The 57671-nt window shown below is 72.0% G+C and carries 48 protein-coding genes, 1 tRNA gene and 1 riboswitch (1 of these 50 running past the window's edge); of the genes, 28 read left to right on the top strand and 21 right to left on the bottom strand.

What is annotated here, in order from left to right; all coding sequences use genetic code 11:
• Positions 1–2547: the 3' end of a ThuA domain-containing protein gene (locus ABD332_RS55075; RefSeq protein ID WP_425552459.1), read on the top strand. The gene continues 3255 nt to the left of window position 1, outside the view; only the last 2547 of its 5802 coding nucleotides appear in the window; its start codon lies off the left edge, out of view; its stop codon occupies positions 2545–2547.
• 223 nt (positions 2548–2770) lie between these two features.
• Here the strand turns inward: ABD332_RS55075 and ABD332_RS55070 are convergent, their stop codons facing one another.
• Positions 2771–3847, bottom strand: a complete 1077-nt coding sequence (locus tag ABD332_RS55070; protein ID WP_344514298.1) for a DMT family transporter — start codon at positions 3845–3847, stop codon at positions 2771–2773.
• Between the two features lie 407 nt (positions 3848–4254).
• Between ABD332_RS55070 and ABD332_RS55065 the strand changes: the two genes are divergently transcribed.
• Positions 4255–5247: a hypothetical protein gene (locus ABD332_RS55065; RefSeq protein ID WP_344514296.1), complete on the top strand. Its 993-nt coding sequence runs from the start codon at positions 4255–4257 to the stop codon at positions 5245–5247.
• A 161-nt stretch (positions 5248–5408) separates the two neighbouring features.
• Positions 5409–5660, top strand: a complete 252-nt coding sequence (locus tag ABD332_RS55060; RefSeq protein WP_344514294.1) for a hypothetical protein — start codon at positions 5409–5411, stop codon at positions 5658–5660.
• An 8-nt stretch (positions 5661–5668) separates the two neighbouring features.
• Here the strand turns inward: ABD332_RS55060 and ABD332_RS55055 are convergent, their stop codons facing one another.
• Positions 5669–6643 (bottom strand): lactonase family protein, encoded by a 975-nt coding sequence (locus tag ABD332_RS55055; RefSeq protein WP_344514293.1) that lies wholly within the window; start codon positions 6641–6643, stop codon positions 5669–5671.
• Between the two features lie 100 nt (positions 6644–6743).
• On the opposite strand from ABD332_RS55055, the gene ABD332_RS55050 reads away from it, so the two are divergent.
• Positions 6744–7745 carry a fatty acid desaturase family protein gene (locus ABD332_RS55050; RefSeq protein WP_344514292.1) on the top strand — a complete coding sequence of 334 codons (1002 nt, stop codon included), beginning with the start codon at positions 6744–6746 and terminating at the stop codon, positions 7743–7745.
• A 112-nt stretch (positions 7746–7857) separates the two neighbouring features.
• On the opposite strand, the gene ABD332_RS55045 is transcribed toward ABD332_RS55050, so the two are convergent.
• A complete protein-coding gene (locus tag ABD332_RS55045) occupies positions 7858–8952 on the bottom strand; it encodes a hypothetical protein (RefSeq protein ID WP_344514290.1) in 1095 nt (364 codons plus the stop codon).
• A gap of 124 nt (positions 8953–9076) precedes the next feature.
• Here ABD332_RS55045 and ABD332_RS55040 point away from each other — a divergent pair, with 124 nt between their 5' ends.
• From ABD332_RS55040 to ABD332_RS55020, 5 genes are all read left to right on the top strand, one after another.
• A complete protein-coding gene (locus tag ABD332_RS55040) occupies positions 9077–10891 on the top strand; it encodes an NAD-binding protein (RefSeq protein ID WP_344514289.1) in 1815 nt (604 codons plus the stop codon).
• A gap of 109 nt (positions 10892–11000) precedes the next feature.
• Positions 11001–12188 carry a trypsin-like serine peptidase gene (locus ABD332_RS55035; RefSeq protein ID WP_344514287.1) on the top strand — a complete coding sequence of 396 codons (1188 nt, stop codon included), beginning with the start codon at positions 11001–11003 and terminating at the stop codon, positions 12186–12188.
• Between the two features lie 54 nt (positions 12189–12242).
• Positions 12243–12938: a phosphatase PAP2 family protein gene (locus tag ABD332_RS55030; protein ID WP_344514285.1), complete on the top strand. Its 696-nt coding sequence runs from the start codon at positions 12243–12245 to the stop codon at positions 12936–12938.
• Between the two features lie 17 nt (positions 12939–12955).
• Positions 12956–13960, top strand: a complete 1005-nt coding sequence (locus tag ABD332_RS55025; protein ID WP_344514284.1) for a hypothetical protein — start codon at positions 12956–12958, stop codon at positions 13958–13960.
• 15 nt (positions 13961–13975) lie between these two features.
• Entirely contained in the window at positions 13976–14860 is an 885-nt protein-coding gene (locus tag ABD332_RS55020) for a hypothetical protein (protein ID WP_344514282.1), read from the top strand.
• On the opposite strand, the gene nagA is transcribed toward ABD332_RS55020, so the two are convergent.
• Positions 14818–15936 carry an N-acetylglucosamine-6-phosphate deacetylase gene (gene nagA / locus ABD332_RS55015; RefSeq protein WP_344514280.1) on the bottom strand — a complete coding sequence of 373 codons (1119 nt, stop codon included), beginning with the start codon at positions 15934–15936 and terminating at the stop codon, positions 14818–14820. The genes ABD332_RS55020 and nagA overlap by 43 nt on opposite strands.
• A complete protein-coding gene (locus ABD332_RS55010; RefSeq protein ID WP_344514278.1) occupies positions 15933–16889 on the bottom strand; it encodes an ROK family protein in 957 nt (318 codons plus the stop codon). The genes nagA and ABD332_RS55010 overlap by 4 nt, the downstream gene beginning before the upstream one ends.
• 185 nt (positions 16890–17074) lie before the next feature.
• Here ABD332_RS55010 and ABD332_RS55005 point away from each other — a divergent pair, with 185 nt between their 5' ends.
• Positions 17075–17860, top strand: a complete 786-nt coding sequence (locus ABD332_RS55005) for a DeoR/GlpR family DNA-binding transcription regulator (RefSeq protein ID WP_344514276.1) — start codon at positions 17075–17077, stop codon at positions 17858–17860.
• 25 nt (positions 17861–17885) lie between these two features.
• Positions 17886–18251 carry a DUF3263 domain-containing protein gene (locus tag ABD332_RS55000; RefSeq protein WP_344514274.1) on the top strand — a complete coding sequence of 122 codons (366 nt, stop codon included), beginning with the start codon at positions 17886–17888 and terminating at the stop codon, positions 18249–18251.
• A gap of 28 nt (positions 18252–18279) precedes the next feature.
• Here the strand turns inward: ABD332_RS55000 and ABD332_RS54995 are convergent, their stop codons facing one another.
• The gene (locus ABD332_RS54995) at positions 18280–20475 is read right to left on the bottom strand and encodes an AAA family ATPase (RefSeq protein ID WP_344514272.1); all 2196 of its coding nucleotides are present in this window, start codon (positions 20473–20475) and stop codon (positions 18280–18282) included.
• A gap of 84 nt (positions 20476–20559) precedes the next feature.
• Between ABD332_RS54995 and ABD332_RS54990 the strand changes: the two genes are divergently transcribed.
• The 3 genes from ABD332_RS54990 to ABD332_RS54980 are packed head-to-tail and all read left to right on the top strand — an operon-like array spanning position 20560 to position 24734.
• Positions 20560–23316: an alpha/beta fold hydrolase gene (locus tag ABD332_RS54990; protein ID WP_344514270.1), complete on the top strand. Its 2757-nt coding sequence runs from the start codon at positions 20560–20562 to the stop codon at positions 23314–23316.
• Positions 23313–24221, top strand: coding sequence for an ABC transporter permease (locus ABD332_RS54985; RefSeq protein ID WP_344514268.1), 909 nt, complete (start codon positions 23313–23315; stop codon positions 24219–24221). Before ABD332_RS54990 ends, ABD332_RS54985 begins: the two co-directional genes overlap by 4 nt.
• Positions 24222–24257: 36 nt before the next feature.
• Complete coding sequence (locus tag ABD332_RS54980) at positions 24258–24734, top strand: hypothetical protein (RefSeq protein ID WP_344514266.1); 477 nt, start codon at positions 24258–24260, stop codon at positions 24732–24734.
• Between the two features lie 40 nt (positions 24735–24774).
• Here the strand turns inward: ABD332_RS54980 and ABD332_RS54975 are convergent, their stop codons facing one another.
• Positions 24775–25701 (bottom strand): glucosyl-3-phosphoglycerate synthase, encoded by a 927-nt coding sequence (locus tag ABD332_RS54975; RefSeq protein WP_344514264.1) that lies wholly within the window; start codon positions 25699–25701, stop codon positions 24775–24777.
• A 108-nt stretch (positions 25702–25809) separates the two neighbouring features.
• Positions 25810–25948: riboswitch (SAM riboswitch) on the top strand.
• A 10-nt stretch (positions 25949–25958) separates the two neighbouring features.
• Between ABD332_RS54975 and thrC the strand changes: the two genes are divergently transcribed.
• Together thrC and ABD332_RS54965 are read left to right on the top strand one after the other, a co-directional pair.
• Positions 25959–27227, top strand: a complete 1269-nt coding sequence (gene thrC / locus ABD332_RS54970) for a threonine synthase (RefSeq protein ID WP_344514262.1) — start codon at positions 25959–25961, stop codon at positions 27225–27227.
• Positions 27228–27609: 382 nt separating this feature from the next.
• Entirely contained in the window at positions 27610–28635 is a 1026-nt protein-coding gene (locus ABD332_RS54965) for a GNAT family N-acetyltransferase (RefSeq protein WP_344514260.1), read from the top strand.
• Here the strand turns inward: ABD332_RS54965 and ABD332_RS54960 are convergent.
• On the bottom strand, positions 28624–29130 hold the full coding sequence (locus ABD332_RS54960) for a helix-turn-helix domain-containing protein (RefSeq protein WP_344514258.1): 507 nt from the start codon (positions 29128–29130) through the stop codon (positions 28624–28626). The two genes, ABD332_RS54965 and ABD332_RS54960, sit on opposite strands and share 12 nt — an antisense overlap.
• A 51-nt stretch (positions 29131–29181) precedes the next feature.
• Between ABD332_RS54960 and ABD332_RS54955 the strand changes: the two genes are divergently transcribed.
• The 3 genes from ABD332_RS54955 (at position 29182) to groL (ending at position 33031) form a co-directional block, all read left to right on the top strand.
• Positions 29182–30438 (top strand): MFS transporter, encoded by a 1257-nt coding sequence (locus tag ABD332_RS54955; RefSeq protein ID WP_344514256.1) that lies wholly within the window; start codon positions 29182–29184, stop codon positions 30436–30438.
• 381 nt (positions 30439–30819) lie between these two features.
• On the top strand, positions 30820–31023 hold the full coding sequence (locus ABD332_RS54950; RefSeq protein ID WP_203848689.1) for a cold-shock protein: 204 nt from the start codon (positions 30820–30822) through the stop codon (positions 31021–31023).
• 385 nt (positions 31024–31408) lie between these two features.
• Positions 31409–33031, top strand: a complete 1623-nt coding sequence (gene groL, locus ABD332_RS54945) for a chaperonin GroEL (protein WP_344514252.1) — start codon at positions 31409–31411, stop codon at positions 33029–33031.
• Between the two features lie 1126 nt (positions 33032–34157).
• On the opposite strand, the gene ABD332_RS54940 is transcribed toward groL, so the two are convergent.
• Positions 34158–35228, bottom strand: a complete 1071-nt coding sequence (locus ABD332_RS54940; protein WP_344514250.1) for a dipeptidase — start codon at positions 35226–35228, stop codon at positions 34158–34160.
• A gap of 90 nt (positions 35229–35318) precedes the next feature.
• Here ABD332_RS54940 and ABD332_RS54935 point away from each other — a divergent pair, with 90 nt between their 5' ends.
• Complete coding sequence (locus ABD332_RS54935) at positions 35319–35549, top strand: hypothetical protein (protein WP_344514248.1); 231 nt, start codon at positions 35319–35321, stop codon at positions 35547–35549.
• 133 nt (positions 35550–35682) lie between these two features.
• Here the strand turns inward: ABD332_RS54935 and ABD332_RS54930 are convergent, their stop codons facing one another.
• Positions 35683–36567: a GNAT family N-acetyltransferase gene (locus ABD332_RS54930; RefSeq protein ID WP_344514246.1), complete on the bottom strand. Its 885-nt coding sequence runs from the start codon at positions 36565–36567 to the stop codon at positions 35683–35685.
• Between the two features lie 1439 nt (positions 36568–38006).
• On the bottom strand, positions 38007–40295 hold the full coding sequence (locus ABD332_RS54925) for a S8 family serine peptidase (protein ID WP_344514244.1): 2289 nt from the start codon (positions 40293–40295) through the stop codon (positions 38007–38009).
• A gap of 62 nt (positions 40296–40357) precedes the next feature.
• Here ABD332_RS54925 and ABD332_RS54920 point away from each other — a divergent pair, with 62 nt between their 5' ends.
• On the top strand, positions 40358–41947 hold the full coding sequence (locus ABD332_RS54920) for a phytoene desaturase family protein (RefSeq protein WP_344514242.1): 1590 nt from the start codon (positions 40358–40360) through the stop codon (positions 41945–41947).
• Here ABD332_RS54920 and ABD332_RS54915 read toward each other — a convergent pair.
• Positions 41938–42399 (bottom strand): SRPBCC family protein, encoded by a 462-nt coding sequence (locus ABD332_RS54915; protein ID WP_344514240.1) that lies wholly within the window; start codon positions 42397–42399, stop codon positions 41938–41940. The genes ABD332_RS54920 and ABD332_RS54915 overlap by 10 nt on opposite strands.
• A 9-nt stretch (positions 42400–42408) precedes the next feature.
• Between ABD332_RS54915 and ABD332_RS54910 the strand changes: the two genes are divergently transcribed.
• Complete coding sequence (locus ABD332_RS54910) at positions 42409–44289, top strand: glycerol-3-phosphate dehydrogenase/oxidase (RefSeq protein WP_344514238.1); 1881 nt, start codon at positions 42409–42411, stop codon at positions 44287–44289.
• A 120-nt stretch (positions 44290–44409) separates the two neighbouring features.
• Entirely contained in the window at positions 44410–44685 is a 276-nt protein-coding gene (locus ABD332_RS54905) for a hypothetical protein (protein WP_344514236.1), read from the top strand.
• On the opposite strand, the gene ABD332_RS54900 is transcribed toward ABD332_RS54905, so the two are convergent.
• Positions 44668–45375: a S8 family serine peptidase gene (locus ABD332_RS54900; RefSeq protein WP_344514234.1), complete on the bottom strand. Its 708-nt coding sequence runs from the start codon at positions 45373–45375 to the stop codon at positions 44668–44670. The two genes, ABD332_RS54905 and ABD332_RS54900, sit on opposite strands and share 18 nt — an antisense overlap.
• Before the next feature lie 203 nt (positions 45376–45578).
• Here ABD332_RS54900 and ABD332_RS54895 point away from each other — a divergent pair, with 203 nt between their 5' ends.
• Both ABD332_RS54895 and ABD332_RS54890 read left to right on the top strand, forming a co-directional pair.
• A complete protein-coding gene (locus ABD332_RS54895) occupies positions 45579–48719 on the top strand; it encodes a diguanylate cyclase (protein ID WP_344514318.1) in 3141 nt (1046 codons plus the stop codon).
• Positions 48703–49314: an HD domain-containing protein gene (locus tag ABD332_RS54890; protein WP_344514232.1), complete on the top strand. Its 612-nt coding sequence runs from the start codon at positions 48703–48705 to the stop codon at positions 49312–49314. The genes ABD332_RS54895 and ABD332_RS54890 overlap by 17 nt, the downstream gene beginning before the upstream one ends.
• Here the strand turns inward: ABD332_RS54890 and bfr are convergent.
• The 3 genes from bfr to ABD332_RS54875 all read right to left on the bottom strand — a co-directional run bounded on the left by bfr (position 49289) and on the right by ABD332_RS54875 (position 50344).
• Positions 49289–49771, bottom strand: coding sequence for a bacterioferritin (bfr, locus tag ABD332_RS54885; RefSeq protein ID WP_344514230.1), 483 nt, complete (start codon positions 49769–49771; stop codon positions 49289–49291). The two genes, ABD332_RS54890 and bfr, sit on opposite strands and share 26 nt — an antisense overlap.
• A 21-nt stretch (positions 49772–49792) precedes the next feature.
• Entirely contained in the window at positions 49793–49981 is a 189-nt protein-coding gene (locus ABD332_RS54880; protein ID WP_344514228.1) for a (2Fe-2S)-binding protein, read from the bottom strand.
• Between the two features lie 72 nt (positions 49982–50053).
• Positions 50054–50344, bottom strand: coding sequence for a DUF4031 domain-containing protein (locus ABD332_RS54875; RefSeq protein WP_344514226.1), 291 nt, complete (start codon positions 50342–50344; stop codon positions 50054–50056).
• Between the two features lie 31 nt (positions 50345–50375).
• Between ABD332_RS54875 and ABD332_RS54870 the strand changes: the two genes are divergently transcribed.
• Positions 50376–51767, top strand: coding sequence for an FAD-binding oxidoreductase (locus ABD332_RS54870; RefSeq protein WP_344514224.1), 1392 nt, complete (start codon positions 50376–50378; stop codon positions 51765–51767).
• Between the two features lie 28 nt (positions 51768–51795).
• Here the strand turns inward: ABD332_RS54870 and ABD332_RS54865 are convergent, their stop codons facing one another.
• On the bottom strand, positions 51796–52380 hold the full coding sequence (locus ABD332_RS54865) for a TetR/AcrR family transcriptional regulator (protein ID WP_344514222.1): 585 nt from the start codon (positions 52378–52380) through the stop codon (positions 51796–51798).
• 246 nt (positions 52381–52626) lie between these two features.
• Here ABD332_RS54865 and ABD332_RS54860 point away from each other — a divergent pair, with 246 nt between their 5' ends.
• The gene (locus tag ABD332_RS54860) at positions 52627–53433 is read left to right on the top strand and encodes a class I SAM-dependent methyltransferase (RefSeq protein ID WP_344514220.1); all 807 of its coding nucleotides are present in this window, start codon (positions 52627–52629) and stop codon (positions 53431–53433) included.
• 219 nt (positions 53434–53652) lie between these two features.
• On the opposite strand, the gene ABD332_RS54855 is transcribed toward ABD332_RS54860, so the two are convergent.
• From ABD332_RS54855 to ABD332_RS54840, 4 genes are all read right to left on the bottom strand, one after another.
• Positions 53653–54231, bottom strand: coding sequence for a DinB family protein (locus ABD332_RS54855; protein ID WP_344514218.1), 579 nt, complete (start codon positions 54229–54231; stop codon positions 53653–53655).
• A gap of 80 nt (positions 54232–54311) precedes the next feature.
• Positions 54312–54385 (bottom strand) — tRNA-Pro (locus tag ABD332_RS54850).
• 61 nt (positions 54386–54446) lie between these two features.
• Positions 54447–55610, bottom strand: a complete 1164-nt coding sequence (locus tag ABD332_RS54845) for an alpha/beta hydrolase family protein (RefSeq protein WP_344514216.1) — start codon at positions 55608–55610, stop codon at positions 54447–54449.
• Positions 55607–56500: a metallophosphoesterase gene (locus ABD332_RS54840; RefSeq protein WP_344514214.1), complete on the bottom strand. Its 894-nt coding sequence runs from the start codon at positions 56498–56500 to the stop codon at positions 55607–55609. The genes ABD332_RS54845 and ABD332_RS54840 overlap by 4 nt, the downstream gene beginning before the upstream one ends.
• A 77-nt stretch (positions 56501–56577) precedes the next feature.
• Here ABD332_RS54840 and ABD332_RS54835 point away from each other — a divergent pair, with 77 nt between their 5' ends.
• Complete coding sequence (locus ABD332_RS54835; RefSeq protein WP_344514212.1) at positions 56578–57030, top strand: GatB/YqeY domain-containing protein; 453 nt, start codon at positions 56578–56580, stop codon at positions 57028–57030.
• The last annotated feature ends 641 nt before the right edge of the window (positions 57031–57671 follow it).

Genomic DNA, 57671 nt, shown 5'->3' with positions numbered 1-57671 from the left:
GACACGCCGCTGACCTACGCGTGGGACTTCGGTGACGGCGGCTCGGCCACGACGGCGAACGCGAGCCACACCTACACGGCACCGGGCACCTTCACCGCGACGCTGACGGTCACCGACTCGCGCGGAGCGAAGGGCTACAAGAGCGTCACCGTCAAGGCGGAGGCGCCGAACACGTCCTGCTTCGGCGCGAAGTCCGACGACTTCCTCGGGTCCACGCTGGACCGTGCGAAGTGGACGGTCGTCCGGGAGAACCAGACGTTCTCCGTCGCGGGCGGCTCGCTGATCCTGCCGACCGCCTCCGGTGACCTCTACGGCAGCCGCAACGACGCGACCAACCTGGTGCTGCAGCCGGCACCCAGTGGCGCGTGGCAGGCCACCACGAAGATCACCCTGGCCACGTCGGCGAACTACCAGCAGGCGGGCCTGATCGTCTACGGCGACGACGACAACTACGCCAAGGTCGACCTGCTCTACGCCGACTCGCGCAAGGTCGAGTTCATCCGTGAGACCGCCGGCACCCCGCGCAACGAGGGCGCCGACGCGATCCCGGCCCAGCCCGGCGACACGTACTACGTGCGGATCGCCTCCGACGGCACCAACCTGACCGCGTCCTACTCCACCGACGGCACCACGTTCACCCCGGTCGGACGGTCCGCGGCGCTCGCCGGGATCGCCAACCCGAAGGTCGGCCTGTTCGCGCTCAACGGCGGCACCACCGCGCCGGTCGTCAACGCGAGCTTCGACTACTTCCAGCTGGTCCCGGACGAGCCGGCCGGCGCGGTCAACCCGAATGACGAGTTCACCGGGTCCACTCTGGACCACTGCCGGTGGAACGCCATCCTGCGGGAGGACTCCACGAAGTACCGGGTGAGCAACGGCGCGTTGCAGATCGACGTCCCCAACGGCGACATCTACGGCGCCGACAACTCCAACCCGTCCAACTTCATCCTGCAGAAGGCGCCCACGGGTGACTTCACGCTGGACACGAAGGTCGACGGCTCGCTGTTCAACGAGCAGTACCAGCAGGGCGGCCTGATCGTCTACGGCGACGACGACAACTACGTCAAGTTCGACTTCGTCGCGGACAACCAGGCGGGTCAGACGGTCACGCGGCGCATCGAGTTCCGCAGCGAGATCGCCGGCGCCGTGCAGAACCCGCAGCCCGGGGCGAGCAACCTGACCGCCGCGGTCTGGTACCTGCGGCTGGCCAAGGCCGGTAACGTCTACACCGCCTCGTACTCGGCGGACGGCGTCACCTACACCGCGCTGGAGAAGCTCACCAACGCCGCGGTGGCGACCAACGCCAAGGTGGGCCTGTACACCCTCGGTGCCGGGCAGAAGGCGTCGAAGCCGGCGTCGTTCGACTACTTCCGGATCAGCACCGCCTCGGTGGACACGACGGCACCCGTCGCCACGTCCACTGTGGATGGTCCGCAGTCGAACGGCTGGTACACCGGGCCGGTCACCGTGACCCTCGCGGCGACCGACAACGCCGGCGGCTCGGGTGTCGACAAGGTTGAGTACCAGGTCGACGCCGACAGCACCTGGACGGCCTACACCGCCCCGGTCGCCGTCAGCGGCGACGGCACGCACAGCGTCAAGTTCCGCGCGTCCGACAAGGCCGGCAACGTCTCCGCCGTGCAGACGGCGACCGTGAAGATCGACGCGACCGCGCCGGTCACCACGGCGGCGTTCGCGCCGGCGTCCGACGCCGGCTGGCACAACGGGGCCACCCCGGTGACCCTCGCGGCCACCGACGCCGGCTCCGGCGTGACCAAGGTGGAGTGGTCCCTGGACGGCGGCCCCTGGACGCCGTACACGACGCCGGTCAACGTCACCGGCAACGGCCAGCACGAGCTGCTCTACAAGGCCACCGACGCGGCCGGCAACGCGGAGACGCTCAAGTCGGCGATCCTGAAGATCGACGGCACCGCGCCGACGGTCATCGTCGCCGGCCTCGCCGACGGCCAGCTCTACGGCGACAGCCAGGACGTCCGCGTCACCTGGCAGGCCATCGACCCGGTCTCCGGGATCAGGTCCGTCACCGGCTCGCTGGACGGCGGCGCCTACCAGACCGGCACCCTGCAGGCGATGTACGAGCTCGACCTCGGCCTGCACGAGCTGGTCGTCGTCGGCACCGACAACGCCGGCAACGCCACCACCAGCACCGTCCGGTTCTTCGTCACCACCTCGTTCCGGGACATGCAGAACCTGCTGGACCGGTTCAAGGCGACGAGCCGCCTGACCAGCAAGGCGTACACCCAGCTGTCGGACCAGCTCGCGAAGGCCCGCAAGGCCGAGGCGAGCGGGAACGACAAGAAGGCCCTGAAGGAGCTCGCGTCCTTCCGTGACCTGCTGACCGCCAAGCTGGTGCCCGAGGCCGAGGTCCGCGACACGCTGATCCGCGACGCGGACGCGATGACGTTGCGGCTCGGCGGCACCCCGCCCAGCAACGCCGGTGTGAAGGCCAACACCGGTAAGTCCCTGCAGGGCACGGGCCGGCTCGACGAGGACCCGAGCCGGGTGAAGAAGAACGGCAAGCTGTGAAGGTTGTGCTCGCGCTGCTGATGATGGCGGCGTTGACGTTCGCCCCCGGCGACCTCAGTCTCGAGGTCGCCGGGGACGGCGCCGAGGGGGTGACCGTCCGCGCGTTGAGTGCGGACGGCCGCCCCGCCGAGGGCGACATCCGTCTGGTGCTGACCGCCTCGGCGGACGGCGGCCGGACGGTGGGTCCGCTGCAGCTGAACGCTGCGGCGGAGGGGCGTGGCTTCTACACCTCGGGCCCGGTGCTCTCACCGGGCACGTGGACCGTCAAGGTCACGGGGCCGGGTGCGAACCCGGTCTCCGCCACGGCGGTGGTGACGTCGCGCCTCGCACAGTCGCCGCCACCCGCGTCCGCAGCGGCTGCCGCCGCTCCGGAACGGGAGTCCTCCCACCTCTGGTGGTGGGGGCTGGCGGCGGCCGTGGCGGCGGGGGCGTTCGCGGTGACGGCCGTCGTGCGGCTGCGGCGCTCCAACTGACCACCGATCACCACCGACAGCAACAACAGTCCGGCACCTGCCGCTGACCAGCCCGTCAGCGGCTCGTGCAGGACCAGCACGCCGAGGGCGACCGCGGCGAGCGGCTCGACGAGGGCCACGACCGCCGCGGTCGTGGCCCTCACGACCGTCAGGCCCGCGAAGAACAGCGCGTAGGCGAGGGCGGTCGGCACCGCCCCGAGAAACGCCAGCAGCGCCACCGTCTCTCCCGTCCCGCCCCTGGTCGGCAGCAGGCCCTCCAGCAGCGCCAGGGGCAGCAGCACCACGGTGCCGACCGCGAAGCCGCCGAGCGCCGAGTCGAACGGGTCCTCCTTGCCCGCCCGGTTGAGCAGCGTGACGCCGGCGTAGCCGGCCGCGGACACGAACGCCACGGCGAGGCCCGCCGCGTCGACGGTGTCGACGCCCACCAGCAGCACGAGGCCGGTCACCGCGAGGGCGACGGTCGGGACGCTGGCGCGCTCCTTGAAGAGGATCCGGTCGCCGATCGCGACCAGCACCGGCCCCGATCCGAGCACGACGACCGTGGCGACGGCGACGCCGGTGAGGTCGATCGCCACGTAGTACGCCGTCTGGTAGAGCGCCATGCCCAGCCCGTTGAGGACCAGCCGGCGCTTGTTAAGTGGTTTTTGTCCGTTTTTCTGGAATGGCCGAATGGCCGCGAGCAATGCGATGCCGCCGAGGTACCGCCAGAACGTGACCGCGATCGGGCCGAGTCCGCTGTGGTCGTACAGAACGGCGGCGACAAACCCGCCGACACCCCAGGCCAATCCCGCGAATGCGATACAGAACAGTCCTCTGTTATGTCCCATTTATGTCTTACTCCCGAATTGTCGTGACGCTGCCAGAGCTGGGGATTCGGGCAGCCGTCACCGGCGCCGCGGCGCGAGGCCGTGACGCTTCTCCGGGTCGTTCGCCTGCCCGCTAGCGGATGGGCGGCGAAAGCACGACACGCAAGCACATGGCGGGCACGTTAGCGATCACCCGCCGGCGGGACACCTGATTTACCAGCCACGATCACGTTCTGGTGACAACTGGCCGCCTGCGCCGTGGTGATCATCACTGTCCGTCGCCGGGTTACCCCTGCTGACCGGCCCTTTTACGCGTGGGCGTGACAATTCGTGTCCGGGTTTTCATTGGATTGTCACCCTTCGATGGGTCGCTCTGCCTGGGTCATGACCTTTACGCTGTAGCGACACGCACAGCCGGAGGTCGCGCCGTGGCTCTTTCCGCACCCGCCACGCACGGGTCATCCTCGGGTCAGGGCCTGCCCTGGACCCTCGACGGCGGCAGAGGCATCCTCGGTCTCGACCCCGTCACCGGCGCCCTCGTGGTCTGGGCCGCACTGATGGGCGTCATCGTGCTGTTCATCCTCTTCGCCGCGATCCTGTCCCGCTGGAGCCTGGCCCGCATCGACCGGGCCGAGCGCCGGGCCGAGGTCGCCGAGGCCGACGCCAGCCTCAGCCCCGCCGAGCGCGCCCGCCTCCGCGTCGAGGCCGGCGAGCTGATCCGCCAGGCCGCCGCGACCGCCGCCGCCGCGAAGCGCGCCCAGCTCGAGGTCGGCGAGGCCCAGGCCCGCGCCCTCGCCGCGCAGCAGGCCCGCGAGGTGGCCTGGACGACGTTCGACGTGGCGCAGAAGGCCTACGAGGAGGCCCTGAACGCGGCCGCAGCGGCCACCTCCGGCGACGCCGGCGACGAGGACGAGGAGAGCAAGCGCGAGGTGTCCCGCGCCGCCCTCGCCGCCTTCAAGCGCGGCGACATCACCGTCGACGCCCTGGAGTCCGTGTTCAAGGGCGCGTCCGGCTGGGACCCGCTGCACGAGCTGCAGGCCCGCGAGATCGAGCTGCGCCGCTCCGCCGAGAGCCGCGCCCGCCGCCTGTACGACGCGGCCGCCGCGGCCGAGCGCGCCGCCGTGAAGGCCGCGGACGTGGCGGTCGTCGCCGCCCAGGCCCTGGCCGAGGAGGCCGCGGGGGTCGCCGAGGAGGCGGCCGAGCTGCGCGACACGCTCGACGCCGCCCGCCAGTCCGCGATCACCGCCTCCACCGTCACCCGCAAGCAGCGCCGCGTCCCGCAGCAGCGCACGAAGAATGCCCGCGCCACCGACACCGCCCGCCCCGGCGCCGACCCCGCGGCCACCTCCGACCCCGACCGCACCCAGGACATCCGTGCCGTCCTCGAGGCCCGCAACGCCTCGCTGACCGAGGCCGCCTGAGACCCAGCCCGCGGCGGCGGATGCCCGCCTCCATCCGGCGCGATGCGCCCTCGTGGCGAGCGAGGGAGCGGCCGGGGACCGTGCGGTCGGCGCTGCGGCGGATGACGCGGTGGGGGAGAAGCCGTCCGGAGGCTTGTAGAACGAGCGTTCAGTGTCGCAGCATGGAGGACATGGGTGAGCTGGTTGCGCTGCCCAAGTCGGGCGACGTGTTTGAGGACGTGCGGGGAGACGACCGCACCATGCGGGTGACGTGCCATCCGATGCGCGGCACGGTGGTGGTGTCGCTGTGGGTGGACAAGATCTGCCGGGCGTCGTTTCAGCTGGCCGAGGGCGACCTGCCCAGGTTGCGGGCCGCCCTCGACGCCATGGAGTTCAACGCCGCGCCGATGGTGGTCAAAGAGGCGAGCGCCTGAGGCAGACGTCAGCGCAGGTGCAGGACCATGCTCGGGGACGGGTGCTCCAGGACCGTCCGGCCGGGCTGCGGGACGCCGGTGGCGGGGTCCAGCTCCAGCAGCGTGACGGTGTCCGAGTGCTGGTTGGCCACGGCGAGGGCGCCGTCGAGCAGGGCGAAGTGGCGGGGCCAGGTGCCGCCGGTGGAGACCTCGTCGAGCGGTGACAGGCCGCCGGCGGTCACGGCGAACGTGGTGATGGTGTCGTTGCCCCGGTTGGCGACGTAGAGGCGCGTGCCGTCGGCCGACAGCAGCAGCTCGCTGGGGAAGTTGTCGCCCGCGGGCGGGACCAGCACCGACGGCTGGACGTCGAGGACCTCGAACCCGCGGTCCAGCACGGCGACCGTCGAGGTGAGCTCGTTGGCGACGAAGACCCGGCCGTCGGGGTGCAGGACCAGGTGCCGCGGCCCGCTGCCCAGCGGGGTGACGGACGTGGCGCGCTGCCGCTCCAGGACGCCCGAGGACGTCAGGCGGTAGTGGACGATCTCGTCGAGGCCGAGGTCCACCACGTACACCATGGAATCGCGGGGATCGCGGGAATCGCGCACGGTCACCTGATGGGCGTGCGGCGCGCTCTGCCGGTCCGGGTTCACGCTGCTGCCGGTGTGCTGCACGAGATCGGTGCGTGAGGCCAGGCCGCCGCCGGCGTCGAGGGCGAAGACGGAGACGCTGCCGCCCTGGTAGTTCGCGGACAGGACGAACCCGCCGGCGACCGCGAGGTGGCACGGGGAGGCACCGCCCGTCGGCAGCGAGCCCAGCGGGGTGCCGTCGAGGCGGAACGCGGCGACGTGACCCTCGTCCAGCTCGGCCACCGTGTAGATGACACCGCCGTCGGCGGAGGCGGCCAGGTATGAGGGCGACGACGCGCGGATCGGCGGGGCCGACGGCTTGAAGTCGTCGTCGAAGAACGAGATCTGGTCGGCGTAGGAGCCGATGAGCACTGGCACCTTTCCAACCCTAACGGGGCCTGAGGGTAGGGGCAGCACCACCACAAACAGCGGGGCTGCCCGGCTCGTTCCGGAGGCCCGCGATCGCGAGGCTTGACGCATGACGCTGCTGGCCGACCGCACCTCAGACTTCACGACACTGTCCCGCCACATCCGTGCGGCCGGTCTGCTCGACCGCCGCCCCGGCTACTACGCCCTGCGGTTCACCCTGGTGGGTGCCCTCTACGCCGGCGGGTGGGCCGCACTCGCCCTCATCGGCTCGTCCTGGTGGGCGCTGCTGGCCGCCGCGCTGCTCGCCGTCGCGTTCGCCCAGGTGGCCTTGGTCGCCCACGACCTGGCGCACAAGCAGGTGTTCCGCACGTCCCGGATCTCGGAGATCCTCGGCATGCTGGTGGGCAACCTCGGCATCGGGATGAGCTACGGCTGGTGGATGAACAAGCACACCCGCCACCACGCCAACCCCAACCACGAGGAGCACGACCCCGACGTCGCGCCCGACATCCTGGTCTGGTCGACCCGCCAGGCGAGCGAGGCGAAGGGCCTGGCCCGGCTCATCGGCGGCTGGCAGGCGGTGCTGTTCTTCCCGCTGCTCCTGCTGGAAGGGTTCAACCTGCACGTGTCCAGCGCCCGCGCGATCGGCAGGATCAAGCGCTCCAAGCTCGAGGGTTTCCTGCTGTACGGCCACTTCGCCGCCTACCTGGTGGCCGTCTTCGCACTGCTGTCGCCCGGGATCGCGGTCGCGTTCATCGCGGTCCACCAGGGGCTGTTCGGCCTGTACCTGGGGCTGACCTTCGCGCCGAACCACAAGGGCATGCCGACCCTGACCGGCGACGACGAGCTGGACTTCCTGCGCAAGCAGGTGCTCACCTCCCGCAACGTGCGCGGCGGGGTCCTGGTCGACGTGCTGCTCGGCGGCCTGAACTACCAGATCGAGCACCACCTGTTCCCCAACATGCCGACCCCGAACCTGCGCAAGGCGCAGCCGATCGTGGAGCGGCACTGCGCGGAGATCGGCGTGCCGTACCTGTCGGCGACGTTCGTCGACTCCTACTCGCAGGCGCTGCGCCACCTGCACGACGCCGGGGCGCCGCTACGGAAGTGAGGAAGGGCCGGCGGATGACCGCCGGCCCTTCTCATGTGGACGGTCGGCGGGTGACCGCCGGCCTTTCTGTATGACGGTCGGCGACCGCCGGCCGTTCCTTGTGCGAGGACGGTCAGCGGCCGCCGAGCAGCCCGCCGACCAGCGGGAGGTTGCCGCCGGCGATGCCGTTGAGCAGCGGCAGCCCGCCGACCACCGGCAGCGCCTCCTCCGAAGCACCCGCCGAGGCCGAGGCCGAGGCGGAAGCGCCGGCGGAGTGCCGCGGGGAGTACGCCGAGGCGTGCCGCGGCGCGTAGGTCTTCTCGGTGACGAGCGGCAGCTGGCTCGCGGCCTGCGGCAGCGCGCCGGTCGTGGGCACGAGACGGTTCGCGACCGCGGTGGTGCTGACGCCCGGGGTCGGGCCGACGCCGCCGATCACCGGGACGCCGGTGATCGAGTCGTTCTTCAGCACGTCGCTGCCGCCGAGCGGGAGCTCGCCGATGGGCAGGCCCGAGTCCGCCTCCGTGCCCGAGATCCGCTGGACCCGCTGGTTGCCCGAGCGCTTGCCGCCGGTGCCGACCGGGATGGCGAAGTCGTCGACGGGCTTGAGCGTGCCCTGCACCGGCAGCCCGCCGACCAGCGGGAGGCCGCCCGTGCCGCCGCCGAGACCGCCGACCAGCGGCAGCCCGCCGCCGGCGGTGTTGCCCAGCGGGAGGCTCGTCGCCTCGCCCGGGACGCCGGGGAACGCGGTGCGGGTGTCGGCGATCGACGTGCCGTGCAGCGTGTCACCGGCGGCGACCGGTACACCGGAAACCCCCGGCAGACCGAACTGCTGCAGCGAACCGACCAGCGGCAGCGCCGCCACCGAGCCCTCGGCCGGCAGCTGGTTCGGCACCGACTGCAGGTTGGAGACCTTGCTCGACGTCGCGCGGGGCAGCCCCAGCATCTCGGTCGGGATCATGTCCAGCACGCTGGGCAGCCGGGGGCTGCTCATCTGCGTCGAGGTGGTGCGGCGGCCCGCCTGCGTGCTGCTGTCCGCGCTCGTGTCGATGCGGGAGCCGTGCGCCTCGAGCTGCAGCGACTGGTTGTTGGGGCCGCCGGCGGGCGACAAGAGATCGTCCAGCTGGCCGGGCACCAGGGCGTCATCGGCGTGTGCGGCACCGGCACCGAGCAGCAAAATGCCGCCGGCCACACCGACGGTGCCGACCGCCCGGCGAAACCACGTGTTCATCCTCGTAAACCAATCTGGTCGACAAATCCGATCGCCTGTTCAACGACCAACCCGGACAAAGTGACGCGGCAGTTGTCGATCGAGCGGGCCCCCGGGCGTTGGTGATCTTCGTTAGGATCGCCCTGTGGAGTCCGAATCATGGTTGATGCGCCGGCTCCGCAGCGGCCTTCCCAACGCTCAGGCGATCACCCGTCCGTGGTGGGTCGAGCCCTTCTCGGATCCGCGCCGCCCCCCTCGGCTCGCGGCCACGAAACACATCGTCGTCTGTGGTGACGATCCCCTCGCGTATCGCCTGATCGAGGAGCTGATCCACCAGTACGGGGTGCACGTCACGGCGATCCTGCCGAGCGTCGACCAGCGCTACGGGCCCGGCATCGCCCGCCTGCTGCGCGAGCGCGGCGGCCGGGTCATCGAGGCCGCGAACCCCGACCGGGACGCGTTCGAGCTCGCGGGGCTGGCGACCGCCGACGCGCTCGCGCTGGTCAAGCAGGACGACATCGGCAACCTCGACGCGGCGCTGCAGGCCCAGGAGATCAATCCCGGGCTGCGGTTCGTCATCCGGATGTTCAACCTGCGCCTCGGGCAGAGCGTCCGGCGCAACTTCGCGGACCTCCGCGTCCTGTCCGACGCGCAGATGGCGGCGCCCGCGTTCGTGTCGGAGGCGCTCGGCGAGGTCGCCCCGGTGCACGTCCGCGTCGCGCGCCGCACCCTCTTCGTCGCGCGCCGCCCGGAGGTGCGGGCGGAGGACGTGATCTGCGGGCTGGCGGTGACCGAGGGCGACGGCGAGCCGGTGCTGCTCCCCGCCGACCAGGGCGCCGCGGACCTCGTGCTGGCCGTCGCGACCGGCGAGCCCGTCAGCACCGTCGTCGCCCGTGAGGACGACATCCGCCAGGTGCACCGGCGGCGCCGCTGGCGGTGGCTGCGCGACCCGTTCCGCGCGTACCAGGGACTCGTCGGCCGCCGGCTCTGGACGACCTCACTGATCATGGCCGGCCTGCTCGCCGCGGGCACCGCGATCATCGCGAGCTTCAGGGACGTCCCGTGGTGGGACGCGGCCTACGTGACGCTGCTGTCCGAGCTCGTCGGCGCCGGCCCCGACCTGGAGGCGCGCTGGCCCGAGAAGCTCGTCACGGTCCTGCTGAGCCTGGTCAGCATCGCGCTGGTGCCGGTCATCACCGCGGCGGTCGTCGAGACGATCGTCAACGCGAAGCTGGCCATCGCGCTCGGCCGGCTGCGGGAGCCGCTGTCGGACCACGTCGTGCTCGTCGGGCTCGGCAACGTCGGCACCCGCGTCATGCACGCGTTCGTCGACCTGGGCGTGCCCGTCGTCGTCATCGACCGCAACGAGAACGCCCGGGGCGCGCAGTCCGCCCGCGACCGCGGCGTGCCGTTCATCGTCGGCGACGCCAGCCGCGTCGCGACGCTGCGCGCCGCGTCGGTGGACACCAGCCGGGCGCTGGTCGTGGTCTCCACCGACGACCAGGCCAACCTGGAGGCGGCCCTGGAGAGCCGCGAGCTCAAGCCCGACCTGCGGGTCGTGCTGCGGCTCTTCGACGGCGCGTTCGCGCACCGGGTGCAGCAGGCGTTCGGCATCACCGCCTCGCGGAGCGTGTCGTTCCTCGCGGCCCCGGCCTTCGCGGCGGCGCTGCTGGAGCGCGAGGTGATCGGCACCATCCCCGTCGACCGCAAGGTGCTGCTGCTGGCCGAGGTGCCGGTGGTCGCCGCCTCCGACCTCGACGGCGGGCCGGTCGGCTCCGCGGAGGACGTCGGCGAGGTCCGGGTGCTGGCGGTCACCACCGACGACGGGCGGCAGACCGTCTGGAGCCCGCCGCCGAACTACGTGCTGTGCGCCGGTGACCTGCTCATCGTGGTGGCGACCCGGGTGGGGCTGGGCAACCTTTTGGCTCAGACCGGCGGGACGGTCGACCCAACTCCCTGACTTCCCGCCTCCTCCGCACCGGATCCGTCGTTGAATGAGGCGGATCGCCCGATTTACCCCTAACAGTCCGGGCGGTTCCTTCATGCGGACCATCGGGAGGATCGCGCTCATGCGCCGTAGGGTTTTGCTGGTCACCGGGGCGTGCGCCATCGTGGCGCTCGCCGGGGCGGGCGTCGCGGCCGCGACCTCGTTCGTCCCCGCACGACAGCCGGCGACGGCGTCCGCGTTCGCGGCGCCCGCGCACGACAATCCCGCCGCCACGGTGTCGGGCGTCATCGAGCCGATCACCGGCGACGCGTCGACGTTCCGCTACCCCGGCGCCGACTACGTGAAGGTCCACTTCTCCCGGCTGCAGCTCAAGCCCGGCGACACGGTCAAGGTCAGCGACGCGACCGGCGACGAGGTCCACCGGTACAGCGCGGCCCAGCTGCGCGACGCGGACAACTGGACGATGTCCGTCTCGGGGGAGTCGGCCACGGTCAGCGTCGAGCGGGCCGGCGACCCGCTGGGCATCAAGTCGAAGCTCGCCGGCCTCGGCCTGAGCGTGGACAAGATCGCCCGCGGCCAGACCCCCGCCGAGCAGGCCGCCGCCGAGCGGCTGGCCGCCGCGGCGCCGCACACGGAGAGCATCTGCGACAGCGACGAGAAGGAGAACGCCGCCTGCTACAAGTCGGCCGACCCCGTCGCGTACGCCAACTCCAAGCCGGTCGCGCGCATCCTCATCCAGGGCGTCGAGCTGTGCACCGCGTGGCGCGTCGGCACGAAGAACCGCATGATGACCAACGCGCACTGCTTCACCACCACCCGCGAGGCCCGCAACACCGAGGTGTGGTTCAACTATGAGTGCGCGCAGTGCGGCGGCGGCCCCACCCTGCGCCCGGTCAAGGTCATGGCCGACCAGGTCCTCGCCACCGACGACGTCCTGGACTACACCCTCTTCACGGTCCGCAACTTCGACGCGATCGCGCGCTTCGGCTACCTCCAGATGGACGACCGCGCCCCCGTCCGCGGCGAGGAGCTCTACATCCCGCAGCACCCGCGCGGCATGCCGACCGTGATCACCACGTACGACAGCAGCGAGCGCTCCGGCAACTGCGCGGTCGCCAACCCCGCGTACAACGGCTACGACGTCGACACCGACATGTCGTACTACTGCGACACCGACGGCGGCTCGTCCGGCTCGCCCGTCATCTCCCGCCGCACCAACAAGGTCATCGCCCTGCACCACTTCGGCGGCTGCCCCAACTCCGGCGTCCGCATGGACCGCATCGCGGCGGACATCAGGAACCTCGTGTAAAGGTCCTGTGCAGGGTCCGGGCGCCGTTCCCGCTGTCGGGTAGCGTCTTGCGACATGCGGAACGTGCGCCCGGCCCTATGGTTCGACCTGGTGCTTCTGGCACTCTTCGCCGCGATCACCGTCGCGCTCGCGCTCCGGACGCCGCTGCTGTCACTCGACCTCGCCGTCCGCGACCTCGTCGACGCGCACCGCCCCTCATGGGCCTACTGGACCGCCCGCGTCTTCAACTACCTCGGCCAGGGCGGCCAGGTCCTCACCCCCCTGGCCGTGCTGACCGCGCTGGTCGTCGGCCGGCGCACCCACTCCGTGCGCCCCGCGCTGCCGGTCATCGGCGGTTTCGTCATCACGTACCTGACGATCGGCCCGCTGAAGGTGTGGACCGACCGGACCGCCGCGAGCGACCACAAGGTCGTGCACCCGGAGTACCTCTTCCACGTGCCCACCGGCATGTCGTATCCGTCCGGGCACGTGGTCAACGCGATCGTCTGGTACGGCGTCCTGGCCATCCTCCTCGGCGGCCTGCTCCGCCCGGGCCAGCTGCGCGCCATCCGCTACGGCGCCCCGGCGATCGTGCTCTTCACCACGACGTACCTGAGCTTCCACTGGGTCACCGACGGCCTCGCCGCCATCTGCCTCGGCCTCGTCCTCGACCGCATCCTGCAACGGGTCCCGTGGGACACGATCCCGCTGCCCTGGATCTCGCCAAAATTTGCTGGATCATCGAGTTTGCAGGAGCAGCAAACTCGATGATCTGGCAAACTTGATGCATGTTCGCGGCGGACGTCCTGGAGTGCGCGCAGCGCCTTCTGCATGACCTGCTGCCGGTTTACCTGCGGCCGGCCGGCGTCGACGTCTGGACGTTTCCCGGTGGCGGCCGGCTTCGGGTCGCGGTCCGCGAGTCGTTGACGCCACGCGAGGCGACCCGGCTCGACAGTGATGCGGCGACGCTCGTGATCGCGCCGTGGATCAGCCCCCGCTCGAGGGAGGTGCTCGACCGGCGCGGATGCTCGTATGTCGATCTCACCGGCAACGTCCGTCTGTCCATCCAGCGCCCGCCGATGTACGTGCGGCTGCAAGGCGCGGACCGGGATCCGGCCCCCGCCCCTCGGACGTCGGTCCGCCTCAACGGGCCGCGTGCCCGCCGCCTCGTCCGGATCCTCGTTGACACCGTGCCGCCGTACCGGCTGACCGAACTCGCGAGCGTTGCAGGGCTCAGCAAGGGCTACGTCTCCACCCTGCTGGAGGCCATGGCGGAGGCGGCGTTGATCGAGCGTGACCGGCGCGGCAGCGTCCGCGACGTCGATTGGCCGGCGCTGCTCGCGGCCGGTGCCGACGGCTATCGGCTGTTGCGGAACAACGCCGCCGGATCGTTCGTCGCTCCGGGTGGTCCGCGAGCGCTGTTCGAGCGCCTGTCCGCCCCCGGCGCACCTCGCGCCGTGGTGACCGGCTCGTTCGCCGCGGTTGCCGTCGCGCCGATCGCGGCGCCGGTTCAGCTCGTCGTCTACGCGTGCGATCCCGCGGCGGTGCGCCGGTTCGGCGGCCTGCTCCCCGCCGAGCGCGGTGCCGATGTGGTGATCCTCGAGGCGGAGGACGAGACGTCACAGCTCGCCGGCACCCGCACGCTCGACGGCGTCGAGCATGTGTCGCTGAGCCAGTTGGTCATGGACTGCCTCGGCGGCAACGGACGCCTGCCGGAGGAGGCTGCCGCCGTCCTCGACGTCATGCGCGCCACCCCGGAAACCTGGCGGCTTTCCAGCCTGCCGACAACCTAGATACCATGTGGCCCTATGGCTATCGAACATGCGCCGCTGTACGTAGCTGCCCGGCGGGTGCTGCTGGATGCACTCGACGCGCTCGCCGGGCACAGGTCCGCGGTTGTGCTGGCTGGAGCGCAGGCCATCTACGCACGCACCGGCGCGGCGGAGATCGACGCCAGTGTCGCCCCGTTCACGTCCGACGCCGACCTGGCGCTCGATCCGCGGCTTCTCGGCCCGGATCCGCGGATCGACGAGGCGATGACGGCGGCCGGCTTCCGCCTCTGCGGGGAGCCCGGCATCTGGGTGACCCAGACCTTGATGGGCGACGCGACCGTGGAGATACCGGTCGATCTGCTTGTGCCCGCGTCGCTTGCCGGTCCGGGACGCCGGTCGGCTCGGCTGCCGGAGCACGGACGCAACGCGGCCCGGCGGACGCCTGGACTGGAGGCTGCGGTGGCCGACCACGGCGTTCTCGAGATCGCCAGTCTGGAGCCTCACGTCGACCAGCGTGTCAGAGCGGTGTCGGTCGCTGGGGTGCCGGCGCTCTTCGTCGCCAAGGCGCAGAAGATTGCCGAGCGGCTGGCGGATGCGCGGTGCGGCCGACCTGAGCGGCTGAAGCCGAAGGACGCCAGTGACGTGATCCGCCTGATGCAGGGCGCACCGCCCGACATGGTCGGCGACCGGCTGGGAGCGATCGCGCACGATCCCGTCGCCGGTGCCAGCGTCCGTGAGGGGGTCGAGCATCTGCGCCGGTTGTTCGGGCGCCGCAGGTCTCCGGGTGTGGATCTGGCGGTGGCGGCGCTGGCCGGGGCAATGCCGGAGCTCTCGGTCCGAGAGCTCGCGGTGTCGTACGTCGGAGTGCTCCTCGAGGCCTACTCGACCCAGGCGCCGGAGCGCATGACGCGGGTGACGTGAAGGGCGTCGTCCAGGAGGACGAGGTCGGCGCGCCGGCCGGGGCGTAGGGTGCCCAGGTCGTCGGCGAGGCCGATGGCGGCGGCGGGGGTGGCCGAGGCCATCCGGGAGGCGTCGACGAGGGACAGGCCGGCGCCCGCGGCGCGGCGGAAGGCGGCGTCCATCGTCAGCGTGCTGCCGGCGATCGAGCCGTCGCGGGTGAGGCGGGCCACGCCGTCGGCGACGGCGACGCTCTGGCCGCCCAGCTCGTACTCGCCGTCGGGCATGCCGGCGGCGGCCATCGCGTCGGTGATGAGGGCGGCGCGGGCGGGGCCGGTGACGGAGGCGGCGAACGCGAGGGTGCCGTCGTGGAGGTGTACGCCGTCCGCCACGAACTCGCACGTGACCGGCGCGGCGCCGAGGAGGGCGAAGACCGGCCCGGGCTGGCGGTGGTGCGGCGGGCGCATGCCGTTGAAGACGTGGGTGCCGACCGTCGCGCCGGCATCGACGCCCGCGAGGGTCTCCTCCCAGGTGGCGTCCGTGTGGCCGAGGGCGGCGACGACGCCGCGGGAGACCAGGAGCTTGATGGCGTCCAGGGCGCCGGGCAGCTCGGGGGCGACGGTGACCATGCGCACGGCGCCCTCGCCCGCGTCGATGAGCGAGTTGAGCTCGTCCAGCGACGGGTGGCGCAGGTGCGCCGGGTTCTGCGCGCCGCACCGCGCCTGCGACAGGTACGGGCCCTCGAAGTGCACGCCGGCCAGGACGCCCTCGCCGACCAGCGGCGCGAACGCCTTCGTGGCGGACAGCATCAGGTCGGGGGGCGAGGTGACGAGGCTCGCCAGCATCGTCGTGGTGCCGTGGCTCAGGTGGTACGCGGCGGCGACGCGGGCCGCTTCGGGGTCGCCGGTGGTGAACGTGGCACCGCCGCCGCCGTGGACGTGGATGTCGACGAACCCGGGCACGACCGTGCCGGCCGTCGCGTCGACCGCGCCGGTGAAGGCCTGCCCGACCTCGGCGATGCGGTCGCCCTCGACCCGGACGAAGCCGTTGTCGATGACGCGGTCGCCCGCGATCACCCGTACGCCGGACACCACCGTCATGCCGTTCCTCCTGTGCTGTCGTTGCGCTGGTCTTGCAGTGCGTCCAGGGCGAGCAGGGCGGCGCCGAGGCAGCCGGCCTCGTCGCCGAGCGCGGCGCGGGTGATCTCCGGCTCGCGGTGGAACGTGACGCGGGCGTGGACCCCCGCCCGCAGCGGGGCGAGCAGTGCCTCGCCCGCCTCGGCGAGGCCGCCGCCGAGGACGATGACCGCCGGGTCGAACAGGGCGATGCCCGTCATCAGGCCGTCCGCCAGGGCGTCGATGGTCTCCTGCCACACCGCGACGGCGGCCGGCTCGCCCTCCGCGGCCAGCCGGGCCACGTCCTCGGCGGTGGCGGGACGGCCAGCGTGCTCGCCGTACCGGCGACCGACGGCCGACGCGGAGGCGATCGACTCCAGGCAGCCGCGCTGCCCGCACCCGCACATCGGCCCACCGGGCCGGACGACGATGTGGCCGATCTCGCCCGCGGCGCCGTGCGCGCCCGTGTAGACCTGCCCGTGCACGACGTTCGCCGCGGCGATGCCGGTGCCGATGGGGATGACCAGCACATACGAGTGGCCGCGCCCGGCGCCCAGCCGCGCCTCGGCGAGCCCGCCGGCGCGCACGTCGTGGCCCAGCGCGGCGGGCAGACCCAGCCGCTCCTCCAGCAGTGCCTTCAGCGGCACGTCGCGGAAGCCGAGGTTGGCGGCCCAGACGGCGATCCCGTTGCGCTCGTCGATCACGCCCGGGACGGCCAGACCGGCGGCCCGCGGGTCGAGGCCCTTCGCGCGCGCGGTGGTGGCGAGGCCCTCGGCGATGTCGAGGATCGTCGCGATGACCGCCTCGGCCCCCCGCTCGCGGCCGGTGGCGTGCCGCTCGGCGTGCAGGACCTGGTGTGTAGCCTCGCCCTCGGCGCCGACCAGCGCACACTTGATCCCGGTGCCCCCGACATCGAGGGCGATCACGGTCTGCGTCATGTGTAGCTCGTCCTCGCGCTGATCGATGTGGCATGAAGCCGGGCGGGTTCGCGCATCATTGCGCACTGTCGGGCAGGCTGGCAACCGTACCCCTGAGGTTAGTTTGAGCAGTTGCCTTTGCGTTTACCCGTAGTTTCGCGCATTATTGTGCACACATCTCGCACCGTACGCGCAGGGAGGGGCTCGTGGACCGCTACGCGCGCTGGAATGCGCTCCTTGAGATCCTCACCGACAGCGGGCGCATCAGCGTGGAGGACGCGGCCGAGCGCCTCGACGTCTCGCAGGCCACGATCCGCCGCGACTTCGACCAGCTGGCGCAGCAGCAGATGATCACCCGCACCCGCGGCGGGGCGGTCGCCAACGGCGTCTCCTACGACCTGCCGCTGCGGTACAAGACGGCGAAGCACGCACCCGAGAAGCAGCGCATCGGCGCGGCCGCGGCCGCCCTGGTCTCGCCCGGCATGGTCGTCGCCCTCAACGGCGGCACGACGACCACCGAGGTCGCCCGCGCGCTCGCGGTGCGCCCCGAGCTCACCGGCGGCGTCGACGACGCCCAGCTCACCGTGGTCACCAACGCCCTCAACATCGCCAACGAGCTGCTCGTGCGCTCCCGCATGAAGATCGTCGTGACCGGCGGCGTGGTCCGCCCGCAGTCCTTCGAGCTCGTCGGCCCGCTCGGCGGCAACATCCTGCGCGACGTCACCCTCGACATCGCCCTGCTCGGCGTCGACGCGCTCGACGTCACCCTCGGCGCCGCCGCCCACCACGAGGGCGAGGCCGCGATGAACAGCCTCATGGTCGCCCGCGCCCGCCGCGTCGTGATCATCGCCGACAGCTCGAAGCTCGGCGGTCACGCGTTCGCCCGGATCTGCCCGATCGACCGCATCGACACCCTGGTCACCGACTTCAACGCCACCCCCGAGACCCTGGCCGCCTTCGCCGCCGCCGGCGTCAAGATCGTGACCGCCTGACCCGTCCCGCCGGTACTGTGGGGCGATGCAGCGCGACGACCTCACCGCCGCCCGGGTCCCAGCGCAGCCCCCGACCCAGGACCCCGACGACTTCGTCGACACCGACGTCGCGGACACCGACGAGGACCCTGACGCGGGCCCCGATCTCGCGACGGCCGAGGAGCCCCCGGAGCTCGACGAGCGCAGCAAGGCCATCCTCGCCTTCGAGCGCCGGTGGTGGCGCCAGGCGGGCGCCAAGGAGCAGGCCGTCCACGACACCTTCAACCTGTCGGCGACCCGCTACTACCAGCTGCTGAACACGCTCCTCGACGACCCGCTGGCCCTGGCCCACGACCCCGTCGTCGTCCAGCGCCTCCGCCGCCTCCGCGCCTCCCGCTCCCGCCGCCGCTGAGCGCCGCGACGGCGAAAACGGCGGGCGCTCAGCGGGCCTGTTGCTGCTCGGCGTAGGCGGCGAGCCAGGCGACCTGGACCGGGTCCAGGGAAGGGCGGACACGGTCGCGGGCGAGGGCCACGTGGGCGGCGGTGACCTCGGTGGCCTCCAGCGACTCGCGCATGGCGGCCAGGGCGGACTCGCGGATGAGGGCGGCGCAGTCGGCGGCCGAGAAGCGGTCCAGCGACGCGGCCAGGGCGGGCAGGTCGACGTCGGCGGCGAGGGGCACGGACTTCGCGGCGGCGCGGAGGATCTCGGTGCGGGCCTCGGCGTCCGGGGGCGGCACGAAGACGAGGCGTTCGAGGCGGCCGGGGCGCAGCAGGGCCGGGTCGACCAGGTCGGGGCGGTTCGTGGCGCCGATGACGACGACGTTGCGCAGGGACTCGACGCCGTCGAGCTCGGTGAGGAGGGCGGCGACGACCCGGTCGGTGGTGCCGCCGTCGGTGGCCTGGCCGCGGGTCGGGGCGAGGGCGTCGACCTCGTCGAGGAAGACGAGGGTGGGGGCCGCCTCGCGGGCGCGGCGGAAGAGCTCCCGGACCGCGCGCTCGCTCTCGCCGACCCACTTCGACAGCAGCTCGGCGCCCTTCACCGACAGGACGTTGGCCTTGCCGGTGCCGGCGATCGCCTTGACCAGGTACGTCTTGCCACAGCCCGGCGGGCCGTAGAGCAGCACGCCGCGGGGCGGCTCGATGCCGAGGCGGGAGAACGCGTCCGGGTAGGACAGCGGCCACAGCACGGACTCGGTCAGGGTCTGCTTGACCTCGACCATGTCGCCGACGTCGTCCAGGGTGACCTTGGCGAGCTCCAGCGACGACTCGGCCATCGACGTGGGGCGCACGACCTCGAGGGCGGCCTCGAAGTCCGCCATCAGCACGCCGGTGCCGTCCCCGTCGCGGCGGTGACGCAGCGCCGCTCGTACACCGGCCTCACGCGACAACGCGGCGAGGTCCGCCGCAACGAAGCCGGGGGTGCGGCCCGCGATGTCGTCGAGCCGGACGTCGTCGTCGAGCGGCATGCCGCGGGTGAGGACGGCGAGCTGCTCGCGGCGCAGGGCCGCGTCGGGGAGCGGGACGGCGATGCCGTGGGCGAGCAGGCCGGGGGAGTGCAGGGACGGGTCGACGGACTCGGGGCGGCTGGTCGTGCAGACGACGGCCTCGCCCTCGCGGACGAGCTCGCCGATCAGCTGGCGGAAGACCGTCGACAGCGGGCCCGGCTGGTCGCGCGGCGCGAGGGCCTCCACGTCGGCGACGAGCAGGATCGCCGGGCGGGCGGCCCGCACCTCGCCGGCGGCCTCCCGCAGCCGAGCGGCGGCGGCATTGTTGGTGAGCGCCGCCAGCTCCGGCGCCCACAGGGGGACGACCCGCGCCCCGACGCTCGCCGCGACGGCGTGCACCAGGGCGGACTTGCCGGAGCCGGCGGGGCCGGTGATCAGCACCCCCAGCGCCACCGTCGTGCCGAGCCTCGCCAGGACCTCGCCGTGGTGGAAGCCGAGGTCCAGCAGCTCGCCCAGCTGCTCGGCCTGCGCCCTGAGCCCGGGCAGGTCGTCGAGCGCGACCGCTTCCGGCGCGGCGGCCGGCGGCGCGACAGGAACGAGGCCGCCGGGCGCGTGGGTGGCGTGGCCGTGGTGCCAGCCGACGGCGGTGTCCATGGTGACCAGCGCGCCCGCGCCGGGGCCGGCGGCGACGACGGTGAGCAGGGCGCTGGTCCAGCCGTAGCCGACGGTGTTCTTCAGGCTGCGCCGCGCCGCCTCGAACACGCCGGGGTCCAGCGAGGTCAGCGACACGTCCTGCGGCAGCAGGGAGACGTTGTCGCCGACGGTGACGACCTTGCCCAGCAGCGCGAGCCGCAGCATCTCCGGCGACACGACCCCGACGATCTCCGGCGGGCCGGACAGGGTCACCGACGCCGCGGCCCGCAGCGGCGCCGCCGCGACCGTCACCTGGCCGCCGTCGCGCAGGCCCAGGTTGCCCAGCAGGAGGTCGTCGGCGTAGAGCAGGGCGCGACTGGCGCTGGCCTCGGCGACCGCGGCGATCCCGGCGGACTCTCGGCGGCCGGTGAGGGCGATCGGGTCGCCGGCGCGCAGGCCCAGCGCGGCCAGGACCTCGGGATGGAGCCGGACCACGCCGCGGCGGGCGTCAAGGGCCGCGGGGCGCAGGCTGGCGGTGAGCGTCAAGGTCGCGGCCACGCACCGAGCGTATAACTCGCCCGCTTGCTGTGAACCTGCTGAGGAATTCGACATCGCGCAACATGCGTTGCGTACGTTTGGCCGATGCGTCTCTTACCGCGTCTCAACCGGCGCAGGGTCATCGCCGGCTCGGTGGCCGCCCTGCTGCTGGTCGGCCTGGTCGGCTGGGCGGTCGTCCCCGCGCCCGCCACGTTCAGCACCCAGGAGCAGCGCATCACCGTGCGCACCGGCCCCGACGACGCGACCGAGGTGACCCTCGACACGACGCTGTACCTGCCGAAGAAGAGCGGCAAGAAGCCCGCCATCCTGCTCGCGCACGGGTTCGGCGGCACCAAGCGGAGCGTGAAGTCCGACGCCGAGGACTTCGCCGACCTCGGCTACGCCGTGCTCACCTGGACCGCCCAGGGCTTCGGCGACTCCACCGGCGAGATCCACCTCGACAGCCCCGACTGGGAGGTCAAGGACGCCCAGCGGCTGCTGGACTGGCTCGCCGCCCGGCCCGACATCCAGACCGACGGTTCCGGAGACCCGCGGGTGGCGGCGGTCGGCGGCTCGTACGGTGGGGCCCTCGCCCTCCTGCTCGCCGCGCACGACAAGCGGGTCGACGCGATCGTGCCCATGATCACCTGGAACGACCTGTCGCGGGCCTTCCTGCCCGAGGCCACCGGCAAGGACCCGTCCGGCGGCGTGTTCAAGAAGCAGTGGGCCGGACTGTTCTTCGGCTCCGGCAACGCGCTGACCGACAGCTCGGCGCTGACGAGCCAGGCCGTCCCGCAGCGGACCCCGACCGGCGACGCCCAGTGCGGACGGTTCGCGAAGGACGTCTGCGAGGCGTACCTCGACATCGCCACCACCGGGGAGGCCGACAAGGACGCGATCGCGCTGCTGCGCCGGTCCAGCCCGGCGTCCGTGCTCGACCAGATCAAGGCGCCCACGCTGCTCGTACAGGGGCAGGTCGACACCCTGTTCCCGCTCAGCGAGAGCGACGCCAACGCCCGCGGCATCGCCGCCACCGGCACCCCGGTGCGGGTCGCGTGGTTCACCGGCGGGCACGACGGCGGCACCGGGCCGCAGTCCGAGGTCGACCGGCTGCGGTACCTGACCGCGCAGTGGCTCGACCACTACATCAAGGGCAACGGCGAGGCACCGCCGACCAGCTTCACCTACTCGCGCGTGTCGGGCCTCAACGCCCGGGGGCGCGGGCTCGTCACGACCGCGTCGTCGACGTCGACCTACCCCGGCACCGGCGGCACCTCCACCGAGAGCGTCGCCCTGATCGGCGTCCCGACGAGCATCGCCAACCCGCCCAACGGCACCCCGTCCGGGATCTCCTCGCTGCCGATCGCCAACATCGCGAGCCTGCTCGGCAGCGGCGTGTCCGCCGAGATCCCCGGCCAGCACGCCGACTACACGTCCGCGCCGCTGCCCGACACCCTCGACGTGGCGGGCGCGCCCACGGTCCGCATCCGGGCGGCGTCGCCGACCGGCGAGGCCGTGCTCTTCGTCAAGCTCTACGACGTGCCCGCCAAGGGCGCCCCGTCGATCCCGGACGGGCTCATCGCGCCGGTGCGCCTCACCGGGCTGCCGAAGGACATCGCGGACGCGCAGCCGATCGCCGTGACGCTGCCCGCGGTCGTGCACCGGTTCGAGGCCGGCAGCCGGGTCCGGGTCACCGTCGCCGCCGCCGACAGCGCGTACTGGTCGCCGCCGGACCCGCTCGTCTACCAGGTCGCCGTCGAAGGCGCGCTGACCCTGCCCGACGTGGCCGGCACGCCGATCGCCAACCCCGACGTCATCTGGCGCTACGTCCTCGCCGCGCTCGTCGCCCTCATCGTGGTCGGCCTCGCCGTCGCGATCCTGGTCGCCCGCGCCCGCGCCCGGCGGATCGAGCGCCGCGTCGACCCCGAGCACGTGGACACGCCGCTCGTCGTGCGGGGGCTGCGCAAGACGTACGGTGACTTCGTCGCCGTCGCGAAGGTCGACTTCACCGTCCAGCGCGGGCAGGTGGTCGGCCTCCTCGGCCCCAACGGCGCCGGCAAGACCACGTCGCTGCGGGTCCTGATGGGGCTGACCCGGCCGAGCCAGGGCGAGATCCTCGTCTTCGGCCATCAGCTCCTGCCGGGCGCGCCGGTGCTGTCCCGGGTCGGCGCCCTGGTGGAGGGGCCCGGCTTCCTGCCGCACCTCACCGGTCTGCAGAATCTCCACCTGTACTGGGCGGCGACCGGCCGGCCGCTCGACGACGCCCACTTCGACGAGGCGTTCGACATCGCGGGTCTCGGCACCGCCGTCAACCGGCGGGTCAAGACCTACAGCCACGGGATGCGCCAGCGCCTCGCCATCGCGCAGGCCATGCTCGGCCTCCCCGAGCTGCTCGTCCTCGACGAACCCACCGACGGGCTCGACCCGCCGCAGATCGCCGAGATGCGCAAGGTCCTGCGCCGGTACGCGACCGGCGGCCGCGCCGTCCTGGTCTCCAGCCACCTCCTCGCCGAGGTCGAGCAGACCTGCACCGACGTCGTCGTCATGCACCGGGGCGAGGTCGTGGCCACCGGCAAGGTCGACGACATCGTCGGCGACTCGCCGACCGCCCAGATCGACGTGTCCGACGTGGACGCCGCCACGAAGGTCCTCGACGAGCTCGACGGCGTCCGCACGGTCATCCCGGCCGGCAGCAACGGCGGCCTGGTCGTCGACATCGACGGCGTGCCGCGCTCGGAGGTCGTCGCCGCGCTGGTCCGGGCTGGCGTCGGCGTCGACCGGGTGACGCCGCGGCGGCGGCTCGAAGACGCGTTCCTGTCGCTCGTCGGCGGCGACACCAAGGCCAGTGGAGAGCGGTCATGAGTACTTCTGCTGTTTCTTCCTCTTCCTCTTCTTCCTCCGAGCGCGGCGTCGTCGGTGGCGCACCCGGCTACCGTCCCGGCGCGACCCTCTCCCTCTGGACGGAGATCCGCCGCCAGGCGGCCCGCCGCCGCACGCAGATGGCGCTCGGCTTCATGGTCCTGCTGCCGCTGATCATCCTGATCGCCTTCCAGCTCGACAGCGGCGGCGACGACGAGGGCGGCAACAACGGCGAGTTCTCCCGCCTCGCCGACCTCGCGACCGGCGGCGGGGCCAACTTCACCCTCTTCACCCTGCTCGTCTCGTCCGGCTTCCTGCTGGTCGTCGTCGTGGCCCTCTTCTGCGGCGACACGGTGGCGAGCGAGGCGTCGTGGGGGAGCCTGCGGTACCTGCTGGCGATGCCCGTCCCGCGGGCCCGGCTGCTCGGCGTCAAGGTGACCGCGGCGCTGCTCTACTGCCTCCTCGCGGTCCTGGTCCTGGTCGGCACCGCGATGCTGGCCGGCACCCTGCGCTACGGCTGGGCCCCGCTCAACGCCCCCATCGGCGGGGAGATCGCCGCCGGCACGAGCGTGGTCCGCCTCCTGGAGATCGTCGGCTACCTGTGCGTGTCGCTCCTGGTCGTGGCCTCGCTCGCGTTCCTGCTCTCCGTCTCCACCGACGCCCCGCTCGGCGCCGTCGGCGGCGCGGTGCTGCTGCAGATCCTGTCCAGCATCCTGGACCAGATCACCGCCCTCGGAAACCTCCGCAACTTCCTGCCCACCCACTACAACGACGCCTGGCTCGGCCTGCTCTCCACCCCGCTGCAGACCGACGACATCGTGAAGGGCTGCATCGCCTCCCTCGCCTACGCCACCGTCTTCTTCTCCCTCGCGTGGTGGCGCTTTCTGCGAAAAGACGTGGTGAGCTGAATGCGTCTCGCGTACTGACCGGTAGGGTGCCGGTCCATGCGAACCTCGGCGCTCCGCGGTGCCTGGCTCCTCGTCCTCGGCCTCGCGGCGCTCTCCGGCACCCTCTACTACGACCAGGCCAACCTGGCGGCCTGGACCTCATACGTCGCCTCCTCCAACGCGATGAGCGGCCCCGCCGAGGCCTTCACCGCTCAGATCTTCACCCTCATCGGCGCCCTGGCCTCGGCGTCGGCCGCGTCGCTGGTCGCCGTCTGCGCCCTGCTCTTCGCCACCGGCCGCACCTTCGGCCACTGGGCCCTGCGCCTGACCGTGGTGCTGACCCTGGTCCTGCTGTCGCTGGTCGCGGTGGTCGTCGTGGTCGCCACCCTGACGGGCGACCCGCCGGCCGCCGTCATCGACACCCCGGTCTGGCTCCTGGCCGCCGAGTGGCTCGCCGTCCTGACCGCCCTGGCCGGCGCCGCCATCACCACCTCGACGCTCTGGGGCTTCACCCCCGCCACCGACCCCCTCTGACCACGGGGCCTGCGCACGGCGTACCAGCGACGGGAAACGGCTAGGCGAGCGGCCTCTGGTAGCCCGGGATCGTGGTCATCGGGGGGCGGTCCGGGTGGGCGACCGGATGGTCGGCGGGGGTGACCGTGCCGGTGCGCCTGACGAACTGGGTGAGGGTCGGCCAGACCGGGGCGCCGGGGGTGACCCGGGCGTGGATGGTGTGCAGGATCGTGGCGGCCATGCGGCCCAGGGCCGCGGTGTCCTGGTGACCGTGGGTGCGCTGGCCGAGGTCGACCTGCGCGACCGCGTCCAGGCCGGCGGTGCGGTAGGTGTCGATGAGCAGGCCGGTCTCGACGCCGTAGCCCGCGGCGAAGGGCAGGGACTCCAGCAGGGAGCGGCGGGCCGCGTACTCGCCGGCGAGGGGTTGCACGACGCCGGCCAGGGCGGGGAAGTAGGCGTTGAGCAGCGGGCGGGCGGCGAGTTCCGTGACGCGCCCGCCGCCGCCGGCCGAGACGTCCAGGAGGGGGCGGTCGTAGAAGGCCTTCACCATCTGGGTGGCCGGGTCGTCCAGCAGCGGGCCGAGGAGGCCGGTGACGAAGTGCGGCCGGAAGTCGGTGAGGTCGGCGTCGACGTACACCAGGATGTCGCCGGTCGCGACGGCCAGGGCCTTCCAGAGCACCTCACCCTTCCCGGGGCGGGAGCCGGTCCCGGGGAGGATGTCGTCGCGGTGGTGGACGGTGGCGCCGGCCTGGCGGGCGACCTCGGCGGTCCGGTCGACGGAGCCCGAGTCGACCACGATGACCTCGTCGACCAGGGGCATGAGGGTGCGCGCACCGGTGACGATCTCGGCGACGGTCGGCTCCTCGTCCAGCGCCGGCAGCACGACGCTGATCCGGGTGTCGCCCTTGCGGTCGTAGAGGTCGGCGAGGGGCCAGTCGCGCCATGCCGAGGTGCGCTTGGCGAACCAGTCCGCCGCGTCGGGATGCATGAGTGAAACCGTAGTCAGGTCCATCTCGTGAGATGACTCATACAGCGGCACCCGTGTCGGCCCTTACACTCGAATACGAACCACGCGAACAGCACGTCACAACTGAATACCTCATCCAGAGGGGCAGAGGGATACGGCCCGATGAAGCCCCGGCAACCCCTGCGACACGTCTCGACGCTGAGTCCGGTCGCGGTAGGTGCCAAATCCGTCCCGGTGCGCAAGGCCATGCACCTGGGAAAGATGAGAGGAAGGCCTCCATGACCTCGACGCTCGGCGTCTTCACCGACTCTCCCGCCCGCCACCTGGTCTGCCGTGGCTGCGGCGCCCAGTTCCCGCTCGCCGCGCAGCACGCCTGTTACGAGTGTTTCGGCCCGCTCGAGGTGGGCTACGACGCCGAGGCGCTCGGCCGGGTCACCCGCGAGCAGATCGAAGCCGGCCCCCAGAACATCTGGCGCTATGCGCCGCTGCTGCCGGTCGGCACCGACCCCGCCAGCCGCGTGACCCTCGACCCGGGGCTGACCCCGCTGGTCAAGGCGGATCTGCTGGCCAAGGAGCTCGGCATCACCGGCGCGCTGTGGGTGAAGGACGACTCGGCCAACCCGACCCACTCGTTCAAGGACCGGGTCGTCTCGGTGGCGCTGACGGCGGCGAAGGCGCTGGGGTTCACCCGCTACTCGTGCGCCTCCACCGGCAACCTGGCCAACTCGGTCGCCGCGCACGCGGCGCGGGCCGGGGTGCCGTCGACGGTGTTCATCCCGTCGGACCTGGAGCCCGGCAAGGTCGTCATGAGCGCTGTGTACGGCGGTGACGTCGTGGCGATCGAGGGGTCCTACGACGACGTCAACCGGCTGTGCTCGGAGCTGACCGAGACCGATGAGTTCGAGGACACGGCGTTCGTCAACGTCAACGTGCGGCCGTTCTACGCCGAGGGGTCCAAGACGCTCGGGTATGAGGTCGCGGAGCAGCTCGGCTGGCGGATCCCGGCGCAGGTCGTGATCCCGATGGCCAGCGGCGAGCTGCTGACGAAGATCGACAAGGCGTTCAGCGAGCTGGTGGAGATCGGGCTCGTGCCCGACACGGAGTGGACGGTGTTCGGCGCGCAGTCCGCGGGCTGCAACCCGATCGCGGTGGCGCTGCACAAGGGCACCGACGAGATCGTCCCGGTGAAGCCGACGGGCATCGCCAAGTCGCTCAACATCGGCGACCCGGCGGCCGGCGTCTACGCGCTGGAGTCGGTGCGGCGCACCGGCGGCTGGATGGAGTACGTCGACGACGACGAGATCCGCGCCGGCATCGAGCTGCTCGCCCGCACGACCGGCGTGTTCGCCGAGACCGCCGGCGGGGTCACCACCGCGGTGCTGAAGAAGCTGGTCGAGACCGGCAGGCTCGACCCGTCGAAGGAGACGGTCGTCTTCAACACCGGCGACGGGCTGAAGACCCTCGATGCGGTCGCCGGCACGGTCGGCCCGACGCACCGGGTCAAGCCCTCGCTGAAGTCCGTCCGCGAGGCCGGGCTGGTGAGCTGAGGTCCGGGCCATTTCGGCTGAGGGCTGATTTTTTCGCGCAACCCGCCGACGCCGTGACGGACGGTGTCGGCTCGGGTGCGGCTGAGAGAGCGCTTTCACTCCTTGGACGAGGGGCGACTCAGCCGATCGACGGAGCCGGTCGCGACGCAGTGTGACCGCGCTCAAGCCGTGCGTCTCGAAGCCACCCGGCGAGGGACTTGACGACCTCAGGACCGCGCGCCAGGATGCTCGGTGCGGGAGGACGTGTCGCCGCGAGGCCCGGACCCTGGTCCAGGCCCGCGACCACAACACCGGAGGTGTTGGCGAGCGTCCTCTCGACCATTTCCACCGGTCCCCGTATATCTGTTGTCCGTCGATGCGTCTCTGCGCCACGCTGGCGGGCATGAGTCAGGACCTCAGCATCGTCGAGCTGGACGCCGATGACCCGGCGGCGGTCGACGCGGCCTTCACCATCGGTAACGAGGCGATCCTCGCCGACCTGCCGGACTTCCCACCGAGCTGCCGGGCCGAGCACGAGGTCCGGGTCCGCCTGCCGATGCCGGGCACGGACCGGCACACGTTCCTGGCGTATCGCGACGGTCTCGCGGTCGGGCTCGTACAGGCGGATCTCCCGATATTCGACAATCTGAACAAATCGTTCCTCGACGTGCTGGTCCTGAAGGAGCACCGGCGGCGGGGCGTCGGGCGGGCGCTGTTCCGGCACGCGGTCGGCTTCGGCCTGGCCCGTGGTCGCACCTCGGTGATGGGCTTCAGCGTGATCACCGACGCCGGTGGCGCGCCGACCGGCTCCTCGGCGCCGTTCGCCGCGGCGCTCGGCCTGGACAACAAGCTCCTGGACGTGCGCCGCCGGCTCGACCTGTCGACCGCCGACGATGCCGAGCTGGCGAGGATGCTCGCCACGAGCCGGCCGAAGGCGGCCGGCTACAGCACCGTCCAGTGGGGCAACACGCCGCCCGAGGAGCTGCTCGAGGACATGGCGCTGCTGGACAGCTCCTTCCTCGACGAGGCGCCGAAGGGTGACCTCGACCTGGAGGCGGAGAAGGTCGACGCCGATCGTCTGCGGCGGGTGTACGAGACGCGCGCCCGCTACGGTGCGCGCCCGTACGAGACCGGCGTCATCCACGACGCGACCGGCCGGCTCGTCGCGTTGAGCGCGCTACGGATGAGCAAGACCGTCGACTGGCACGCGTGGCAGCAGATCACCCTGGTGCACCCGGCGCACCGGGGGCACCGGCTCGGCCTGATCTCCAAGCTGGTCAACCTGCAGACCATGCGCGCACAGGAGCCGGCGGTCCGGATCGTCGACACGTTCAACGCCGAGGTCAACTCGCACATGATCGCGATCAACGAGGCGATGGGTTTCCGCGCGCTCGACCGGTGGGCCAACTGGCAGGCGTCAGTCGCGTGAGCGGTCCTCGTACATGGCGAGGAAGATCGAATAAGGTCGGCCGTGGGTGCGCTCGCGGCCGGCGTATTCGTCGAGCAGCGTCTCGAAGCGGTCCTGCAGCTCCTGCCACTCCGCCGGGGTGAGCCGCAGCCCGAGCCGGGCGAAGTTGACCGTGTCGGCCTGACCGTCCAGCATCGCCAGCTCGTCGTTGAACGCGTCGAGCATCGCCCGGTTGGTGCCCGCGCCCTGGTCGCCGAGGCTGAGCTGCCACGACTTGGTCGTCGACAGGTAGGGCACCTCGCGCGTGCCGCGCGGCCCGCGGCGCTCCTCCTGAGGCACCAGGAACCCCGTCGCGACCAGCGTCCGGACGTGGTGCAGCACGGTCGCCGGGTTGGCGTCGAGCCGCTCGGCGATCTCCTTGTTGGTGAGCGCACGGTCCAGGCAGAGCCGGATGATGCGCAGGCGGACGCCGGAGGCGAGTGCCTTGGCCTCCGCGTCGGTCGCTGGTCGCCGCATCGTCCGAGTCTAACGATTGACTTTTCCCAATCGGTCATCGACAGTGGGTCCGTGAGACTCGGCCTGCTCCGCGATCGCGACTTCCGGCTGCTCTTCACCGCCGACACCATCAGTCAGGTCGGCACCCAGGTGACCCTGCTCGCGCTGCCGCTCGTCGCCGTGCTCACGCTCGACGCGACCGCGCTGGAGGTCGGGGTCCTGGCCGCCTGCGAGACCGCCGCGTTCCTGCTGGTCGGACTGCCCGCCGGGGCCCTCGTGGACCGGCTCCGGCGGCGCGAGACGATGATCGTCGCCGACCTCCTGCGGGCGGTCCTGCTCGCCTCCGTGCCGCTGGCGTGGTGGAGCGACACGTTGCGGATGCCGCAGCTGTACGTGGTGGGCCTGCTCTGCGGGGTGTGCACGGTCTTCTTCGACGTGGGGTACCAGAGCTACCTGCCGTTCCTGGTCGGCAAGGACCGCCTGGTCGAGGGCAACGCGATCCTGGAGATGGTGCGCTCCACCTCCCAGATCGGCGGCCCGAGCGTCGCCGGCGGCCTGGTCAAGGTGCTCGGCGGCCCGCTCGCCCTCGCCACCGACGCGGCCAGCTACGTGCTGTCGGCGCTGTTCCTGTGGCGGATCCGCAAGATCGAGGAGCGCCCGGCCCGCAAGCCCGACGCGCACCTCGGCCGGGAGATCCTGGAGGGCCTCCGGTTCGTCGTGGGCAACCGGCTGCTGCGGGCGATCTCCATGTGCACGGGCACCGGCAACTTCTTCGGCTCCATGTACGGCGCGATGCTGATCGTCTACTTCGCCCGGGACCTCGCCCTGTCGCCGGCGGTCATCGGCCTGTGGTTCAGCGTCACCGGGCTCGGCGCGCTGGCCGGCGCGTTCCTGGTCGGGCCGTTCGTGCGCTGGTTCGGGCAGGGGCCGGCGATGTGGATCTCGATGCTCGCCGCGTCCCTCGGCGAGCTGCTGGTGCCGTTCGCGCGCGACGACTGGCGGCTGTGGCTCGCGGCGGCGGGCAGCATCGTCTTCGGCATCGGCGTCGTGGTCTACAACGTGACTCAGGTCAGCTTCCGGCAGACGATCACGCCCGACGACCTGCTCGGCCGGATGAACGCCACGATGCGGTTCATCGTCTGGGGCACGATGCCGATCGGCGGGCTCGTCGGCGGCGTGCTCGGCACCGCCATCGGCGTGCACGCGACCATCTGGGTGGCATGCGCCGGAATGCTGGTATCGGTGGTGCCGCTCGTTCTGTCACCCTTGCGGAAGCTCCGCGAGTTGACGTCCGCACCTTCCGCGGGCACGGAAGCAGTGCGGAAGTAGGCCGATCTTGCGGTTGTGGGCGGTTGCGTGGTTCCAGTCACGGCTTCCTGGCACAACCGCAAGATCGGCGCTTCCATCCACATTCGTCTGACATTTTGCTTATTCTTTACCGGTACGATTCGACGCCTGACGATGCGCTGGCATTTGTCGGACCGCTCAAGAAAGGTCCCATCGGAAACCTTTTGCGTGCGCATGAACCGTGACCTTGCTGTCCGATTTGGGGCTGTCGGGTCTCGGGTTATCTCGTGTACCGTCCGTTTCGGTCGTCGATCCTCGCGCCGGTGCCACGCTCATGGCCCGGCGTGCCGGCCGAGGACCTCAAGGCTGGTCCCCACAGCCAGCCGGAGTACGAAGAGGGACCGAAAGCAGAGGAAGTGCACCGTGGCACAGGGCACCGTCAAGTGGTTCAACAGCGAAAAGGGCTATGGCTTCATCGCGGTCGACGGGGGGCAGGACGTCTTCGTCCACTTCTCCGCGATCGAGATGGATGGCTACAAATCGCTGGAAGACGGACAGCGCGTCGAGTTCGAGATCGCGCAGGGCCAGAAGGGCCCGCAGGCCGAGAAGGTTCGTCACCTCGCCTGACAGATCGTTCGTCCACCCCCGCCGGGGCACCGTCCTCATTGATGAGGAACGGTGCCCTGCGTCTTTTCCGCCATTGTTCGTGCCATTCATGCCTGATTTGTAGGTGTTTGCACGCTTCGACCACCCTGGCCGTCACCTCGGGTTTGCTTGCACTCGACGGGCCAGAGTGCTAAACAGGAGTTGGCACTCGCAACAGGTGAGTGCCAACGGTCGGGGCGGTGCAGCGCCTGGGCGCGGGAGCGTCGAGGGGCTGGTCGTCGCGGGCTCATCCGGCCCGACCATTGAGGATCCCGCTGGGTCCTTGAAGGTGCGAAAGCAGGCGGTGAGCCGCCGGCCCCACGTGGGTCGCGAGGCGTAGCCGGAGTGTCCAGGAGGACAACGCCGAATGGCCAAGATTATCGCGTTCGACGAGGAAGCGCGCCGCGGCCTCGAGCGGGGCATGAACACCCTCGCCGACGCCGTCAAGGTGACGCTGGGCCCCAAGGGCCGCAACGTCGTCCTCGAGAAGAAGTGGGGCGCGCCCACCATCACCAACGATGGTGTGAGCATCGCCAAGGAGATCGAGCTCGAGGACCCCTACGAGAAGATCGGCGCCGAGCTGGTCAAGGAGGTCGCGAAGAAGACGGACGACGTCGCCGGTGACGGCACGACGACCGCGACCGTCCTCGCCCAGGCGCTGGTCCGTGAAGGTCTGCGCAACGTCGCCGCGGGTGCCAACCCGATGGCGCTGAAGCGCGGCATCGAGGCCGCCGTCGCGTCCGTCGCGTCGGAGCTGGCCAACCTTGCCAAGGACGTCGAGACCAAGGAGCAGATCGCCTCCACGGCCTCGATCTCCGCCGGTGACTCCACCGTCGGCGAGATCATCGCCGAGGCGATGGACAAGGTCGGCAAGGAAGGCGTCATCACCGTCGAGGAGAGCAACACCTTCGGGCTCGAGCTGGAGCTCACCGAGGGCATGCGCTTCGACAAGGGCTACATCTCGCCGTACTTCGTCACCGACACCGAGCGGATGGAGACGGTCCTCGACGACCCGTACATCCTCATCGTCGAGTCGAAGATCTCCGCGGTGAAGGACCTCCTCCCCGTGCTGGAGAAGGTCATGCAGTCCGGCAAGCCCCTCGCGATCATCTCCGAGGACGTCGAGGGCGAGGCCCTCGCGACCCTGATCGTGAACAAGATCCGTGGCACGTTCAAGTCCGTCGCCGTCAAGGCCCCGGGCTTCGGCGACCGCCGCAAGGCCATGCTGACCGACATCGCGATCCTGACCGGCGGTCAGGTCATCTCCGAGACCGTCGGTCTCAAGCTGGAGAACGCGTCGCTCGACCTGCTCGGCAAGGCCCGCAAGGTCGTCATCACCAAGGACGAGACCACCATCGTCGAGGGCTCCGGCGACGCCGAGGGCATCAACGGCCGGGTGGCGCAGATCCGTGCCGAGATCGAGAAGTCGGACTCGGACTACGACCGCGAGAAGCTGCAGGAGCGCCTGGCGAAGCTCGCCGGCGGTGTCGCGGTCATCAAGGTCGGCGCGGCCACCGAGGTCGAGCTCAAGGAGCGCAAGCACCGCATCGAGGACGCCGTGCGCAACGCGAAGGCGGCCGTCGAGGAGGGCATCGTCCCCGGCGGTGGCGTCGCGCTCGTCCAGGCCGGCAAGTCGGCCTTCGACAAGCTGGACCTGGTCGGCGACGAGGCCACCGGCGCCAACATCGTCAAGGTCGCCCTTGACGCGCCGCTGCGCCAGATCGCCGTGAACGCCGGCCTTGAGGGCGGCGTCGTGGTCGAGAAGGTCCGCAACCTGGACGCCGGCTGGGGCCTCAACGCCGCCACCGGCGACTACGTGAACCTCCTGGCCGAGGGCATCATCGACCCGGCCAAGGTCACCCGCTCCGCCCTGCAGAACGCCGCCTCGATCGCGGCGCTCTTCCTCACCACCGAGGCAGTGGTCGCGGACAAGCCGGAGAAGACCCCGGCCCCCGCGGGCGCCCCCGGCGGCGGCGACATGGACTTCTGAGTCCAGCACTTCCAAGAAGGGCAGGCCCGTTCCGGGCCTGCCCTTCTTGCTGTCCACACACTTCCGACCCGCCACTGACGGTTTTGCCGCGGGCCGCAGCCCCGCCGCTGACGGTTTTGCCGCTGGCTCCTGCCCCGGCGCTGACGGTTTGCCGCTGGCTCCTGCCCCGGCGCTGACGGTCGGCCGCTGGCCCCGCCCGTCGCTGACGGTTTGTTGCGCGGCGGGCCGTCTCCGCCGCTCGGCGTCTGACCGGGGCCCTCTCTGACCGGGCGATTCCGCCTGTGGTCGGCCGCCCTCCGGCGTCTGGTCGGCCCAACCGTGGTTCTTCTGCCTGTGGTTGGCCGCCTTCCTCCGGCGGTTGGTCGGCCCGGTCGCGATTCCGCTCGGTGTTTGTCGCCCCGGCGCTGGTCGGCCCCACGGCGATTCGTCCGTGGCTGGCTGCCCGGGCTGCGATCTTGTCTGTGGTTTGCCTGCCGTGATCAGCACGGCGTCGTGGCGTCTCCGTCCTCCAGCCATGATCCAAGGACCGATCTGGCCGCCAGCACGACCGGATCCGTAACTATTCAGGTACTCCGAACGGATGAGGTCCCCCAGGTCGGAGCGTTGCGCCGGGAGCAATGCATCCGTCCACAGTGGATGACGAAACGTGACTTATCCGGGCATAACTATCGGCTCGCGGTCGGTCCGCTGATCGGCCGCACTCGCGGAGTCGCAGGTCAGCGCGATTCGGGGGGCACCTGAATAGTTACCCGGATCCGTCCTTCGATCATGGCGGGGGTGTAGCGGCTGGCGGCCGGGCGTGGTGGGTCAGCCGCAGGTGTCGCGCAGGACGCGCAGCGTGTTCTCTCAGCCCAGGTGGTGCAGGTCGGTGGGCCGCGATTCCGCCTGTGGCTTGTCGCGCCGGCGTTTGGTCGGTCCGGCGGCGATGCTTCGGCGCCGCGCTGGTCGGCCCCGCGGTGATTCGCCCGCGGTTGGTTACCCGGGCTGCGTTCTTGTCTGTGGTTTGCCTGCCGTGATCAGCACGGCGTCGTGGCGTCTCCGTCCTCCAGCCATGATCCAAGGACCGATCTGGCCGCCAGCACGACCGGATCCGTCCTTCGATCATGGCGGGGGCGTGGGGGTCGGGTCAGCCGCAGGTGTCGCGCAGGACGCGCAGTGTGTTCTCCCAGCCCAGGCGGCGCAGGTCGGCGTCGGACCAGCCGCGGGTCCGTAGCTCCTCGAACAGGGACTGGTACGTCGACACGTCGTGGAGGCCGGTGGGCAGGACTTCCGTACCGTCGAAGTCGCCGCCTATGCCGACCGCGGTGATGCCGGCGACGTCGCGGACGTGCTCCACGTGGTCGGCGACGTCGCGGACGGTGGACGGGGGGCAGGGGTTGGCGGCGATCCAGTCGCGCTGCAGGCGTTCGAACTCCTGGGAGCCGTACTCGGCGGGGATGGCGTCCTCCACGCGGACGAGCTCGTCGCCCCACTGGCGGCAGGTCTCGTTGAGGAAGAACGGCACGAACGTCACCATCACCACGCCGCCGGTGTCGCGGACCCGGGTGAGGACGTCGTCGGGGACGTTGCGCGGGTGGTCGCACAGGGCGCGGGCGGAGGAGTGCGAGAAGAACGCGGGCGCCGTGGAGACGTCGAGCGCCGCGTGCATCGTCTCGGGGGCCACGTGCGACAGGTCGGCCATCATGCCGAGCCGGTTCAGCTCGCGGACCACCTCCACGCCGAACGCCGACAGGCCGCCGACCGCGGGCTCGTCCGTCGCGCTGTCGGCCCAGGCGGTGTTCTTGCCGTGGGTGAGCGTGAGGTAGCGGACGCCCAGGCGGTACAGACTGCGCAAAACGCCGAGAGAGTCATCGATGCAATGCCCGCCCTCGGCGCCGAGCAGCGACGCGATCCGTCCGGTTTCGCTGATCCGCTCGACCTCGTCGGCGGTCGTCGCCAGCGCCAGTTCGCCGGGGTGCGCGTCGACCAGCCGGTGCACCAGGTCGATCTGCTCGAGCACCTTCACGGTGGCCTCGGACTGAGGGATGCCGCACGGGACGTACACCGACCAGAACTGCGCCTTGACGCCGCCCTGCCGGAGGCGGGGGAGATCCGTGTGCAGCCCTGCGGCGTGACCCGCGATGTCGGCCGGGCCGCGCATCCGCAGCCGCCACGGCAGGTCGTTGTGGCCGTCGATGACTGGTATCGCACCGCTCATCCCCACGACTCTAGATGCGAAATGTCGAATTTGCCCGCATCACGTGAACGGTCCTCATATGGTGGGAGCGGCCTACACGAGGGGGAAGCCATGGGTAAGTCACAGAAGAACAGCAACTTCGACAGCCGCGGCATGCACCGCAGCGAAGACGACCTCGGCTACATGGACCCGGACCGTTCCGACGACATGATGATCACCCCGGACGCGGACATCACGGGACAGCAGGCGACCGCGAACATGGCCACCATGCAGGCAAAGAAGCTCCAGCAGGAGCAGCAGACCACCGCGCAGGACAAGCGGGCCAACCAGCCCGACCGCTGACCCAGTCCCTGGGGCTTCGAGTCGGGTGTTGAGACGGCACCGGCCGCCCGTGGCATGACGGGGGATCACTGGGCGCTGGTGCGACGTGTGCGGGGCAGGATCGTGGCGAACCCACGGCCTGCCCTTCATGCGCTTATTGCGTTTGCGGCAGGTGTACGTCTTTCGTGTAGATCCAGAAGACGCGTTCGAGCCGGGCGCCGACCGTCTTCGAGTAGAACGCGACAGGCCCGGCCCACCCGATCTGCGCCGTCAGGTGCCCGTCGTCGAACTGGTCCGCGAGGCACCGCCGCAGCAGCACCCGTCCCACCCCGAGCCCCTCCGCCGCGGGCGCGGTGCCCATCGGCCCGAACCAGCTGGGGCGGTTCGCACCGTACGCCGCGAACCCCAGGATCTCGCCGTCCCTCACCGCGACCCAGCACCCCATCGACTGCGCCGCTTCCCAGGCCCAGCCGTCGCCCCAGATGCCCCGCACCCACTCCGGCGTGTCGCTGCCCGCCCGCAGGACCTTGACCCCGGCCTTCTCCAGCCGCTCCTCGTCCGCCTGCTGCGTCGCGCTCACCTGGCTCAGGTCGGCCGTCATGTTCCAGGCGGTGTCGGTCCGCTGGTACCCGGCCCGCTCCGCCAGGCACACCGCCGGCGTGTACCGCACGTCGATCCCCGGCCACGCGTAGCACGGCGGGTTGCCCCCGATCCGGATCCTCCGCGCCCCGACCTCCGCCAACCGCCGCTCCGCCGCCGCCAGCAACCCGCTGCCGATCCCCTCCCGCCGCCGCCCGGGCTCCACCGCAAGCAGCTCGATGTGCCCGAGCGCTGGGTCCCTGTCGCTGATCGACCCGAACACCACGCCGACCGCGTCCCCCGCGTCGTCCAGCTCCACCAGCCGCACGGCGACCCGCCCCTCAGGCGGCGCCGCCAGCCGGTTTACCAGCTCCTCCGCCTCCCGGGCATCCTCCGGCAGGTCCAGCGCCCCCGCACACAACCGAGCCACCTCAGGCCCACCCACCCACTCACCGATCATTTGGTAAACATACCTAACTGTTCGACCGCCCCGACCCTGTCACCTTGATCAAAGCGCGCCATCCGCAGCTTCGCCAGCCACCCGCCGCCCGTGTCGGGGCCTCCGCCGATGCGAACCGATACCGCGGAGGCTGGACAGGCGCGGAGAAAGCGGCAGGTTGAGGGCTGGCCAGCACGACGACGAGGCTGGCGCCGGCGGTGTCAGCGGAGCCGCAGTGGGAGACCGTGGAGCGGTGCGCGGCGTTGGGTGACGGCGGGCTGTGTATCGGCGAGGCCGGCGCCGCGGTGTTGGAGGGTCCGAAGGTCAAGGGATCGGTTTGGGTGGCAGCGGCGGCGGTGGCCGGTGTGCCGACGTCCGCAGTGTTGGAAGAGGGCGCAAGTTAAGGGGTTCGGCGGGTGACGTCGATGAGGTGGGCATCGGCGGTGTCGGAGGGGCTGAAGGGAGAGGCCGGGAGAGGCCGAGGAGCGGCAGGCAGTGGCGGGTTGAGGGATTGGTTGGGTGGCGGCGGTCCGTGTATCGGCGAGGCCGGCGCTGCGGTGTCGGAGGGCCGCGGGCAAAGGGTGGTCGGGTGGTGGCGGTGGCGGGTGCGTCGATGAGGCCGGTTTCTGCGGAGCCGTGGGGAGAGACCGATGAGCGGTGGGCGGCGTCGGGCTGAGGGTTTGGTCGGTCGGTGCCATTGACCGGTGTGTCGGCGAGGCCGGCGCCGGCGGAGCCGCAGGGGGAGGCCGTAAAGCGGTGGGTGGAGTCGAGTGAGGGGTTGGTTCGGTAACGGCGGCTGGAGTGTCCGCGAGACCGGTGTCGGCGGTGTCGGACGGGCCGCATTGGGAGGTCGAGGAGCGGTAGGCAGCGTCCGGATCTCAGGGATTGGTTGGGTAATGGAGGCCGGTGTATCGGCGAGGCTGGCGCCGCAGCGCCGGAGGGGTTCGAAGGCTAAGGGTTGGTTTGGGTGGCAACGACGGCGGTGGTCGATGCGTCGGCGAGGCCGGCGTCCGCGCTGTTGCACGGGGGCGCAGGTCAATTGGGGATCGGTGGGTGATCGGCGGTGGCCGGTGTCGGCGAGGCCGGCGCTGCGGTATCGGAGGGGCCGCGGGCAAGGGGTTGATCGGGTGGTGGCGGTGGCCGGTGCGTCGATGAGGCCGGTTTCGGGGGAGCCGTAGGAGAGACGGACGAGCGGTGGACAGCCTCGGGCTAAGGGTTGGTTGGGCGGTGTGTTGGCGAGGCCTGCGCTGGCGGCGTCGGCGGAGCCGTGGGGAAGACCGTGAAGCGGTGGGTGGCGTCCGGCTAGGGGTTGGTTCAGTGGCCGGTGTCGAAGGGGCCGCAGGGGAAGCCGAGGAGCGGTGGACGGCAGGTTCAGAGGTTGGTTGGCGTGACCGGTGTGTTGGCGAGGGCGGTGGTGGAGGGCCGCAGGGGAAGGTCGAGCAGCGGTGGGGGCTGCGGGGTTAAGGGGTCGGGTGGGTGGCGGTGGCGGTGGCGGCGGTGACGGCGGCCAGGGCGTCGACGAGGCCGGCACCCGCGGTGTCGGTGGGGCCGCAGGAAGAGGTGGAGATGTCGACGGGCTGGGTGGTGTGGATGAGGATGGCGCGGGTCTGTTCGATGTTGCCGATGAGGGCGGGGTTCGCCGCCCACATCAGGGCGACCACGCCCGCCACGTGTGGGGTGGCCATGGAGGTGCCGCTCAGGGCGCCATAGCCGCCGCCCGGCAGGGCGGAGACGACGGCGGCGCCGGGGGCCATCAGGTCGGGCTTCGGGAGGTTGTCGGGGGTGGGGCCGCGGCTGGAGAAGGAGGCGACCTGCGACGTGCTGGTGACGGCGCCGATGGTGAAGGTGGCGGCGTAGTTGGCCGGGGGGTCGGTGACGGTGGCGCAGCCGGGGCCCGTGTTGCCGGCGGCGGCGACGAAGAAGATGCCGGCGGCGGCGAAGGCGTCGACGGCGTGGCGCAGGGAGCGGGTGTCGCAGCCCTCGACGGAGGGGCAGCCCCAGGAGTTGGTGAGGACCTGCGGGGCGCGGTCGGGCTGGCCGTCGTGCATGGGGTCGGCGCCCGGGTGGAACGGCGCCAGCATGAACTGCAGGCAGCTCAGATAGTTGGCCATGCTGCCCAGGTTGCGCGGGAGGTTGGAGCACGCGATCCACTGCGCTCCCGGAGCGACCCCCACGCCGGCGCCGACCGCGGTGGCGAGGGTGTGGGTGCCGTGGCCGTTGTGGTCGGCGGGGGCGGCGGTGTGGTCGACAGGGTCGAACCAGGAGTCGTCGGAGCCGCGGAACGACGTGCGCAGCGCCGGGTGGGTGACGTCGACGCCGGAGTCGGAGCTGCCGACGACGATGCCGCGCCCGGTCGTGAAGTGGGACCACACCTGGTCGGCCTTGATGAGGGTCAGGTTCCACGGCGGGGCGGTCGGGGCGGGCAGCACGCCGCGGGTCGGTGCCGCGACGGCCGGCAGCGGGCGCAGCCGCGGGTTGAGCAGGACGCGGTCGACCTCGGGCCGGCCCTCCAGCCAGCGCCGCGCGAGCGGCCCGGCGGCCACCTCGATGCCGTTGACCAGGTAGAAGGGCGTGTAGTCGATGCCCCTGGAGCGCAGCGCGCCGCGCAGCGACGCCTGCGAGCGCTCGGCGGTGCCGACGAGCCGCTCATAGGTCTGCCGGATGCGGGTGGTGCGGTCGGGCACCTCGCGGAGGCCGCTCAGGTCGGCCTGCTCCTTCATGATCACGAAGAGGTGCTCGCCGTGGAAGCCGGGCTGGCCGAGCGTCGCATACACGGTGGCGCCGCCCGCGAGCACGACGGCCGCGGCGAGCGCGGCGAACCCGGGCCGCCACACGATCCGCCCGGTCGCCGGCACCGCCGCCGCGGTGACCGCCAGCGCCAGGACCAGGCCGGCCAGCGCGCCGATCGCCGACCAGAACGCCACGTCGCGCAGCCCGAGCAGCAGCGACGTCTCCTCGGGGTCGACCAGGGCGAGCGGGCCGAACAGCGCGGGCGCCAGCAGGGCCAGCGCCGACGGGTGGCCGCGGCGGGCGAGCGCGGCCAGCGCGAACGCCAGCGGCGGCACCGCCACCATCGCGAACAGCTGCACCGCCGGCTCGCCGACGCCCGCGACGAGCGTGACCAGGCCGACCCCGGCGGTCAGGCCGCCGATGGCAGTGCCGCCCCAGACGCTGCGGATCGAGGAGCCGGCGTCGGCGAGCGCCGTGGCCGGTCGCACCGCGAGCCAGGCGACCGCCACCGCGGCGAGCGCGGCCAGGACCGTCTCCACCTGGCCGCCGAACGCGCCGACCCACAGCCACGGCAGCAGCGCGACCAGTCCGATCGCGAGGCACAGCCAGAACAGCCAGCCGCTGGACCGGGGCGCCCGCCCCCGAACGGCGCGGTGCACGGTCGCGGCGACCGCGGCGGTCACGGCGAGCAGCGCCAGATAGCCCTCGTGGGCGGTGGTGGGGATGATCCGCGCCGTGCCGAGCAGCCCGCCGAGCAGCGCGGTCAGCGCCCACTGCCTGCCCGCGACCTGGGCGAACGCGACACGCGACAGCCGGGCGAGCAGGAAGGCGGGCCCCGTGACCAGAAGGGCGGCGAGCCAGCCCGCGGCCGGCCACACGAACGACGGCAGCTCGAATCCCAGCGCGAGCAGGCCCTCGCCGACGACCCAGACCCCGGCGTGGACGGCGACCGTGACCGCCACCGCCCAGAGACCGAGGACAATGGTCAATCCCAGCGCCCAACCCCGTGATCGACCCATGGCCGCACTCTACGACTCGCCTACGACAGTTTCGGATGAGCCGCGGGGGCAAACTGAGGGGCATGCGGGAAACGGTCGACGCGGTGGTCATCGGCGCCGGGCACAACGGTCTGGTCGCCGCCAACATGCTCGCCGACGCGGGCTGGGACGTGCTCGTGCTGGAGGGCACCGGGCACGTCGGCGGCGCCGTCCGCTCGGCGGAGATCACCGCGCCCGGTTTCCTGAGCGACCTGTGCAGCGCGTTCTACCCCCTCGGCGCGGGGTCGCCGCCGCTGCTCGCGCTCGACCTCGAGGCGCACGGGCTGCGCTGGACGCACGCGCCCGAGGTCGTCGCGCACCTGTTCCCGGACGGGCGTGCGGCCGTGCTCAGCCGGGAGCTGGACCTCACGGCGGAGTCGCTGGAGCGGTTCGCACCGGGCGACGGTTCACGTTGGCGGCAGGTGTACGAGCAGTGGCGCCGACTCTCCGCCGACCTCCTCCCGTCGCTGCTGACCCCGTTTCCCCCGGTCCGTTCCGGGGTGCGGCTCGCCGCCCGCGCCGGGCTCGGCGAGGCGCTGCGGCTCGGCCGCCGGTTCCTCGTCCCGGCCCGGGTCCTCGGCGAGGAGCTCTTCCACGGCGACGGCGGCCGGCTGCTGCTCACCGGCCTGGCCCTGCACACCGACCTGGCCCCCGACGACGCGGCCAGCGGCGGCTTCGGCTGGCTGCTCGCGATGCTCGGCCAGCAGCACGGGTTCCCGGTGCCCGTCGGCGGCGCCCAGCAGCTCACCGACGCCCTGGTCCGCCGCCTCGGGCGCCGGGGCGAGATCCGCACGGGCGCCATGGTCGACCGGGTGGTCGTCGGCGGCGGCAGGGCGCTCGGTGTCCGGTGCACCGACGGCCGGCTGGTCCGCGCGCGTCGCGCCGTCGTCGCGGACGTGCCGGCGCCCACCCTGTACCAGAGCCTGATCTTGCAAGAGCACCTGCCGGTCCGGCTGCTGCAGGACCTGGAGGGTTTCCGCTGGGACAACGCCACGCTGAAGATCGACTGGGCGCTGTCGGGCCCGGTCCCGTGGATCTCGCCGGACGTCGCGGGCGCGGGCACCGTCCACCTCGGCACCGACCCCCAGCGGTACGCGGCGGACCTCGCCGCCGGCCGCGCGCCCGAGGACCCGTTCCTGCTCATCGGGCAGATGACGACGGCCGACGCGACCCGCTCGCCGGCCGGCACGGAGTCGCTGTGGGCCTACACGCACCTGCCGCGCCCCGCGAAGCCCGGCGAGGTCGACGCGGAGATGGTCCGCACGCAGATCGCCCGGGTCGAGGACGCGGTGCGCCGGCACGCGCCAGGCTTCGACGACCTGGTCCTGGCGCGGCACGTCAGCGGCCCGGCGGAGCTGGCGCAGAAGAACCCGAGCCTCGTCGACGGCGCGATCAACGGGGGTACCGCGGCGGCGTTCCAGCAGCTCGTCTGGCGGCCGGTGACCGGTCTCGGACGCGCGGACACGCCCGTGGACAGGCTGTTCCTGGCGAGCTCCAGCGCCCACCCCGGCGGCGGCGTGCACGGTGCCGCCGGCGCCAACGCGGCCCGGGCGGCGCTGGCCCGCCACCGTCCGCTGCTCGGCGACGCCTACGCCGCGGGCATCGGGAGGGCGATGCGGGCGATCTACCGGTGAGCCAGGCGGCGGGCGACCGGTGACCGCTCCGCGAGATCCGCCAGCCGGGTCAGCGCCTCGCCGTTGCGGTAGTGCAGCACCACGTCGCCGATCTTGTTCTGGACCGCGAGCATCGGCCCGCTGGTGAACTGCTCCTGCATCGTCACCCGGGTCGCCTGGGCGTCCAGCGGGTCGAGCGTGAAGCGCACCTGCCCCACGCCCGCGGGCCACAGACGGACCCTGAGCAGCAGCATCCGGCCGGGAATCCAGTCCAGCGACTCGCTGTGGTCCTTGATCGACATCGGCCATGGGCCGGCCTTGTGGCGCAGCCGCGAGCCGGGCTCGGGCCATGCCGGGTCGACGTCGCGGATGTGCGCGGTGCCGACGACCCAGTCGCTGTAGGTCCACCCGTCGGACAGGACGGCGAAGACCTGCTCCACGGGCGCGTTGATGATGCGTTCGGTGATGGACACGATGATGTGATGCCCCGTGACGGGCGCGGCTACCGTAGTGAGGTGCGCCGTGAACCCTCCACGTCCCGTTTCGAGGCCAGCCGCCTGTCGCCCGCCCGCCGCGCGCAGGACGTCTCCAGGCTGCGCCGGGAGCGCTTCGACGTCCTGATCATCGGCGGTGGGGTCACCGGCGCCGGGGCGGCGCTCGACGCCGCGTCCCGCGGGCTGTCCGTCGCGCTCGTCGAGGCCCGCGACCTCGCCTCCGGCACGTCCAGCCGGTCCTCGAAGCTGATCCACGGCGGCCTGCGCTACCTGGAGCAGCTCGAGTTCGGCCTGGTCGCCGAGGCGCTGCAGGAGCGCGGGCTGCTCGCGACCAGGCTCGCGCCGCACCTGGTGCGGCCGGTGCCGATCCTGGTGCCGCTGCCCGCGCACCGGGGGCTGACCGGCGTCGTCCAGCGGGTCTGGCAGCGGGCGTACTACGGCGCCGGCGTCGGCCTCTACGACGCGTTCGCCACCGCCGCCCAGCTGCACGGGTCCGCGCCGCGGGGGATGCCGCTGCACCGGCATCTGTCCCGCACGGAGACCCACCGCCGCTTCCCGTCGCTGCGCGAGGACGCGATCAGCGGCGCCATCCAGTACTACGACGGCCAGGTCGACGACGCCCGGCTCGTCGCGACGCTCGCGCGCACCGCCGCCAGCCTCGGCGCGGCCGTCGTGCCCAGCGCCCGTGCGGTCGGGCTGCTCCGCGACGCGCGCGAGGTCACCGGCGTGCGGGTCCGTGACCTGGAGTCCCGCGAGGAGTTCGAGGTCCACGCCCGCACCGTCGTCGCCGCGACCGGCGTGTGGATGGACGACATCGCCGGCCTTCTGTCCGGCACCGGCCCGAGGGAGTCGGCGGGCATGCAGGTCCGCGCCAGCAAGGGCGTCCACCTGGTGGTGCCCCGCTCCGCGATCACCGGCGAGGCCGGCCTGATCCTGCGCACCCAGACGTCGGTGCTGTTCGTCATCCCCTGGGGCGGGCACTGGATCATCGGTACCACCGACACCGACTGGAACCTCGACCGTGGCCATCCGGCGGCCTCGGCGACCGACATCTCATACCTGCTCGGCCAGGTCAACGAGGTCCTGGACCGGCCGCTGTCGACCGCCGACATCGAGGGCGTCTACGCCGGCCTCCGGCCGCTGCTGTCCCGCGAGGCCCGCCACCGGCAGCCGCACAGCAAGGACGAGCAGACCTCCGCGCTGTCGCGCACCCACGCCGTCGTCGAGCCGATGCTGGGGCTGATGCTGATCGCCGGCGGGAAGTACACGACGTACCGGGTGATGGCCGCCGACGTCATCGACCGCGTCGCGCACCGCCTCGGCGGCCTGCGCCGGCACGGTGGGCTGGTCCCCGCTTCCCGCACCGCCGACCTGCCACTGCTCGGCGCCGACGGCTACCACTCGCTGTGGACCAACCGCGCAGACCTCGCCCGCCGGCACGGGATCTCCGTCGGCGTCCTGGAGCACCTGCTGGAGCGGTACGGCTCGCTCGCCTTCGACGTCCTCGCCCTGGACCCGTCGCTGCGCCGCCCGCTGCCCGGCGCGCCGGAGTACCTCGCGGCCGAGGTGGCGTACGCGGCGCTCGCCGAGGGCGCCCTGCACCTGGAGGACGTGCTGACCCGCCGGACCAGGATCTCCTTCGAGACCGACCACCGCGGCGCCGCCTCGGCCTCGGAGACCGCCGCGATCATGGGCGAGGTGCTCGGCTGGGACGCCGCGACCCGGTCCACGGAGATCGACCACTACCTGGCACGGGTCGCGGCGGAGCAGGAGTCGCAGCGCATGCCGGACGACCTGACCGCCGACGCCGCCCGCCTCGGCGTCCCGGACGTCCGCGGCTTCCGGTCAGACCGCACGGCGATCGCATAAAGACCGCATAAAGATCGCATGAAGGCCGCACGGCGGTCGCACGGCGGTCGCGGGAGAAATGAGCAGACCTTGACGAAGTCCGAGCAGCGTCCGGCATAGAAACCGGACGATGATGCTCGCATGGTGTGGGGCATCGGGGTCGGCATCGTGCTGCTACTGGTGATCGTGGCGGTCGCCGCCGCGAAGCGGTCGGGACGGCGGGAGCTCAGCCGCGAGGAGGTGCTGCGCCGGGCGCGGCTCGCCGGCGGGCAGGTGGCGCGGTCGAGCCGGAACAACCGGCGCGGCGCCGGACGCCGCAGGGGCCGCGGCGGCTCCGACGGTGACGCCGACGGCGACGACGGCGGCAGCGACTGGGGCGGCGGCGACTCAGGCGGCGACTCAGGCGGCGGCGACTGAAACGCTGACGAAAGAGGCGACTGAAACGCTGACGAAAAAGAAAAGCGCAGACGTCAGGCCCGGCCGGACGAACACCTCACTTCCAACGCTTCGCGGACCAGGTGCTGGAGCTCGCCCACGCCGCCCGGCAGCGCCGTGGCGGTGCTCTTGAGCAGCGCCTTGACCTGGTCGGAGGTCGGGGGTGAGGGTGGGGCGCTTCTGCAGGAGCAGGGCGATGCCGCCGGACGTCACCGCCGCGGCCTGCGAGCTGCCGCTGCCCCGGAAGTACCGGTCGCCCACGCGGGCGCCCGGGTAGGTCTGGTCGAGGTAGGAGCCCGGGTCACGCAGCGACACGATCTGCTCGCCGGGTGCGAGCAGGTCCAGGTTGCGCGCGACACCGCGGGAGTTGAACGACGACGCGGTGTCGTCGGCGCTGCTGACGGTGTTGTCGACCGAGGCCGAGCCGACGGACAGCACCGACGGGTCGTTGGCCGGGTTGGTGAGCGTGGCGACGGTGCCGGCGTTGCCGCCCGCGGCGACGACGACGACACCGTTGCGCCACGCGTTCTCGACGGCGTAGTTCAGCGGGTCGTAGAAGGTCGGCTGGGTACGCGAGGGTGATGATCCGGATCGGGTTGGCCTTGTCGTCGTTGCGGTGCTGCACGGCCCAGTCGATCCCGGCGATGACCTGCGAGACGTCCACGGCGCCACCGGAGGCGCCGACCTTGGCTCACCCAACATGCGGGAGTGTTCACAGATAGTCACGTCGCGCGGACGCAAAGGGACATTCGGCGCCGACGAACATCCAGCGGGTGGACACCGGACGGCCAAAACCTGCTGAACACCTCATCGGCGACCCCGGAAGGCCGATCAAGTTGACAATGAACGTGCAGGGCGGCCCAGCACCGGTGACGATGGATCCAGTCACCGGTGCTCATTCGCGTGCCGCGCTGGACGACGCCCTGCACGACGTCGCCGGGTGCAGCCTGCTGCTGTTCGACGTCGACCACTTCAAGACGGTCAACGACGCCTTCGGCCACCTCCGCGGCGACCTGCTGCTGCGCCAGCTCGCCGACCGGATTGCCGAGCTCATCCGCACCGACGACATGCTGTTCCGCTACGGCGGCGACGAGTTCGTGCTGTTGCTGCCCAACACCGGCGCCGACGAGGCGCTGCGCCTCGCGATCCGGCTGACCGACGAGATCCGCGCCCGGGAGTTCGCCGGCACCCCGCCGCTGCACCTGTCGATCAGCCTCGGCGTGGCGACCAGCCCCGTCGACGGTACCGATGGCGAGACCCTGATCGCCGCCGCCGACCGCCGCAATTATCTCGCGAAGCGCCGCGGCCGCGGGCAGGCGGTCGGCGACGACGTCGAGGTCTCGGGCGGCCAGGGCGGCGGCTCGTCCCGGCTGTGGGAGCGCGACGCGGCGCTGAGCAGCACGCAGGAGTTCCTCACGCGGGTCGCCGCCGGTGGCCACGCCGCCCTGCGGATCGTCGGCCCACCGGGCGCGGGCCACACCCGTTTCCTCCGGGAAGTCGCCCAGATCGCCCGTTTGCGCGGTTTTCCGGCGGTACTGGCGGCGGAGCGAACCCCCGGATGCATCCTGCTGGCGGACGTGGGTGACCCGCTGCCGGAGCTCGGGGACGCCGCGGCGATCGTGTACGCGACCACGAACCCGCGCGACGACGACCCGCGCCGCACCGGGCTGCGCGAGGCCGTCGTCGAGCTGACCCCGTGGTCGCCGGCGACGCTGCGCATCTGGATGCGCATCGCCCTGGCCGGCGAGCCCAGCAAGGCGCTGGTCGACCGGCTCGTCGAGCGCTCCGGCGGCCTGCCGGCGAAGGCCGAGGCGGAGCTGGCCCGGCTGCGGTCGCAGGGCGAGCTCATCGGCGCTTCCGACGGCACCTGGACGGTCAAGCCACCGAAGGCGAGGCGCCGCCGCAGCCGGCTGCCCGTGCCGATGACCCGGCTCGTCGGACGGGACCGGGAGACCGCGAAGGTCGCCGCCCTGATCCGGGACGCGCGGCTGGTCACGCTGGTCGGCCCCGGCGGCATCGGCAAGACCCGCCTGTCGCTGGCGGCCGCCACCGTCGCCGCCGACGACTTCGAGGGCGGCGCCGTGTTCGTGCCGCTCGCCGACAGCACCGACGCCGAGCAGATGACCGCCGCCCTGGCGCGGGCGCTGCAGGTCAGCGAGCTGCCCGACCAGCACCTCTTCGACACCGTGCTGGACCAGCTCGAGGAGTCGGAGCTGCTGCTGGTCCTGGACAACTTCGAGCAGGTCGTCGACGACGGCGCGGCCCTGGTCAGCGACCTGCTGGCCGCGGCGCCGGGGGTCCGCGCCCTGGTCACCAGCCGGGAGCGGCTCTCGCTCTACGGCGAGCAGGTGTACCAGGTGCCGACGCTCGCCGACTCGCCCGCGGTGACGCTCTTCGAGCAGCGCGCCCGGGCCGTCGACGCCGACTTCGAGATCACCATCGACACGGCGCTGCCGGTCGCGGCGCTGTGCCGGCGCCTGGACGGCCTGCCGCTCGCCATCGAGCTGGCCGCCGCGCACATCGACCGCTGGACCCCCGACGAGTTGCTCAACCACCTCACCGAGCACCTCGACCGCGACCTCGACTCCCTCGGCGGCGCCGGGCCGCGGGACCTGCCGGCGCGGCAGCAGACCCTGCGCGGGGCGATCGACTGGAGCTTCGTGCTGCTCGACGCCGAGGGGCAGCGGCTGCTCACGGAGCTGTCCGTGTTCGCCGGCGGCTGGACGGCCGCCGCCGCGCTCGCCGTCACGCTGCCCGGCGGCGACCTCGACCTGCTGGTCAAGCGGCTCGAAGGGCTCGTCGACAAGCACCTGGTCGTCCGGGACGAGGACGACGGCCGGTTCCGGCTGCTGTCGACGATCCGCTCGTACGCCAGGCACCGGCTCGGCGACGAGGCCGCGCCCCTGGACCGGCACGCCGACTTCTACGCCGCGTTCGCGGAGGCGTCGGCCGCCGGCCTGTCCGGGCCGGAGCAGGTCGAGTGGACCGGCCGGGTCGAGGCGGACTACCAGAACGTGCGGGCCGCCTTCGCGCATGCGGGCGTGGGCATCAAGACCCGGATCTGTCTGGGGCTCTGGCGGTACTGGCGAAACGGCGCCCACATCAACGAGGGTCGCGAATGGCTCACGGCGCTGCTGGCGGCCCCGGGACTCGAGGACGGCGCCCTGGCGCGGCTGCTGCACGCCGCCGCCATCCTCGCCGCGACCCAGGACGAGCACGAGGAGGCGTTCCGCTACGGTGCCTCCGCCCTGGAGAAGGCGACCGCGGCGGGGGACCGCGCCACCGTGGGCCACGCGCACAACGCGATGGGCATCGCGGCGATCGGCGGCGGCGACCACGCGGCCGCGACCGAGCAGTTCGGGCACAGCCTGGCGATCTGGCGGGAGCTCGACGTGCCGCAGGGGGTCGCCGCGTCGCTGGGCAACCTGAGCAAGGTCTCCCTGTCGCAGGGTGAGATCGCGGTCGCCGAGCGCTACGCCACCGAGTGCCTCGCGCTGGAGCGCGCCGCCGGCAACACGCGGGGCATCCTGCTCGCCCTGGAGTGCCTCGGGCAGATCATGCTCGCCCGGGGCGACATCGCCGCGGCCCGCGAGGCCCTCGACGAGAGCCTCACCCTCAGCCGGCAGATCGGCGACGCGTTCGGCGCCGCGATGGCCCAGCACCAGCTCGGCCTCGCCGCCCGGCTGGAGGGCGACCGGGTCGAGGCGCTGCGGCTGCTGGTGACCGCACTGGTCACCCGGCACGAGGTCGGCGACCGGCTGGACCTGGCGATCTCGCTGGACGTGGTCGCGGCGCTGGTCGCGGCCGACGACCCGGGGCACGCGGCGCGGCTGATCGGCGCCGCGGACGGCCTGCGGGCCCGGCACCGGCTCACGGAGCCGCCGGACGCGCAGACGCTGCGCTCCGTGACGCTGCCGCTGCTGCCGGACCACCAGCGCGACCGCGCCGCGGGCCGGGCGGTCAGCATCGAGCACATCGTGGAGGCCCTACAGTCCTCGTATGGTGTCGTTGGCTGACTGGCAGCGCCTGTTTCCCGGTGATGCTTCGATCGGGGCCGATCTGATCGCCCGCTGGTCGGAGCCGCACCGGCGGTACCACACCCTCGACCACCTGGGATTCATGCTCCAGGTCATCGACGATCATGGCGATGCCGCCGACGACGTCGATGCCGTGCGGATGGCGGCGTGGTTCCACGACGCGGTCTACGAGCCGTTCGCCGCCGACAACGAGGAGCGCAGCGCCGCCCTGGCGCTGGACGTGCTGCCCGGCCTGGGCGTCCCGCCGGACCGGGTGGCCGAGGTGGCCCGGCTCGTCCGTCTCACGGCGGGCCACACCGTCGCCGGCGGTGACCGCAACGGCGCCCTGCTCGCGGACGCCGACCTCGCCATCCTCGCGGCGCCGCCGGCGGACTATGCCCGTTATGCGGCGTCTGTACGAGCGGAGTACGCGGCTGTCCCTGAGGAAGCCTTCCGCTCCGGGCGGGCACAGATCCTGGGGTCGTTCCTCGCCGAGCCATCGCTGTTCCGCGCGGTGCCGGCGCGGGCGGAGTGGACCGCCCGCGCACACGACAACCTGCGGGCCGAGATCACGACGCTTCTGGGTGCTCCGTGACGTTCTGTAGATACAAGGGCTCGCCCAGCTTCTCGATGAGGGCCAGCTGGGTCTCCAGGTAGTCGACGTGGTGCTCCTCGTCCTCGAGGATCTCCTCGAAGATGTTGGCCGACGTCACGTCGCCGATCGAGCGCATGTATTCGATGCCGCGCCGCAGCCGGTCGACGGCCTCCATCTCGATCTGCATGTCGCACTTGAACTGCTCCGGGACGGTCTCGCCGATCCGCAGCGCGAAGAGGCGCTGGTAGTTGGGCAGACCGTCCAGGAACAGGATCCGGTCGGTCAGCACCTCGGCGTGCTTCATCTCGTCGATCGACTCGTGCCGGGTGTGTTTCGCCAGGACCGTATATCCCCAGTTCTCCTGCATCTTGGCGTGAAGGAAGTACTGGTTGATCGCCGTGAGCTCGGCGGTCAGTTGTTCGTTGAGAAATTCAATGACTCGTGCATCCCCCTGCATGTGGGCAGGGTAGCCGCTTTTCTAGGCCAAAGCGGGCAATACAGCATTCGGCGCCTCGGCCTCGATCAGGTCCGCCACCCGATCGAGGCAGGTCCCGCAGCCGGTGCCGGCACCGCACTCGTCGCCGACGGCGTCCTCGCTGTGCGCCCCGGCGCGGATGACCCGCCGGATCTCGCACTCCCGGACGCGGGCGCAGATGCAGACATACACGGTTGCACTCCTCGCTTAGCCTTACCTAAGCAAGGGTCGCCTAAGTTACCCCCAAAAACAACCCCTGAGCAGCTATTTCACTGTCCTGGATGCGTCCGCTGAACCGGACAAATGTCGTGGCCGACGCAGCCCGGCAGCTTTCAGGCGCGCCACGATCTCCTTGCCGGTCACCCGCTCCGCACCCAGCCAGACGGCTCGCTGCGCCATCTCGGCGGGCACGTCGTAGTGATCCCGCTCGAACCCACGCCGCGGCGCCCCCAGCAGCTCCGCGAACGCGTGCAGCTCCGCCACCGACACGTCGCTGATCAGATGGGCCCAGAACCTGCCGTGCGCCGGCCACCGCGGCGTGTCGATGTAGAGCACGCCTACTAGCCTGCCAAACATGGATCTCAGCATGGATCTCATTCAGGCGCTCCGTGCCGCACTGCCTCACGAGGGTGGTGTCCTCACCGACCCGGACCTGCTGCGTTCGTACGAGCACGACGAGGCCGACCTGTGCGCGTACGGCACCCCCGCGGTCGTCGTCCGTCCCCGGACCACCGGCCAGGTCTCCGCCGTCCTCCGCGCCGCGAGTCGGCACCGCGTCCCCGTCATCCCGCAGGGCGCCCGCTCCGGCCTGGCCGGCGGCGCGAACGCCATCGACGGCGCGATCGTGCTGTCCCTCGTCGCCATGAACGAGATCATCGACATCGACGCCGCGAACCGTGTCGCCGTCGTCCAGCCCGGCGTCGTCAACGCCCAGCTCCGCCGCGCCGTCGCCGACAAGGGCCTCTACTACCCGCCTGACCCCGGCTCCTGGGAGCAGTCCACCATCGGCGGCAACGTCTCCACCGACGCCGGCGGCATGTGCTGCGTCAAGTACGGCGTCACCAGCGACCACGTCATCGGCCTCGAGGTGGTCCTGGCCAGCGGCGAGGTCCTCAACTGCGGCCGGCGCACCGCCAAGGGCGTCGCCGGTTACGACCTCACCAGCCTCTTCGTCGGCTCCGAAGGCACCCTCGGCGTCATCACCGAGATCACCGTCAAGCTGCGCCCCGCGCCCGCCGACTCGCTCACTCTCGTCGCCGTCTTCGACACCCTCCCTGCCGCAGGCGCCGCCGTCTCGTCCGTGATCGCCTCCGGCCTGCAGCCCAGCATGCTGGAGGTCATCGACCGGGTCAGCCTCGGCGCCATCGAGGCCTACCGCCCCATGGACCTGCCCACGACCGCCGCCGCGCTGCTCATCGCCGCCGTCGACTCCGGCAGCCGGGCTCCCGACGACCTCGCCGCGATCGCCGCCCTCTGCCGCCACGCACAGGCCTCCGACGTCCACGTCGCCACCGACAGCGTCGAGGCCGACGCCCTCCTCGCCGCCCGCCGCCTCGCCCACCCCGCGCTGGAGCAGTTCGCCGCGCAGCTCTACCCGGGCGGCGGCGGCATCATGGTCGACGACGTCGCCGTCCCGCGCACCCGGCTCGTCGAGCTCATCGAAGGCATCGAGTCCATCGCCGCGACCCACGGCGTGGTCGTCGCCACCGTCGGCCACGCCGGCGACGGCAACCTCCACCCCATCATCGTCATCGACCGCTCCGACCCCACCAGCCTGGCCCGTGGTCAGAAGGTCTTCGACGCCATCATGTCCCTGGGCCTGGCCCTCGGCGGCACCTCCACCGGGGAGCACGGCGTCGGCCTCCTCAAGCGCGACTGGCTCGCCCGGGAGATCGGCCCCACCGGCCTGAAGGCGCACCGCTCGATCAAGGCCGCCCTCGACCCCGACAACATCCTCAACCCCGGCAAGATCTTCTGACGCCGCATCTTCTGGCGCCGCGCGCCCGTCAGCCTCGCACCGGTAGGGCGGCGCTGATGGTCGCGCGGACCGTCTCGGCGGCCGGCGGGGCGACGCGGCGGTCGGCGTAGAGCAGATGACCCGTGCCGATCAGCATCCTCGCCAGGGTGTCGGTGTCGGCCCCCGGGGCGATGCGGCCGAGGCCACGCTCGGCGGCCAGATAGGCGGCGATCGAATCCGCCGCCTCCTGCAACACCGGCAGGCTCGTGGGCCAGGTCTGGCGCAGCCTGGCACGCAGCTCGTCCCGGAACGTCATCAGCGGCACCACCGCCACCGCCACCGAGGTGAACAACTCCTCCAACGCCTCGGCGACGTTGTCCTGGACGGTGCCCGTGCCCACGGCGGCCTTCAGGGCCTCCCCGCGGGCCATCGTCCGCCCGGCGTGGTCGCGGACGAGCTCGACGAGCAGGTCGTCGAAGTCCTTGAAGTGCCGGTGCAGGACGCCCTTGGCGCAGCCCGCCTCCGCCGTGACCGTCCTGCTGGTCAACGCCCCCGGCCCGTCCCGCAACAGCACCCGCTCCGCCGCGTCGAGCAACTGCTGCCGCGCGTCGCGTAAGGCCACCCCAGTCGGCACCGTGTCTCCGTCCTGCTGTTCCGGGCTCGCGCCCCTACATGTGGGCGCTCGCCCATTCCGAATGGGCGCTTGCCCATTTATAGTGGGCGCATGGTCACTCTACCGCCGTCTTCGCCCGCGCCCCCTCCGTCCCTCGACCCGGCTTCGGGTCCGTTGCCGACTTCGGGTCCGTCGTCAGGTCCGGATCCGTCGTCAGGTTCGGGGCCGTCGTTGGGTTCGGGGTCTTCGTCGCGGCCGGGTCCGGCGTTGTTGTCGTCGCAGCCGGGTCCGAGCCCGGAGCAGCGCCGGGCGGTCGCCGAGTCGTTCGGCGTGGACGCCGGGCGCTACGACCGGACCCGCCCCGCCTACCCGGAGGCGCTGATCGCCCGCATCACCGCCACCGCACCCGGCCCAGACGTCCTCGACGTCGGCTGCGGCACCGGCATCGCGAGCCGCCAGCTGCGAGCCGCCGGCCACACGGTGCTCGGCGTCGAGCCGGACCCCCGGATGGCCGCCGTCGCCCGCGCCGTCGGCATCGACGTCGAGGTCTCGACCTTCGAGTCCTGGGACCCCGCGGGCCGTTCCTTCGACGCCGTCGTCGCCGCCACCGCCTGGCACTGGGTGGACGCCTCGGCGGGCGCGGCCAAGGCCGCTGAGGTGCTCAGGCCGGGCGGCCTGCTGGCGGCCTTCTGGCACACCTGGGAGCTGCCTCCGACCGTCGCGGAGACCTTCGCCGAGGTCTACCACCGGGTCCTGCCCGACACCCCCTTCACCATCCAGGCATCGGTGCAGGGCGTGGCGATGTACCGCCCGATGTTCGTCCAGGCCGCCGACGGCATCCGCGCGACCGGCGCCTTCACCGCGCCGGAGGAGTGGACCTTCTCCTGGGAGCACGCCTACACCACGGCCACCTGGCTCGATCAGCTCCCCACGTCAGGCTCCCTCACCCGCGTGCCCCAGGACCGCCTGACCGAGATCCTGGACAGCGTCGGCACCGCCATCGACCACCTCGGCGGCACCTTCACGATGCCCTACACCACGGTCGCCATCACCGCCCTGCGACACATCCAGTAGCCACCGCCGCCGGCCAGCCGGTAGCCGCCCGCAATCTCACCGTCTCCAACGCGGACGGATGCCAACGCGGACGGATGCCCACACCGACAGGTCCCGACGCCGCCGCGCCCACCGGCGCAGGTGCGACCCGCGGCTGCTGGGGCTCCTACCGCCGCGCCCTCGATGAACACGACAGCTCCGCTCGCCACGACGGCCGCGCTCGCCACCGGAACGCAAGCGTCACCCGTCAACGGCCTCCTTCGCCGCGCGCTCCACGCGGTTGTAGTGGCTCGCCCACCAGGCCTTGTCCTCGGCCGGCAGGTTGTCGTTGCCCTGGTGTAAGCCGGCGGCGCCGTCGATCAGCTCGCGGATGATGTCGGCGTGACCGGCGTGGCGGTCCGTCTCGGCGATCATGTGGATCAGGACCCGGTGCAACGTCACGTTGCGGTGCCCGGCGGACCACCACGGCACCTGCCCGGCGGCGTCGAGCGGCAGCGCCTCGATCGTGGCGTCGGAGTGCGCCCACACCCGCCGGTACAGGGCGACGATCTGCTCGCGACTCTCGTCAGGCGTGGCCCACGTGTCGGCGCTCGGCTCGGCGCCCGGACCGATCCACGGCATCGGCTCCTCGAACGGCCGGCCGAACGTCACGCCGAAATAGCCCGACTCGACGCTCGCCACGTGCTTCACCAGACCGAGCAGGTTGGTGCCCGTCGGCACCAACGGGCGCCGGACGTCATATTCCGATAGCCCTTCCAGCTTCCACAGCAGCGCATCGCGGCCGGACTGCAGATAGCGGTGGAGGTCACCTTTGCTCATGCCCGCAGCATCCCACGGGGGTACGACAAAAAAATGAGTCAGGGCCGGCCTCCCGTGTGGAAGACCGGCCCTGGACGCTGTCGGGGTAGCCGGATTTGAACCGACGGCCTCTTCGTCCCGAACGAAGCGCGCTACCAAGCTGCGCTATACCCCGAGCGTGCCGGGTAATCGTAGCCCACGCTCGGCAGGGCTCCAACTCGGTATCCCCTGTCGCGTCAGAGGGACTTGAGGAAGGTGCTCACGGTGGACTCGTAAGCGGCCGGATCGAGGTTCCAGCTGCGGCAGTGACCGGCCTCGCGGGTCTCGACGAGCTGGACGGATGGGCAGGCCGTGGCCAGGGCGACCGTCGGTTCGGGGGCGACCGTGCGGTCGTCGTGGTCGACGTACAGCAGGGTCGGGACGTCCAGGGGCACGTCGCGGTAGTTCAGATCGGCGGAGCGCACGCCCAGGCGGTGCTGGATCAGCTTGAGGGCGGTCCAGGTCCACAGGGGCGGGACGTTGAGCTGGCGGGCATTCATCCGCAACGTCGCGATCCAGTCGACGACGGGGCAGTCCAGGACGATCCCGCGGACGAAGCCGCCGTGGTCCCACGAGCGCAGCAGGTTGAGGATCGCGGCTCCGCCCATCGACCAGCCGTACAGGATCACCTGGCGGGCTCCGGCGGCGCGGGCGTAGTCGATCGCCGACAGCACGTCACGCCACTCGGTGTGGCCGAGGTGGAACAGGGCGTCGGGGCTCGGGAACGCCTCCGGGTCGTTGCGGTACGTGACGACGAGCGTGTTGTGCCCGGACGCGGCCAGGGTCGGCAGGATGCGCAGGGCCTCACCGCGCGGCGCGCCGCGGCCGTGGACGGCGACGATCCAGGTGTCATCGGCGGGACCGGTCGTCGGCGGCACGAGCCACGCCGGACAGTCGCCGAGCTCGGCCGGGACGCGGACCTCGTCGAAAGGGAGCCCACGGGCCGACATGGGGTCACCTTCATAGACATAGCCGGTGGTGTACCCCTTGAGCCCGCTGGTCAGTGTGCCGCGGGTCAGCGACGTGATCTCACGGGTCACGCTCGCCCGGTCGGCGGCGATGACGGGCCCGAGGACCGCGTGGCCGGCGGGCCACACGAAGGCGAGCGGCATCGAGCGGGCCGTGTCGGGAGTGCGGGTCAAGGTGATGCGGTTGCCGGCGTACGCGCGAACCCGCACCGGCCAGGCCCGCACGGCATTGGCGTTGAGGACCTGACCGGCCAGGAGCCAGCCGGCGCCCGCGGTGCCCGTCGGCAGCAGCACGGCGAGCCCGGCCGCACCAGCCACGCCCGCGTACGCGGCCCGGCGGGGCCACTTACGGACGGCGGCGGGCGCCGCGGGGACGGCCGGCGTGGCGGTCATCGCGGGACGAGGGTCAGGATCGACGCCTCCGGCGGGCACGAGAACCGGACCGGCGCGGTCGGGTGGGTGCCCAGACCGGCGGAGACGTGCAGGAACGCCGAGGAGAACGGCCACCGGTGCAGGCCCTTCGCCATGCGCCGGTCGAGGCCGCAGTTGGTCACGAGCGCCCCGAAGAACGGCACCGCGACCTGCCCGCCGTGGGTGTGCCCGGCCAGGAGCAGGTCGAAGCCGTCGTCGGCCATGCGGTCCAGGACGCGGGGCTCCGGCGAGTGCGTGAGCCCGATGCGCACGTCGACGTCCGGTGAGGCCGGCCCGGCGACGCTGTCGTAGTCGTCGCGGCCGATGTGCGGGTCGTCGACGCCGACCAGCTCGACGGTGCGGCCGCCGGCCTTGATCGTCGTCCGCGCGTTGTTGAGGTCCGACCAGCCCGAGCCGGTGAGCACGTCGCGCAGCTCCTCGGTGGGCAGGACGGCGCCCTGCACATACGGCTTGTCTCGATCGAAATACCCGAACGGGTTCTTCAGCACCGGACCGCGGTAGTCGTTGCTGCCGAACACGAAGGCGCCGGGCCGATCGAGCAGGGGCGTCAGCGCTCGCACCACCGCGGGGACGGCATCGACGTGCGCCATGTTGTCACCGGTGACGACGACCAGGTCCGGATCGGTGCCGGCGAGCTCGGCGATCCAGCGCTGCTTGCGGTGCTGGCCGGGGGTGAGGTGGAAGTCACTCAGGTGCAGGATCCGCAGCGGCTCCGCGTCGGGCGCGAGCACCGGCACGTCGAACCTGCGCAGCGTGAACATGTTGCGCTCGACGAGCGAGGCATAGGCAAATGTGGCGGCACCGGCCGCAACGGTACCGACGGCAAGTCGCCGGACAGTCTTCGAGCGCATTGCTTCAGCGTACCGGGCTGCCCTCAGCGGCCCTTTACAACCGAATTTGTGTCAGACCCCGCGGATAGACTTGCCTCATGTTGAAGGAGCGCCTGGAGTCCGACTTGCGCACGGCCATGAAGGCCCGCGACGGGTTGGTGACCTCGACCCTGCGGATGGCGATCACCGCGGTGCGTAACGCCGAGGTGGCCGGCGAGGCCGCCCGTGAGCTGTCCGACGAGGAGATCCTCTCGGTGCTCACCAAGGAGGCGAAGAAGCGGCGCGACGCCGCCGAGGCCTTCGCCGGCGCGGGCCGGGAGGCTCAGGCGGCGAAGGAGCGGGCCGAGGAGGAGATCCTCGCCGGATACCTGCCTGCCCAGCTCTCCGACGACGACCTCGCCGGCATCGTGCGCGACGCTCTCGCGGCGGAGGGGCTGAGCGGGATGGCGAGCATGGGCAAGGCGATGAAGGCCGCGCAGGCCGCGGTCGCCGGCCGGGCCGAGGGCGGCCGCGTCGCAGCCGAGGTCCGCGCCCAGCTCGCGAAGTCCTGACCGACGGAGCCTGACCGAGTCCGAGCAGGGCTGACCGAGCAGGGCTGACCGAGCAGGGCTGAGAGACGACGGAGGCAGGCAGAGGCTGAGCGAGGCTGACCGACGGAGCCCGTGTGACCGAGGCACTCAGGTCGGAAGGGCTGAGGGGCGACCAGCTCGCGGAGCGCTGAGCCGCGGCCAGAGGGCCGTTGCAGCGCCCTTGCAAGCTGGACGCCCGTCCAGCGTCCGGTTTCGGGGCTTGCACTTGGGTGCGACTCGGCACTCGCGGGCTGACGCCTCGTTCGGCGCTCGGCCTCTGGTCTCGGTGCTCAGCGGCCCTCGCCACCCCGCTCTGCCCCGATCCTGCAACTTCGGCCACAGCCCGGCCTTGGCCCGCCCCCTGCCCTGGCCGGGTGCGCCCTGGCCTGTCCTGCCTGGCGTCCGCCGACCGTGACCCACCCGCCCCGGACCCGCCCTTGCCTGCCTTTGGCCCACCCGGCCCGGCCCGGCCCACCCGGCCCGGCCCACCTGGCCTGGCCCACCTGGCCTGGCCCACCTGGCCTGGCCCACCTGGCCTGGCCCACCTGGCCTGGCCCACCTGGCCTGGCCCACCTGGCCTGGCCCACCTGGCCTGGCCCACCTGGCCTGGCCCACCTGGCCTG

Source organism: Dactylosporangium maewongense (assembly GCF_039531485.1).
In the GTDB taxonomy this organism is placed as follows: Bacteria; Actinomycetota; Actinomycetes; order Mycobacteriales; family Micromonosporaceae; genus Dactylosporangium; species Dactylosporangium maewongense.
This window is presented reverse-complemented; position numbering and strand designations above follow the sequence as displayed.

Bases quoted from the DNA above. Each gene is read 5' to 3' on its own strand.
- ABD332_RS54985 (WP_344514268.1), top strand. From the start codon at position 23,313: ATGAGTACTTCTGCTGTTTCTTCCTCTTCCTCTTCTTCCTCCGAGCGC.
- ABD332_RS54920 (WP_344514242.1), top strand. From the start codon at position 40,358: ATGCGGGAAACGGTCGACGCGGTGGTCATCGGCGCCGGGCACAACGGT.
- groL (WP_344514252.1), top strand. From the start codon at position 31,409: ATGGCCAAGATTATCGCGTTCGACGAGGAAGCGCGCCGCGGCCTCGAG.
- ABD332_RS55060 (WP_344514294.1), top strand. From the start codon at position 5,409: ATGGAGGACATGGGTGAGCTGGTTGCGCTGCCCAAGTCGGGCGACGTG.
- ABD332_RS55000 (WP_344514274.1), top strand. From the start codon at position 17,886: ATGCAGCGCGACGACCTCACCGCCGCCCGGGTCCCAGCGCAGCCCCCG.
- ABD332_RS55070 (WP_344514298.1), bottom strand. From the start codon at position 3,847: ATGGGACATAACAGAGGACTGTTCTGTATCGCATTCGCGGGATTGGCC.
- ABD332_RS54910 (WP_344514238.1), top strand. From the start codon at position 42,409: ATGCCCCGTGACGGGCGCGGCTACCGTAGTGAGGTGCGCCGTGAACCC.
- ABD332_RS55020 (WP_344514282.1), top strand. From the start codon at position 13,976: ATGGCTATCGAACATGCGCCGCTGTACGTAGCTGCCCGGCGGGTGCTG.
- ABD332_RS54835 (WP_344514212.1), top strand. From the start codon at position 56,578: ATGTTGAAGGAGCGCCTGGAGTCCGACTTGCGCACGGCCATGAAGGCC.
- ABD332_RS55010 (WP_344514278.1), bottom strand. From the start codon at position 16,889: ATGACGCAGACCGTGATCGCCCTCGATGTCGGGGGCACCGGGATCAAG.
- ABD332_RS54990 (WP_344514270.1), top strand. From the start codon at position 20,560: ATGCGTCTCTTACCGCGTCTCAACCGGCGCAGGGTCATCGCCGGCTCG.
- ABD332_RS54840 (WP_344514214.1), bottom strand. From the start codon at position 56,500: ATGCGCTCGAAGACTGTCCGGCGACTTGCCGTCGGTACCGTTGCGGCC.
- ABD332_RS54960 (WP_344514258.1), bottom strand. From the start codon at position 29,130: ATGCGGCGACCAGCGACCGACGCGGAGGCCAAGGCACTCGCCTCCGGC.
- ABD332_RS54895 (WP_344514318.1), top strand. From the start codon at position 45,579: ATGGATCCAGTCACCGGTGCTCATTCGCGTGCCGCGCTGGACGACGCC.
- ABD332_RS54980 (WP_344514266.1), top strand. From the start codon at position 24,258: ATGCGAACCTCGGCGCTCCGCGGTGCCTGGCTCCTCGTCCTCGGCCTC.
- ABD332_RS55030 (WP_344514285.1), top strand. From the start codon at position 12,243: ATGCGGAACGTGCGCCCGGCCCTATGGTTCGACCTGGTGCTTCTGGCA.
- ABD332_RS55035 (WP_344514287.1), top strand. From the start codon at position 11,001: ATGCGCCGTAGGGTTTTGCTGGTCACCGGGGCGTGCGCCATCGTGGCG.
- ABD332_RS54935 (WP_344514248.1), top strand. From the start codon at position 35,319: ATGGGTAAGTCACAGAAGAACAGCAACTTCGACAGCCGCGGCATGCAC.
- ABD332_RS54890 (WP_344514232.1), top strand. From the start codon at position 48,703: ATGGTGTCGTTGGCTGACTGGCAGCGCCTGTTTCCCGGTGATGCTTCG.
- thrC (WP_344514262.1), top strand. From the start codon at position 25,959: ATGACCTCGACGCTCGGCGTCTTCACCGACTCTCCCGCCCGCCACCTG.
- ABD332_RS54845 (WP_344514216.1), bottom strand. From the start codon at position 55,610: ATGACCGCCACGCCGGCCGTCCCCGCGGCGCCCGCCGCCGTCCGTAAG.
- ABD332_RS55045 (WP_344514290.1), bottom strand. From the start codon at position 8,952: ATGAACACGTGGTTTCGCCGGGCGGTCGGCACCGTCGGTGTGGCCGGC.
- ABD332_RS54855 (WP_344514218.1), bottom strand. From the start codon at position 54,231: ATGAGCAAAGGTGACCTCCACCGCTATCTGCAGTCCGGCCGCGATGCG.
- ABD332_RS54925 (WP_344514244.1), bottom strand. From the start codon at position 40,295: ATGGGTCGATCACGGGGTTGGGCGCTGGGATTGACCATTGTCCTCGGT.
- nagA (WP_344514280.1), bottom strand. From the start codon at position 15,936: ATGACGGTGGTGTCCGGCGTACGGGTGATCGCGGGCGACCGCGTCATC.
- ABD332_RS54965 (WP_344514260.1), top strand. From the start codon at position 27,610: ATGAGTCAGGACCTCAGCATCGTCGAGCTGGACGCCGATGACCCGGCG.
- ABD332_RS55050 (WP_344514292.1), top strand. From the start codon at position 6,744: ATGACGCTGCTGGCCGACCGCACCTCAGACTTCACGACACTGTCCCGC.
- ABD332_RS54905 (WP_344514236.1), top strand. From the start codon at position 44,410: ATGGTGTGGGGCATCGGGGTCGGCATCGTGCTGCTACTGGTGATCGTG.
- ABD332_RS54930 (WP_344514246.1), bottom strand. From the start codon at position 36,567: ATGATCGGTGAGTGGGTGGGTGGGCCTGAGGTGGCTCGGTTGTGTGCG.
- ABD332_RS54940 (WP_344514250.1), bottom strand. From the start codon at position 35,228: ATGAGCGGTGCGATACCAGTCATCGACGGCCACAACGACCTGCCGTGG.
- ABD332_RS54975 (WP_344514264.1), bottom strand. From the start codon at position 25,701: ATGCATCCCGACGCGGCGGACTGGTTCGCCAAGCGCACCTCGGCATGG.
- bfr (WP_344514230.1), bottom strand. From the start codon at position 49,771: ATGCAGGGGGATGCACGAGTCATTGAATTTCTCAACGAACAACTGACC.
- ABD332_RS55025 (WP_344514284.1), top strand. From the start codon at position 12,956: ATGTTCGCGGCGGACGTCCTGGAGTGCGCGCAGCGCCTTCTGCATGAC.
- ABD332_RS54870 (WP_344514224.1), top strand. From the start codon at position 50,376: ATGGATCTCATTCAGGCGCTCCGTGCCGCACTGCCTCACGAGGGTGGT.